Here is a 55,056-nt window from a genome sequence, read left to right on the forward strand (position 1 = left end):
GGCCTTTTCGCCGAGGGCTTTGTCGCCAAAACTTGCAGTACGCCCGGTACAGCGGCGTTTTGGCTTCGCGCCCTCGGCGAAGATTCCGGCGCGAGGCGACACGATGCATTGCACCCCGGGCTGCTAGCGTCGCAGGGAAAGATCAGGCCGTAACTGGGCACACCGTCGAGGCAGTCGCCCGGATCTGTGGCCGAGCGAAGCTCGCCGTTCATGTTCAGGTGCACGACCACAGGTGGGCGTGGGCTCAGGCCGTCATGTGGGCCGCCATGTGGGCCGCCATTACATCGGCATTACATCGGGCCGGGTCGGGTGCTGAACTCTCGATCGCCCGGCCGAGATCCGTCAGCATGGATGGATGACGCAGCACCTCGCGACGACGTCCGAGCCGGAGACTGCAGCGACGCGGCCACGCGCCGAGCTGGTCGCCCGGGCCCGGCCAGGCGCGAGCCTCGAGCCCGGGATGGAGCTCGGTCGCTACCTCGTGCTCGAGGAGCTCGGGCGCGGTGGCATGGGCGTGGTCGTGGCTGCCTACGATCCGCAGCTGCGCCGTCGGGTGGCGATCAAGGTCTTGCGCCGGGCGACCAATCGCGAGCAGCTCGACAACGAGGCGCACGCGCTGGCGGCGCTCAACCACCCGAACGTGGTCGCCATTCATGACGTCGGTTCGCACGCGGGCGGGACCTTCATCGCCATGGAGTACGTCGAGGGCCAGACCTTGGCGGAGTGGCTGCGCGCCCGCCCGCGCTCGCTCGCGGCGATCCTGGCCGTGTTCACGGCCGCCGCACGGGGGCTTCAGGCGGCCCACCACGCCGGGATCACGCACCGAGACATCAAGCCCAGCAACGTGATGGTCGGCCGCGACGGTCGGGTCCGGGTGACCGACTTCGGCCTGGCCCACGGCGAGGCCCTGGCGCTGGAGTCGGTCGTCGGCAGCGACGACATGACCATGACGATCAGCCACCCCAACGGTGTCGTGGTCGGGACGCCGGCCTACATGGCGCCGGAGCAGTTCGAGGCCGAAGCCGTCGATCATCGCGTCGACCAGTTCGCGATCTGCGTCGCGCTGTGGGAGGCCGTGTGCGGCACGCGGCCCTTTCTCGGCGACAGCTACGTCGAGCTGCGCGAGGTGGTCTGCCTCGGAGCTCCGGTCGCGGCGCCGCCGACCGGCGTGCTCCCAGCTTGGCTGCGCCGCGTGCTCGAGCGCGGCCTCGCGCGTGACCCCGCCGCGCGCTACCCCGACATGCTCGCGCTGATCGAGGCGCTCGAGTCGGATCCGCGCCCGCGTCGGCGGCGACGGGTCGCAGCGGCCGTGGCCGCAGCAGTGATCGGGATCGGGATCGGGGCCAGCGAGCTCGCCGAGCACAGCGCGCGGCGAGCGTGCGTGGCCGAGGCTGCTCGGGCCGAGGCGCTGGTCGAGCTGGTCGCTGCGGATCACCTGCGTCAGGCGTTCACCGCGACTGGCCTGCCGTTCGCGGCGTCGAGTCATCGCCGGGTCCAGGCTCGGATCCAGGCCTGGGTCACGGACTGGTCGGCGGCGAGGACCCAGCTGTGCACGGCGATCATCGACGGCGAGCTGAGCGAGGCCGAGGCCGCACCGCGCCGGGCGTGCCTCGACGAGCAACTCGACCGCGGTCGGAGCTTCGTCGAGTTGCTGCGCGCGCCGACGGCCGAGCTCGTGGGGGCGGCGGTCCCGGCCGTGGCCCGGTTGCCGAGTCCGACGCGCTGCGCCGAGCCGCAGTCGCTGCTGCTCTACGACGATCGCCGCGATGGCTCGCTGGTCGCCGGCCGACCCGAGCTCGACCGCGAGCTCTCGCGGGTGTCGAGCTTGCTCGTGGCCGAGCAAAACGACGCCGCGCGAACGGCCGCGCAGGCGCTGCTCGACCAGGCCGAGCGGGCCGAGGCGGCCGAGCTTCACCGCGTCGAACTCGTCCTCGGCGCGGCACACATCGCCCTCGATGAGCACGAGGCCGGCCAGGCCGCGCTGCGCCGGGCCCACTACGGCGCGCTCGCGGCCGGCGCGGACATCGACGCCCTCGACGCGGCGATCGCCCTGGTCGATGCCAACGCCCAGCTCCACGGCGACTACGAGCTCGCGGCGCGCTGGGCCGAGACCGCAGCGGCGCTCACGACCCGGCTCGGCCTCGAAGGCAGCGCGGTCGACGGTCGGCGCCTCGCCGTGCTCGGCAACCTGCACTACCGCGAGGGCGACCTCGACGAGGCCGCGCAGGCCTACACGGCCGCGCACGCGATCGTCGTCGAGCGGCTGCCGGCCGGGCACCCACAGATCGCGAGCTCGCTGATCAACCTGGCCAACATCGCGGCCGCCCGCGCCCTGCCCGACGAGGCCCGCGCGGGCTACGAGCGCGCACACGCGCTGCTCGTTGCGAGCTACGGCGACGACCACCCCAGCACGGCGCGCCCGCTGATCAACCTCGGTAACCTCGCCCTCGACGGCGCCGACTTCAAGGCCGCTGTCGCCGACTACGAGCGCGCTCGGGCGCTGCTCGAGCCGCTCGGGGAGGACAGCTTCGAGCTGACGGTCGTGCTGCAGAACCTGGCCGCGGCGTGGTACTACTCGCGCGAGACCCAGCGTGCGTGCGACACCTGGGAGCGGGTGCTCGAGCTGCGCCGCCGGCAGTTGCCGGTGGACAGCCCCGAGATCGCCGAGCTGCTCGCCAACCTCGGCACGTGCTACAAGTCGCTCGGAGATGGCGAGGCGGCGATCGCAGCGCTCGAGCAGAGCCTCGAGCTGCTCGAGACCAACTTCGGCGCCGACGCCCCTCGGCTCGCGCCAGTCCTCAACAACCTCGGCGTGTTCTTGCGTGGCCAGGGCGACTACGCCCAGGCCAGGTCGATAGTCGAGCGCGCGCTCGAGATCCACGAGCGCCAGGGCGTGGACAGCCGGGTCCTCGCGCAGACCCGCGGGGTCCTGGCCAGGACCCTGCTCGACTTGGGCGACCTCGCCGCGGCGCGCGAGCAGATCGATCGTGCGCTGGCCTTCTACGCGCGCGACCCTGGACCCGGGTTTGGCGAGGGCTCCAGCCGCTGCGTCGACTTGGCGCTGCGGGTGCGGACGGGGGCCGCGGCCGCGGCCCAGGCTGAAGCCGAGGTGCTGCTCGCGGATCCCGCCTGGGCCGAGCGCCACGAGAGCCTGCGCAAGTGTCTGGTCGGGTACGGCGTCATAGGCCCTCGCGCTGGAGCTGCAGACCCGGCGTCGCCATGATCGGCGCGCGGATCATGCCGCTGCCGCGCTTGCGCTCGAACCAGGTGTCGACGTCGATGCCGGCGCGGACGAAGTCGCGGCGCACGCGATAGAGCAGCACGTTGAAGTCGGCCCGGTCCTTGATCGGGTCGTCGGGCCAGATCCGGCGGCACAGCTCGTCGACGCTGTGGTAGCCGTCGTCGGGCGTCGAGGTCAGCAGGGCCTCGACGAGCGCGAAGCGACGGGTCGCGAGGTAGACCGAGCTCGAGTCGGCGCCGTGCTCGTAGGTCAACATCCCGCCGGCGTCGAAGCGCTCGAGCTTGATGTGTCGGCGCGGGCTCGACCTCGCGCGGGTGCTCTGCTCGAGCCTGGCCTCGTCGACCTCGACGAGCTCGATCGTCGCGTCGGCGAGCTCGATCGTCGCGCCCGCGGCGAGCCGCGTGAACCCCTCGGCGTCGAAGGGGGGCGGGGGATCGAGCTCGCCGCGGAGCTCGGCGACGACGAGGTCCGCGACCCGGTGCAGGACCAGCGTCGTCGCGGTCCAGGCCGGGAGATCGACATCGTCGTGGGGCCCGCCGAGGGTCAGGCCTTCAATGGGGATCGTCAGCAGCGGGCCGCCGTCGACGCGGATGCCCCACGGGCTCGGGCCGGCCGTCGCCCCTGGATCGCGCTCGCGGCGGACGACGGCGAAGGGCTGGCCGCCGATATGCAGCTCGACGCCGTCGCCGACCATCGTCGTCACGTCGGCGTCGGCGTCGGCGTCGGCGTCGGCGTTGGCGACGGTCAGCGCCTGCCGGCCGAGGTTGATCAGCTCGACGCCCGCGTCGCGGACCGTGAGCAGGGCCTGACGTCGGCTGACGGCGGGATCGGGGATTACGATGTCGCACCGGCTGCTTCGACCGATCGTGGTGACGCCGCGTGTCAGCTTGATCCGTGCGCCCGAGCGCAGCTCGAGGGACCACTGGGGCATGCAACATCCTATCAGCCCGACCCGCGAATCGAGCCGGGCAGCGTCGTCCTGGACATGAGCCCGGGCTACCCCGCGAGCCGGCCTGGCTGGCGAGCTTGCGTCGACACTGGGAGCTGAGTCGGAGCGAATACTCGGCGGGCGGTCGTGGAATCCAAGGGCGGACGAGCCATGCTTGGCCGTTCCCGTCGCGGCGTTTGTCTTCGGCGTCCTCGAGCATGGCAGGCGCCGAGCTGCTCGTGGCTCTTCGCCGCTGTGAAGGCTGCTCGGCGCAGCGGGCTCCGTCCGCGCGCGTCGAGGATCCTCACCAGCGCAGGGCCCTGGGGTCGAGCTCGCCGGCGAGCCGGGCGACCAGGTCGCGGAGCCAGCGGTGGGTGGGGTCGCGGTGGCTGCGTTCGTGCCACAGCATCGGCGCGCGCAGGGGCGGGACGGGGATCGGCGGGCGGCGGACGGCGAGCTGGGCGGTGCTCGCGAGCTTGCGGGCGAGCCAGCGCGGGGTCGTGAGCACGAGATCGGTCTCGGCCACGAGCAGGGGCGTGAGCACGGGGTAGGGGACGCGCAGGGCGACGTGGCGCTCGAGGCCGTGGCGGGCGAGGGCGGCGTCGATCTGGCCGCCGCCGCGCCCGGTGAGCGAGACGAGCAGGTGGTCGAGACCGGCGAATCGCTCGACGGTCCACTTCGCGCGCAGGGCCGGGTGACCCTTGCGCAGGACGCAGGCCCAGTCGCTCTCGAACAGGGTGCGCGCGTAGATGTTGGGCTCGTCGCCGCTGGGCATGCCGACGCACAGATCGATGGCGCTCGTCTCGAGATCCTCGCGCCAGCTCGGCCGCCACGAGACGATGTCGAGATCGAGGCCCGGGGCCTGCTCGGCGAGGCTGCGCATCAGGGCCGGGACCAGCATGTAGACGACCAGATCCGGGGCGGCCACGCGGACGGTGCCGCTGGCGGTGGCGGGGCAAAACTCGACGGGGCGGATCAGCTCGAGGACTTCGGCGAGGATGGCCTCGATCTGGGGGAGGAGCTCGAGCGCGCGCGGGGTCGGCTGCATGCCGGCCTTGACCCGGACGAGCAGAGGGTCGTCGAACAGCTCGCGGAGGCGGCCGAGGCTCCGGCTCATCGCCGGCTGGCTGACCCCGAGCTGGGCCGCGGCCCGGCTGACGTGGCGCTCACGGAGCAGGGCATGGAGCGCCACGAGGAGGTTGAGGTTCTGGCCAGCGAGCTCGGAGGCGTCCATGGAGGCCAGCTTAGCCAATTATCCGATGTGGTTATGACCTGCATCTCAACTGTGCATTGGAGTCATGATGAGGCCGGGCCTACAACCACTTGCGAAGCGATGCCGACCATGAAGCTCGACCTCATCCGCCCTGGCCTCCGCCTGCTTGTTTGCGCGTCACTCGTTGCCCCGGCGCTCGCGGGTTGCTGTCGCCAGCCCCCCGTCGCTGCGGCCGCGAGTTCGGTCGAGCCGATCGTCGAGCTCGCGCTGCCCGCCTGGACCGACGAGGGCCCGGGCCTCGAGCACCAGGTCCTGTTCGAGGGCGAGGGCATGAAGGTCGCGGCCATCGCCCTGCGCGGCGGGACCGCGCTGCCCGAGCACAGCGCTGACGCCAGGCTCAGTATTCAGGTGCTGCGCGGAAGCGGCGTGCTGCGCGTTGGCGAGCGGGCCCTGGCGGTCGAGCCCGGCAGCGTCGTCGTGCTCGAGCCCTCGCTGCCCCACGCGGTCGACCCCGCTGGCGAGGAGCTCATGGTCCTCGTCGTTCACTACTTCGGCGCTCCGTAGCCTCGGTGCTCCGGGGCGGTCGCCACCTCAAACAACAACAACAACAACAACAACAACAACGGCCACTCGCAGCTGCGTGTGGCGGGAGATGAGCCATGCCGACCCCAGTCCACGCCAACCCCAACGCCAACTGTCTTTCTCGTCTCCCAGACTCGGGCCGTGCCCGCGCCCTCGCGGCGACCCTGGTGCTGGGCCTCTCGCCACTGGCGCTCAGCGCCTGCAACGAGGCTGAGGCCGCCGGTGACGAGGACACGGCGGTCGAGGAGCGCCTCGATCGCCTCGAGTCCAAGGAGGAGCTCCGCTCGATCCTGCTCGGCTTCGCCGCCGTCGTCGACAACTCCGACCCCAGCGCGCTCATGGGCCTCGCGCCCAGGATCCACCCGAACTTCACGATGGACGTCGTCGACTTCGACGGCGGCGAGTTTCACTTCGAGGGGGTCGAGGGCCTCGTCGAGGGCTTCGGTCCGATCATGCTCTCGGCCCAGGCCAACCTGGCGGCGAGCGCGATCTCGGTCGAGCTCGACGGTGACAACGCGACGGCCTCCTTCAAGTTCATCAACTCGGTCAAGCCCCCGCCGGAGCTCGGCCTCCCCGTCGACGAGAAGGTCCTGCTGCTCGCCGCCAACACGGTCACCTTCGCGCGCGAGGACGGGGTCTGGATGCTCGAGTCGCTCGAGCTGATCCACTCGCTGGCCTACCCGGGGGTGGTCGCCGGGATCGGCGGCTAGCAGCCCGTGGTGCCAAGCTCGCGCGCCAGCGTGCTCGTGTCCCAGCGTGCTCGTGTCAGGGGGCAGCGAGCCGCAGCGCCGCGAGTCGGGCGCCCGCGATGTTGGCCGCCAGCGGACCGAGGCTCAACCGCGCCGCAGCTCCAACCACGTGAACCCGTGGGTGCCAGCGCAGTCCCGCGTCGAGCAGCGGGAGCGCCAGCGGGCCGCGCTCGAGCCCGAGCTCCTCGGCGATCCCATCGAGCAGCGGCACGCGATCGAAGGCGGGCGCGAACCCGGTTGCGAGCGCGAGCCTGCGACAGCGCAGCGCGGGGTGATCGCCGAGCGTGACCACCTGCTCGGCGGCCTCTCGCCGCACGTCGACGACCTCGTCGAACACGATCCGCAAGCTTCCGCGTCGCTGCGCGCGAGCCAGGCGTGCGGCGACTCGAGGCGGGACGCTGCCGCGGCGTGTCTCGGCATCGAGGACGCTCAGGCGTCCGGCGAGCGGAAAGGACGCGAAGCGCCAGGACCAGCGCGGCCGAGCCCAGCGAGACGCCGCGTCGAGCTCGGCGATCGGCGGGGCCCGTCGGCAGATCAGGGTTGGCGCTCCAGGCCGCGCGCGCGCCCAGTGGAGGGCGAGCTGCGCCGCCGAGAGGCCGCCGCCGACGATGACGGCCGAGCCGCTCGGCGGGCTGCGATCGAAGCGGGGATCGAACACGTGCAAGGCCGCCCCGCCGAGCGGATCGGCCCACGCGGGCACGGAGGGCGGCGGGTGCCCAAGCGCCAGGATCACCCGACGCGCGACGAGGCCGCCGCGATCGCTCTCGACCCGCACGCCGCCCTCGACGAGCTCGAGCCCCGTCGCCGTGCCGCGCTCGAGCAGCGGGTCGAGGCCCAGCCGCGCGCGGATCCATTTGACGTGGCGACGAAACAGCTCGAGCGATGGCGCGCGACAGGGCCCGGCGAACATCCCCGGCTCGGGCCGCGGCTGGGCCTCGGCGAAGTGATGGAGCGAGAGCTGCTCGACGTCGAGGTCCTGGTCGAGGGGCGAGCGCAGGTGGGTCATCGCGAGGGCCTCGGCCCGACGATCCCACTCGGCGAGCGGCCGCGGGTGAGGATCGAGCAGGCGCAGCGTGGACCCGCGTCGACGCAGGCTCGCGGCGACGTGGAGACCGTGGACGCCGGCCCCGATGATCAGCCAATCGAGCATGCTCACGGGCTCTTGGACCAGGCTTCCCCCGCCACCTGGACGGTCATGCACATGCAATGGGATTGCATCTCGTCGGGCGATGCGTACCATCGCTCGAAGCCCGGGTCCATGACCATCGCCTGCCCAGGTTCGCCGGGCTTGAAGGTCACGGCGTCCTCTTGTGGGTTGAGGCGCTTTTGCTCAGTGTGTGAGTTATCCTACTCGGCCGAAGTATACACTGCGACGTCTTTCGAAAAGACTGGCAGAGAGGGAGAGAGAGCAGGCATGTCAAAGCTCGAGGTTCGAACGATCGCGTGGGAGCTGGACGGCGTCCCCTTCCTGTGGAACCCGGACCACCCGCGCTTCGCCATCTTGATGAACCAGATCAGCTTCCTGGTGATCGGCTTCGAGCGATACATCTGCCGGGCGACCCGCAAGGCCGAGGAGCAGATCACCGACCCCAAGGTCGCCGTCGAGTCCGAGCTCTTTCGTAAGCAGGAGGCCGTACACTCGGCCGCCCACAAAAAGCACGTCAAGGCGCTGATCAAGCAATACCCCGGGCTGGAGTCGACCCTCGCCAAGGTCCTCCAGACCTACGATGAGCTGTACGACGCCCACCCGCTCAAGTTCGCGCTGGCCCACTCAGGCGGACTCGAGGCCATCTTCACCCCCTTCTTCAAGATGATCCTCGACAACCGCGCCGTCTTGTTCGGCGGCGGAGACCCGCGCGTGGCCTCGCTCTTTTTGTGGCACTTTTGCGAAGAGATCGAGCACCGCAGCGCGGCGCTCGCGATCTACAACCACATCGTGGGTGACTACGGCTATCGGCTGCGCAACACCCGTCGCTTCATGAAGTTCAGCGTATCGCTGATCAACATGTTGCTCGAGGACTTCAAGACCCATGTGCCTGATGTGCCGGAGTCTTGCTACAAAGGCGACCCCTTCGCGGGGGTCCCGCTCTCGGCCAAGCTCCGGTCGTCGTTTGGCATCTTCGCCTCGCAGGTGCCTTGGCACAATCCCGAGCACCAGCCGCTGCCCGACTACTATCAGGAGTGGCTCGGCCACTGGAACAATGGTGACGATGTGAGGCGCCTGTACGGGGACGCTGGCCTGCTCCCCAAGCCCGCTGTGGCGACGGGCTGAGAGGGCGAAGCCCCGCCACGGGCTCCTGCGCCGCGTGGTGTATCGTGTCCACATGGAGCGTCACCTGCGTCGCAACGTCGACCTCGAGCTGCCGCGCCGCCTCGCGGAGCTGCTCGGCCAGCTCCGGGCCAGCGCTGGCATCACGGCGCCGGCTGTCCTGGACGTCGACCGGGTCCGCGACGTCGAGGCCGCGATGGGGACGCGGCTGCCCGACCCGGTCCTCGCCCTGCTCTGCAGCGGACTTCCATTTTTGCACGATCACCTGAGCGTCGGGTTGGGCGAGATTCCGAGGCACTCCGTGCGCGCGCGAGAGCTGCACGCGCGCGGGGACCTCGTGGTGTTCGGAGCCGACCCCGACAAACACGTGTTTCATGGCTTCGTGATCGCGGCCGCCGATGATCGGGTCGCGGTCTTCGATGGTGGCGACCGATCTCTGCATTCGTTCTCGGTAGTCGAATGGCTCACGAATCAAGCCGAGCTTGCACAGGTCCAGCCCAGCCCGGCGCCGCCCGTGGTCGTCAGTCTCGTGCGCGCGCCGAAACCGGAGCCCGAAGGCCGCCGGGTGCAGCACGCGAAGTGGGGCATGGGCCGCCTGCTCGCCGAGCAGGGCTCCGGTCCAAACCGCAAGATCAAGGTCGCGTTCGCGGACGTTGGCGTCAAAACCATCGTCGCGCGCTTCGTCGAGTTCCTCGACCCCGAGTGATCCGATTCACCGCTCGGCGGGGCTCGGAGGGGCTCGGAGGGGCTCGGCGGGACCCGCGCCGCCTCAGCTTCGACGGTGCGCGCGCTTTTACGAGCGGATCGCAGGACTTCCCAGATCGGCGGCCGTCTGCGGCAAGGCGCCGCTCCTCGGCGGCTTTCGATGGGGGCGCTCCCGGCTCCGTCGACGCCGGTCGGGAAGTGCACCATCTTGGTAGCCGGGCTCGCGCGAACCGCACGTCACTGAAATGGACTCACGCCTCAGCCAAGAGATCACCCGACGCATGGGCGTCTGCCCGTCCTTCTTCGGGCTCGCGGGCGCCAACGAGACCGTCTCACGACACCTGTGGTCGTACGCCCAGGCGGCGTACCTCGACAATTCCCTGCCCGCGCTCTTCAAGGAGCGCCTGTTCGTCTACCTCTCCAGGTTCTGCTCGGCGCGCTACTGCCTCACACGGCACGCGGCCTTTCTCATGGGTCGCGGCTACATCTCGGGCGACGCCTCGTGCCCACCCATGTCGGGACCCGAGGTGCTCGAGCTGCTCAAGCGCGAGCCGCCGAGCAGCGAGCAGATCGTGCGGCACTCCGAGCGCCTGTTGAGCGTCCCGGGTCGACCGATGGCGTGGCCCCCGGCCCAGAGCGAGCTCGAGGACGCCATCTTTGGCTGCTGTGTCGCTGTGTTCTTGTACTCGGCACACGCCGTGTTTCCGAACGAAGCCCTTCGCCACGCCCTCTCGCCGCGTGACTACTGCAGCCTCGTCGAGCTGCTGTCCTTCATCCGGACCGCACACTTTTGGACCGAGAGCTTCCCGGGCCTGAGCCACGAGCGCGACGTCGAGGAGCTCCTCTCGGAGCAGGTCGAGATCGCAACTTGGATTGACACTCAGCACTCGAGTCAGCCGAACCTCCCGGGGCATCCGAGCGTCCTCCACACGCAGCTCGTCACCGGTCTGTCGTCGTTGCGGCGACTGGTTCTGACTGCGTCCCGGGGCGACGCGGCCATGAGCGCCGAGACCCTGCTGCTTCAAGCCCAAGCCGGGGCCGCGCGGGGGGGCAGCGTCGAGGCCTACGCCTGGGTGTACGACGCAAAGACCCACGAATTCAGCTTCGTGGGCAGCGCGCACGAGCGAGTCTTCGGACACGTCAGCAACAGTCACAAGGACCGCTCGGCCTGGCTCGAGCTCGTTCACCCCGAAGACTGCCACCTCGCCGAGGCGAGCCTCGACGCTGGCATCGCGGGCGCCGCTTTCGATGTCGAGTACCGAGTCACCTCACCGGCTCGCGGCCTGCGTTGGGTCTCGGAGCGTGGAACGCCGGTCCACGACGAGCACGGGCAACTCGAGCGCGTCGTGGGGGTCGTGTGTGACGTTACGGAGCGCAGGCGGCAGGAGAGCCAGCATCTGCAGAGGGCGCAGAAGATGCACTCGGTGGGCACGCTGGCCGCCCGGGTCGCCCATGACTTCAACAACCTGCTCATGGTCATCACGGGCAACTCGGAGCTGCTCGCCGACTACCTGGGCTCCGACAGCTCCGCGATGGAGTTCTTGCGGCCGATCGGGCGCGCCGCGGATCGTGCCGCGGAGCACGTCGAGCGCCTGCTGGCCTTCGCCCGCAAGGGCGACGAGAGCACGCGCGAGGTCGACTTGAACGAGGAGATCGAGGAGCTCCGTCACGTCCTCCAGCACCTCGTGGGGAGCTCGGTGGAGCTCGAGATCCGCTGCGACGAGGCGATCTCTGCGATCGAGTGGATACCGACTGATATCGAGCAGATCCTGCTCAACCTGGTCGTGAACGCCAAGGACGCCGTCGGGGAGTCGGGTCGCATCACCATCGAGACTCGCGTGGCCGATGCCGAAGATCAGGGCGCGCCGTGGGTGGAGCTGCGCGTCTCGGACACGGGCTGCGGCATGTCGCCAGAGACCATGAGCAGGATCTTCGAGCCCTTCTTCACCACGAAGGAGCCCGGACAGGGCACCGGACTGGGGCTCGCAACGATCCACAGGATCGTCGAGGATTTCGGTGGGCGCACAACGGTGCAGAGCGAGCTCGGTCGCGGCACGACGGTCACGCTGTTGCTCCCCGGCTGCACGCGACAGTCGAAGCGCGAGGGCGCGCTCCAGCCTCTCGACCGCGCATCAGGCACGGAGACCGTGCTGCTTTGCGATGACGACGCGATGGTACGCAGGGTGCTTTCGCAGGTGCTTCGAGCCTCCGGGTACGTCGTCTTCGAGGCGAACGACGGCCTCGCGGCCCTCGACCTCGCAAAGCAGTACGCCGACTCCATCGACATGGTGATCACCGACGTGAAGATGCCGCGACTCGACGGCCACGGCCTCGCCGACGCGCTCGTCGCTGAAGGATTCGACGTCCCGATCATCCTGCTCACCGGGTTTGGGGACACGCCTCGACAGGCTCGGTCCGGAGCGCACCACGTCGAACTCGCCAAGCCGATTCGTCGTCACGAGCTCCTGTTGAGCATGCGCAATTGCTTCGAGGCCCATGCCCGGAGCAAGTCTGGGCAGCGGCCAGCCCCCGCGAACTAAACAGGAGATCAGTCGGCCGACGTGAGGCTGACCTCGACGCCCTCGACGGGGTGCTGGCCGTGGATCGCGGACAGCGAGCGGAGCACCCGGCGGACGAGCGCGTGGACCTTGTGGTTGCGGTAGCGATCGGTGTCGTCGCTGACCGAGCGGATGTTGGCGTAGGTGTCGAGCGTCGCCCGGACCAAGAGCTCGGAGCCCGAAAACTTCGGGCTCGTTCCACCGCTCGCGCTGCCGACCCGCTCGAGGATCTTCGCCTTCGCGTCGGGGCTCAGCGTTTGGGCGAAGCGCGCGGTGAGCCGCAGCTTTGTCTGCTTCCGCCCCTTGCCGAGGGCCTTGAGGTACTTGCCGACCTTGAACCGAAACGGGAGCTTGGCGAGGCTGCGCTCTTCGATCGCGACCCACACGGGGTGGACCATGGCGACCGCGAGCACCCCCACGACCACGCCTCCGAAACTGACCCCGGCGAGCCAGAGCTTGGGCAGCGCGAGCTGCAGCGCCGCAAGCGTCGAGCCGCCGGTGATCGCAGCGCCGACGACCAGCATGGCCAGCCAGCCCCCCGGCGAGGCCCCGAATAGCGCTCGCCTCGCGCGGGCTCGCTCCTGTTTGCGTCGATCTTTGGACATGAGTCTAACCTGGCCAGGATAGCTCGAGCCGCACGGACTGCGCGTCGCCCTTGGTCTTGGCCTTGACCGCGAGCTTGACGACCTCGGCCGCGGTCAGCACGAGCTGCTGCTCGCCCAACTCCACGCGCACGGTCCCGTCGCGCATGCTGGCGGCGAACTCCTCGAGGTGAGACAGAAGCTCGTCGCGGCTCATGTCGCCTTCGAAGCTCAGCTCACTCTGCTTCGCGCTCATGACCGAAGCCTAGCCTAGCAGCCCGGGGTGCAATGCATCGAGCAGCCCGGGCTGCTAGAACCGGTACTCGACCACCAGCGGCAGGATCTGCAGCGGCAAGATGAAGGCCGGATCGTTGTCGGCTTTCTCCGCGGCGAAGGGGCGCTCGCGGTGGATGACGAGGCCGGGCCTCAGCTCGAGGTCGAGGCCGATCGACAGCTCGCGGAGCAGGAAGAAGCGAACCCCGGCCGCGGCCTGAAAGCCGAGCATCCAGCTCAGCTCGCGGGTCTGCTCGCGGGTGCCGCGGAGGCGCGGGTAGTACCAGAACCCGCCCGCGACGCCGAGGCGGAAGGTCGGGACGATCCACGGCTGCTTCTCGATGAAGAGCTTGTGCGTGTAGCCAACCCACAGATCCATGCCCGCGGTCGTGCCAGCCTGGCAGGTGCCGGTCTGGACCTCGAGCCCGCAGGTGTCCATGCGGAAGTCCTGCCAGTTGCCCCGGTCGAAGAGCGCGGCCGCGCCGACGTGGAGCCAGTGGGCCTTGTGCAGCTGGCGGTCGTACTGGAGGCCGATGCGGCCGCGGGGGATGTAGCCGTTGGGTGTCAGGCCGATCTGGACCGGAGCCAGGAGTGAGATCGAGTTGCCGCCGTAGACGAAGTCCGGCAGCTGGAAGCCGGAGTTCGACGTGGTGTAGGTGCCGCCGGGTCCAGACCGACCGCTGGCCGAGGGGGACGCAGAAGCCGCGGACGTGGGTTGCGCGGCGAGGGCCGACGCGGCGAGCGGGAGCCCGGCGGTCCACAGGACCACGGACAGCAGGAGTCGCCGGAACACAGACCGGGGGTGACGGGGGAGCTTGGACGAGTGCATCGCGGACTCGGCGTCAGTGAACCACTCGTGCGCGCCCGATGCCAGGGGCCGCGTGCTCGCCGCTGTTCTTGGCCCAGGACGGCGTCTGCTCCGGGCTCTGCCGGCTCAGGGCCCGCGCCCGCTCGGGCGAGGTCGCGCCCCGGTCGAAGTGCTAGGCTTGCGCCGCCGTGCTCGCCTTGATTCTGGTCGCCGCGCTGACGGTGGGCACCCTCACCCTCGCCTCGCGGCTGCAGCTGCTCGACGATCTGCTGGTGCTGATCGGCGTCTCGCTGGTCGCCGGGCTCGCCGTGTTGGCGGTTCACCCCGACCTCGAGTGGGTCGCGGCGCCACCGGCCGACGAGGGCTCGTGCGTCGCGGACGCGCCGATCGAGCCGCCCTCGGTCGATCGGGTGTCGGTCGACGAGGCCGTCGCGCTCCTCGGTCAGCCCGAGGTGACCTTCGTCGACGCGCGCCTGGGCTACCACTACGCCGCCGCCCACATCCCCGGGGCCATGAGCATCCCGGCCGACGACGCCGAGGGCCTGCTCGACATGCAGTCACTGCCGATCCCACCCGAGGGGCAGGTGATCACCTACTGTGACGGCGCCGCGTGCGAGCAGTCGGAGTACCTCGGGGCGCTGCTGCGCGAGCGCGACGTGTGCCAGCAAGTCCGCGTGCTCGACGGTGGCTGGCAGGCCTGGGTCGCGGCCGAGGCCCCGACGGTCAGCGGGGACAGCCGCTACGGCGACGCGCCGAGCTCGAGCCTGATGGAGGCCGCAGGATGAGCGCGAGCAACGAGACCACGCCCACGCCCAAGTGGATGCTGGCCGCGGGCTGGGCCGGACGCCTGATCGCGAGCTCGGTGTTCATCTACGCCGCCGTGATCAAGATCCTCGATCCGGCCGCCTTCGCCGAGGACATCGCCAACTACCAGGCCTTCCCGCACTGGACCTGGAACCTCGCCGCCGCGGTCGTCCCGATCGCCGAGCTGCTCGGCGCGCTCGCGGTCTTGACCGGGTTCAAGCGCCGGGCCGGGACCCTGGTCCTCGGCTCGCTGACGCTGGCCTTCATCGGGTTGATCCTCTCGGTCATCGTGCGCGGGATCGATCTCAACTGCGGGTGCTTCGGCGAGGCCGCCGAGGCCAGCGCGGTCGGCTGGCCGCTGCTGCTGCGCGATCTCGGGCTCCTGGTGGCGATCGGCGCGGCCTACCTGCCGCCCGAGCGCCGCGACGCGTAGCGGAATTCGGGGCCCGGTCAGATCTCGAACTTGCGGATCCACAGGTCCGCGTCTTCGCCGGCCGCGATGTGGGTTCCGACCGCGACGGCGTAGTTGTAGGGCGTGACGGCGACGTCGTGGAGCACGTCGACCTCGGCGTTGTCGATCACGACATCGTCGGCCAGCACGCCGCCGTCGGCGTCGAACCAGCTCAGGAGCGCGTCCGAGGTGTCGACGGTGCCGTTGGTGTAGCCGGCGACCACGAAGCCCCCGCCCGGCAGGCGCCCGAGCCCGCTGGCGCCGTTTGGGACCACGTCGCTGTGGACCTGTGTCCACACCTTCGCGCCGCGCTCGTACTTGCCGAGGGTGAACGAGCTCTGATCTTGGGACTGCGCGAGCACGTAGACGGCGCCGTCGGGGGCGATCGTGATCTCCTCGAAGATGTCGCCCTCGAGCCCCGCCACGCTCGGGCCCGGGTTGCCGTCCGAGTCGTAGCTCTCGAGCGTCGCGGTCTCGGTCCGCACGACCCAAATGTCTCCGCTGGGGCTCACGCCGACGGGTCCGAGCTCACCGCTGAGGGGCTGGAGCTGACTCCAGGAGTTCAAGTCTTCGGGGTCGTAGCGGGCCAGCACCCCGTTCGCGTCGTGGTAGCCCGCCGAGACCACGAAGCCCTGGGCGTCGGCCGCGACCCCGAGCACGCCCGAGCTGCCGCTGTCCACGAGCGTGGTCCAGTCGGAGTTGCCCTCGGCGTCCCACGAGCGCGTCGCCCCCTGGCTGCCGAGCCGACCACCGACGACGAGCCCGCCCTCGGGGGTCCGCACGAGGCTGGGCTTGTCGGTCGCGAGCGAGCTGACGCTCCACAGCGGGTTGCCGTCGAGGTCGAACTTGGCGAGGCGATAGCTGCTGGCGTCGCTCTCCACGAGCACGCCGATGCTGCCGTCGCCGTCGACGACGACCTCGTAGCCGACGTCGTCGCCGAGCTGCTCGTCGATGTCGACGAAGACCTCCCAGATCAGCTCGCCGGGGAGCTGACAAGACGCGGAGCAGCCGTCACCGGGCACGTTGTTGCCGTCGTCGCAGGCCTCGCCGGGGTCGAGCTGGCCGTCGCCGCAGCCCGGCGGCGGGTCGCCGTCGCCATCGCCGGGCTCGCCGTCACCGTCGCCGGGGTCACCGTCGCCGGGGTCGCCGTCGCCGGGGTCGCCGTCACCGGGGTCGCCGTCACCGGGGTCACCGTCGCCGGGGTCACCGTCGCCGGGGCCCCCGTCACCAGGTCCGCTCTCGCCGTCGCCGTCGCCGCTGCCATCGCTCGCCGAGCTGTCTCCGCACGCGGGCGAGAGCAGGGCGCCGACGACGAGCGTCAGCACCCACGGACGACTCGAGATCATCGACATTGGCCCGATCCTGACGAGCTCTCACGGATCCTGTCAACCAAGCGCCGCTCCGAGGGCCCCAGAACTCGAATTTGAGGATCCAGACCTCGCCCTTGTCGTCGAGCGACGCCGTCCGTCACCATGCGGCGGTGCGCGTGCTCTACATCGAGCCGTTCCACGGAGGCTCGCACGCGGCCTTCGGGGAGGTCCTGACCGGCGCGAGCTGGGCCGAGTGGACCACCTTGACGCTGCCTGCCCGGCACTGGAAGTGGCGGATGCGCGGGAGCGCGGCGTGGTTCGCCCGAGCTCACGCGGCCGAGCTCGCGGCCGCCCACGAGCTGCTCTTCGCCAGCGCCTACCTGCCTCTGGCCGAGCTGCGCGGGCTGTGTCCGCCGCTGGCGACGACCCCCGCGGTGCTCTACTTCCACGAGAACCAGCTCGCGTTTCCAAGCCGCGCGCTCCCGGGCCACGAGGGCGACGCGACCCGCGACCTCCACTTCGGCTTCACCCAGCTGGTCTCGGCGCTCGCGGCCACGCGCTGCCTGTTCAACAGCGCCCACAACCGCGACAGCTTCCTCGCCGCGGGCGCCGAGCTGCTCGCGCGGATGCCCGACGCCGTCGCGCCGGGCTGGATCGACGCGATCCGTGCACGCAGCGAGGTCCTCGGCCTGCCGCTCGCGCTCGCGCCCGTCGACCCCGCGAGCCTCGTCGACCTGCCGCTCGAGGCCCGCGGCGAGGGCCCGCTGATCGTCTGGAACCATCGCTGGGAGCACGACAAGGGCCCCGAGCTGCTCGTACGCCTGATCGACGGGTTGATCGGGCTCGGGCTGCGCTTTCGTCTCGCGGTCTGCGGCGAGCAGTTTCGTCGCCAGCCTCCCGCGCTCGTCGAAGCAAAGCCCCGCTGGCGGGCGGCGCTCGGCCCCCGGCTCGAGTGCTGGGGCCGCGTCGAGGCCCGGGCCGACTACCTCGCGCTGCTCGGGCGCGCGCAGCTGGTGTTGTCGACCGCGGCGCACGAGTTCTTCGGCATCTCGGTCGTCGAGGCCGTGCACCACGGCGCGCGCCCGCTGTGCCCCGACGCGCTGAGCTACCCCGAGCTGCTGCCGAGCGAGTATCGCTGGCGGGACGAGGGCGAGGCGATGTCCGAGCTCGCGCGGCTGTGTCGGGCGTGGACGGCGGGCGAGATCGACCTGCGCGCGGATCGGCGGGCGCTGACTCGCCCGCACCGCGCAGAGTCGGTGTTGCCCCGCTATCGCGAGGTGCTCACGCGCGCGCTCGGGTGAGGCCTTGCTCGCGCCAGACGAGTCCTTCGGCGCCGCGCGGAAAAACCATCGCTTGCAGGTTGGGGGGCGGGTCGTCAGACTCGCTTTGGCCATGGCCGACGCCGCGCGAGTTTCCGATCTCCACACTTGCCCGCTGACCGTGCCCTACACCCACGGCGGCGGCGCCATCGCGCCCCCCGGCGAGACCTCCGTGCTGATCGGCTATCTCCCCGCTGCGACCCACGGGTCGATCTGTGCGTGCGGGCTCGGCCCGCTCAACCGCGTCATCGTGTCGCCGTCGCGCTCGGTCGTGATCGGGTACAAGGGGGCCGCGCGGGTCGGCGACTCGACGAGCCACGGCGGAGCGATCGTCTCCGGCTGCGGGACCGTGGACATCGGGTAGCGTCGTCAGACGAGCGTCAGCACGCCGCGCTCGTGGGCCAGCAGCCACCGCTTGCGCTCGAGCCCGCCCGCGTAGCCCGTGAGCGCGCCGCCGCTGCCGATCACGCGGTGGCAGGGCAACACGAGAGACAGCGGGTTGCGACCGTTCGCGGCCCCGACCGCCCGCGCCGCGCTCGGCCGCCCGATCACCGCCGCGAGCTCCCCGTAGCTGCGCGTCTGGCCGTACTCGATGTCCGCGAGGGCGGTCCAGACCGCGCGCTGAAACTCGGTCCCGCGCGGCGACACCGGGACGTCGAAGCTGCGCCGCGTCCCGGCGAAGTACTCGCGCAGCTGCGCGGCGGCGCGATCGAGCAGCGCGTGCTCGTGCGCCTCTGGGTATGGTTCGGGTCCGTGATCGGGGCCCTCGCCTGGGACCTGGGGCCCGCGCGCAGCGAGGGGGTCGGAGCGCGGCTCCGAGTCGGGGAGGGGGTCACCAAAGTACAGGCCGACCAGCGCCCGCGAGGACGCGACGAGGCGCAGGCGGCCGATCGGCGAGGGCACGTGGCGTTGCTGGAGGTCGGTCATGTTCGATCCTGCTCGTGGGTCACAGGTGGATGGCGGCGTGGGCTCGCCAGGCTCGCCACGCTCGCCAGGGCCCGGCCGCGGCCGCGCGCGCGAAGAAGAGGCAGCGGCCCCGCGCCGGGGTCCGCGCCGGACAGACCGGGCGACGGTCGATACCCGGGCTCTCGACCCCGACGAAGAGCAGCCCATCGAGGCGGGTGTCCCTGGCGATCAGGGCGCGGTGGGACTGGCCGGGGTCGAGGCTCACCCCTCGTGTGTAGCGTGTCCGGCCCCTCGCGTCTGGTCGTTTTCGGGACCGGCAGTGGTGGAGCCTCACCGGGCCCGTGCGCTACCCTTCGCCCGATGCTCCGCCCCTTCTCTCTGGCGCTCGGCTCCCTGCCGCTCGGCTCCCTGCCGTTTTGCGCTGCGCTGTGCCTCACCCTCGTCGGCGGCGCCTGCATCCGCGACAGCAACGGCACCAACAGCGGCAAGAACCCCAGCAACGAGGTCGGGCCCCGGGTCGGCAACAACGATCCCCGCGGCATCGACGATCAGCCCGACTGGGAGCGGCAGGCTCGCGAGCTCAAGCAGCGCGTCGACCCCCGGATGCCGAACGAGCTCCCGACCGACAAGCAGGCCGTGTGCGAGGAGATGATCGACGAGGTCGCCACCTTCTATATCTCGGTCGAGGGCAACCCCGAGCAACGCGCGGCTCGCATGGCCCAGCTCCAGCAGACCCGCGAGCGCGACATCGAGGGCTGCGAGCGCGAGACCAGCATCGCCGCGGCCGTGTGCGTGACGCTGCTGCTGCGCGACCGCGACAGCGAGTTCCCCTGGCTGCTCGATCAGTGCAGCCGCGCCTACCCGAGCGAGACCGGCGAGATCGGCGAGGCCGGCGAGGCCGGCGCGACCGAGGGCGCAGTCGGAGCCCGCGAGGCCAAGGCCGACGCGCTCGAGCTGACCTTCGTCGGCGACGTGATCTTTGGCCGCTACCGCGAGGGCAACGCCTTCGACCCGATCGTCGAGCCCGACAAGGTGACCGAGAAGCACCCCCTCGCCGGGCCCTTCGCCGAGGTCGAGGCCCAGCTGCGCAGCGACGTGCTCGTCGGCAACCTCGAGACCCCGGTCCTCGACACCCTCCCGCAAAAGTCGCCGATCGGCAGCAAGATCCGCTTCGGCGGCGGCCGCGATGACGTCCGCATGCTCGCCGACGCCGGGTTCGCGGTCATGTCCCTGGCCAACAACCACTACTTCGATCTGCGCGTCGACGGTCAGCTCCAAACCCCCAAGGTCCTGAGCGAAGAAGGCATCTTCCCGATCGGCGCGAGCCGGACCGAGGCCCCGCGCTTTCGGGTCGAGAGCCTCGAGGCCAAGGGCTGGCGGCTCGGGTTCATCTCGGCCACCAACCGGATCAACACGCCGGTCAGCACCGAGGAGCCGCGCGAGGACAAGCCGCAGGTGCCCTACCTCGCCCTGCGCGACATGCCTGCCGAGCTGCTCCCGCTCGTGCAGCAGGCCCGCGCCGACCACGATCTGATCATCGTCGTGCTCCACTGGGGCGACGAGTACGCCGAGACCCCGAGCGGCGCCCAGCAGCGGGTCGCGCACGAGCTGATCGACGGCGGCGTCGACATGGTCGTCGGCCATCACCCGCACGTGCTCCAGGGCATCGAGCGCTACGGCGCCGGGCTCATCGCCTACTCCCTGGGGAATTTCTTGTTCGAGCACACAGGGGCGATCCCGAGGCAGACCGGGGTTCTGCGCGCAAAATGGGCGTCCGGCGAGACGCGGGCCTGCGTCGCGGACGTGGTCTTTCATCCGGCGTACATGAAGCGCACTCCCTACCCGCACCCCACGGCGGCGACGGGCTCGATGGGCAAGCAGGTCCGCAAGCGGGTCAGCGCTCAAGCCAAGGGGCTCGGGACGAGCTTCGTGAGCATCGACGACAGCGAAGATCTGCGTCTCGAAGGGCTCGCGCCCTGTGGCGCCTGAGCGCCCAGTCCCGGCGCTGCCGCGCAACACCGCAACCATGCTGCGCTCAGCCCCGGGGTGAGCAGCCCTTTTGTGCGCGCGGCCAGCCGCACAACCACTGCTATGGTCCCGGCCGCATGGGACATCGCGCGCCTGCCTCCGTCGTTTGCGCTCTGCTGACGCTGCTGACGCTGCTCCCGCTCGGCGCCTGCTCGAACAAGAGGACCTACGAGTTCGAGACCAGCCCGCCGGCCAACGCCGGAGAGGTCGAGCTCGCGCTTTGGGTCGACAAGACCGGCAACGGCAGGATCAAGCTCGAGTTCGAGCACCTCGCGCCGCCTTCGCGCATCGACCCGAGCCTCCAGAGCTACGTCGTCTGGGCGACCTCCGACGGCAGGGATCCCTACAAGCTGGGCATCGTCGTCTACGACGCCAAGAAGCGCACGGGCTCGCTCGACGCGACCTTCTCCAACGACTGGCTGAAGGTCATCGTGACCCTCGAGAAGGACGGGCTCGTCGCCACGCCGACCGGCACGCGCGTGCTCGAGCAGGTCATCGTCGCGCCCCAGCGCTGACGCGTGCATTGCGCGGTTTCGCGATTTTCGGCGTTGTGCTTTGCACGGGCTGACAGGCGCGAAAGCGCTGCTATGGTCCCGCCGCATGAAACGCCGCTCGCGCTCTCTACTCATCTTGACCATGTTCGCGCTGCCCCTCCTGGGTGGTTGCAAGAAGCAAAAATACGAGTTCGACACCAAGTCGCCCGCCCACGCCGGACAGGCCGAGCTCGTGCTCGCGGTCGACAAGACCGGCAACGGGACCATCAAGCTCGAGTTTACTCACCTCGCGCCGCCCGAGCGCATTGACTCGTCGTTCCGCAGCTACGTGGTGTGGGCGCAGTCCGACGGCAAGGACCCCCACAAGCTCGGGATTCTCGAGTACAGCGAGAAGAAGCGCACGGGTACGCTCGACGCGACCTTCTCCGACGACCGCATGAAGATCATCGTGACCCTCGAGAAGGACACGTCGGTGAACATGCCGGTCGGGACCCGGGTGCTCGAGCAAGAGGTCACCGCGCCCAAGGGCTGACCGACCGGAGGCTTGGAGCCTCGAACATCCGCAGGGGCTGCTGGCCACGTTTTGTGGTCTGCAGCCCCGACGCGATCTGGCGCCCTGACTCGGGGCTGCGCCTCGCGCACCTCGTCGCCTTGGCCGTCGCCCGATGCAAACAGAATCGACACGGACGGGCCGAAGTGCGTCATACTTCGGGCTCGCCTCCGGAGTTTACCCATGCCTCGTCTGACCCCCTGCCCCTCGTGTCACTCCCACGTGCTCGCCGACGAGCGCGAGTGCCCCCACTGCAGCGCGTCGTTGCGCGCGACCGCCACCGGGATCCCCGTCGTGCTCATGGGCCTGGCCATGGCCGGCTGCCCATGGGTCGGCGAGCCGGACTACGGGGTGCCCGACACCGGGCTGGAAGAGACCAGCACGGGCATGGCCACGGGCACGGGCACGGGCATCGACACCGACACCGACACCGGGATGGACGCCGAGACCTCTGGTGACATGGGCTCCGAGACCGACACCGTCGGCGAGCCGGAGTACGGCGTGCCCGAGACCTCCGGCACTTAGGACAGCACTGGTAGTGAGCGCCGCGGCGCGGGGAGTTCGTCCGACCACGGCTGCTCGCGCAGCTCGAAGCCGCCAAAGTCATAGGGGGCACCGGGCGCCCGCCGGGCATGCACGATCACCTCGCGGACCCCCTGCTTGCGCAGCTTGTCGGCCCGGTAGTAGCAAAAGGGGTTGTTGCCCCGGCGCCCCAGTGTGCTGTGGCTGGTGAACGAGCACCCCGCCCGGCAGACATCGGCGTAGTAGCAGCTCGCGCAGTGGCCCCACAGCTCGTCGGTGGTCCGATCGCGGGTGAAGCGGAGCGCCTCGCCCTCCCAGATCTGCTCGAGGCTCAGCTCGCGGACGTTGCCGCCTTGATAGGGGGCGGTCGGCAGCGAGGGGCAGCCCTTGACGGTGCCGTCGGACTCGATGCCGAGCACGTAGCGACCGGCCTGGCACCCAGGAAAGAAGCGGTCGCGCCGATCGGGACGCGAGCGCAGGAGCTGCTCGTGGCGACCGTAGTAGCCGAGGTTGTTGCCGAGCGTGACCCGAAACGACGCCATCTCCGACACGCCGCGGGCCTCGGCGCGCGCGGCGGCCTCGGCCTGGATCTTGGCGAGGGTGTCGATGATGTCGAGGACCATGTAGGGCTGGATGATCCACTCGGGGTGGTCGGCGGCCCGGCCCATCGGCGCGGTCAGCTGCCCGCGCCAGACCAGGACCCCGGCGGCCTCGAGCTCGGCCGCGATCTCGGGCAGCTCGTGCATGTTGAGCTGGTTGATCTGCGAGTTGCTGGTCACGATCATCCCGGCCGCGCGGGCGTTCTCGATCGCTCGGATCGCCGCGGCGTGGCTGCCGGGGCTGGCCCGGAGGGTGTCGTGGACGGTCTCGGTCCCGTCGATCGACACGCCGATCGCGGCCAGGCCCGCGTCGCGCAGACGCTGGGCTCGGGCGGCCGTGAGCCCGCGGCCGCCGGTCTGCATGGTCACGCGGATGCCCGCCTTGGCGAGGTGCTCGACGAGCTCGTAGACGTCGCTGCGTAGGTAGGCCTCGCCGCCGATCAGCGTGACCTCGCGGCTGCCGAGCTCGACGAGCGCGTCGGCGACCGCGAGCAGCTCGGCGGTGTCGAGCTCGTCGTCACGGACCGGGCCCGCGCGCGAGCCACAGTGGGCGCAGGCGTGGTCGCAGCGCAGCGTGATCTCCCAGACCGTGTAGATCGGGCGCGGGCGATTGACATCTCGATCTCGAAGGACGCGGGGGCTCGGCATCAGCAGGTCGCGACTCTACACCACCCCCGCGGGCTCACGCCCCCGCGCGTGCCTCCAGGTCGGCGCCCGCTCGCCGGCCTCAGCCGGCGCTATACTGGCGTGCACGATGTCGCATGTCGCAGCAACACGCATGTCCCACGCCGACTACCTCGCCGCCGAGGCGGTGAGCGACACGCGCCACGAGTATCTCCGCGGAGAGGTGTTCGCCATGGCTGGCGGCACGCCGGAGCACGGAGCGCTCGCTGCGGCGATCACCGTTGCGCTCGGCAACGCGCTGCGTGGCCGGCCCTGCCGGGTGTTCAATTCCGATGTCCGCGTGCGCATCCGCGAGACGGGTCTGACCACCTACCCCGACGTGAGCGTGGCCTGCGGCCACCTCGAGCGCGACGAGGAGGACACCCACGCGATCGTCAACCCGGTGCTCATCATCGAGGTGCTCTCGGATTCGACCGAGGCTCACGATCGCGGCGAGAAAGCCGCCCACTACCGCCAGCTCGCGTCGCTCAAAGAGTACGTGTTGATGTCGCAGCACGAGCCCCGGATCGAGGTGTTTCGCCGTAACGAAGCCGGTCGCTGGGAGCTCTATGAGGCGGTCGCCGGGCAGCGGGTCGAGCTCGCCTCGGTGGGTGCCTCGCTCGACGTCGATGAGATCTACCGAGACCCCTTGGCCGAGTGATCGCGGGCGCCGGCTTCAGCCCGGGCACGGCGGCGTCGCGGCGACGAGCACCTGCCGAGCCGCGTCGAGGGTTTGCAGCCGCTTGATCACCTCGAACCATCGGCCCAGATCCCCCCGCAACATCCCGCCCATCCGCAGCCACTGCTTGAGCCGCCCGAGCGCTCGGTGCTCGCTCGCGCCGTCCTCGAGCAGCTGGCCAACGTAGGCCAAGAGCAGCGCCCGCATGTCTTCGGTGCTCAGCGCCCGGGTCCGCCAGCCGCGGGCCTGGGCGAACAGCTCTGGCCGGCCCATCGCCCCGCGCCCGATCATGAACGCCGAGCACCCGCTGAGCTCGGCGCAGCGCCGGAGCGCGTCGAGGTCGAAGAGGTCGCCGTTGGCGACGACCGGCATCGCCACGGCCTCGCGCGCGCGGCCGATCGCGCGCCAGTCGACCGGCGGCTTGTACAGCTGCTTGCGCGTGCGCCCGTGGATCGTCAGCCAGCTCGCGCCGCCCTGCTCGGCGGCCCTGGCGATGTCGACCATGGCCGCGGCGTCGTCCCAGCCGACGCGAACCTTGACCGTGACCGGGATCGCCTCGGGGACTACGGCCCGGACCGCGCGCGTGACCGCCTCCACGCGGCGCGGCTGCTTGAGCAAGCTCGCGCCGCCGTCGGAGTTGTTGACGGTCTTGGCCGGACACCCAAAATTGAGATCGATGCCCGGGGCCCCGAGCCTGGCCGCGACGAGGGCTGCGTCGGCCATCCAGCGCGGCTCACCGCCGAGCAGCTGGACGAACACGGGCACACCCGCGCGGGTCTGCCCGCCGTGGTCGAGCTCCGGACAGTGACGGAGGAACACGGCCTCGGGCACCGGCTGATGGATCACCCGGACGAACTCCGACACGCACAGGCTGATGCCCGAGCGCCCGCCAAACAGCGCGCTGAGGACCTCGCGGTAGCTGCCGTCCGTGACCCCGTCCATCGGCGCGAGCGCGACGAACAAGCCCGGCGCGTCGGGCCGCTGTGCGACCCTTTCGGCCTCGCTCACAATTTTAAATGCCCTGATTAAACCCAGATAAACGACGTTTATTCAGGTGATCGTGAAATCAGGACCCACCCGCGACGTCGAGGTTGAGATCGAGCTGCGCGTCGAGGGCTGGCGACCAGGAGATCAGCACGAACTCGTAGGTTCGGGTCTCGCCCCCTTGCCCGCTCTGGCTCGGCTTGCGGACCTTGCGACAGACGAAGCCGTGGGGGGTCAGCCGCCGGGCCTGGATCAGGCGCCAGATCGAGAGCTCGACCGCCTGCTCCGACGCGCCGTCGCCGACGAGGCGGTCGACGATCTTGCCCATGGTCACGCCTGCGTCGCCGTGGGTTTCGACGAGGGCGAGGACCGCGTCCTGGAGCTGATCGGTCATGGGCCGCCGAGCATGGATCGCAGGACCGACGCTGACAAGGGCCAGCGCCGGGTGTCGCCGAGGCTCCCGCGGGCGTCGCTCAGGCCCGGTCTCCTGCTCGGACCGTCGGGGCGCTACCATGCCGCGATGCGTCCCCGACTCGGTCCGACCCTGGGCGTCCTGATCGCGTCGCTGGCTTGCGCGCCGAGCCCCGCGACGAGCGTGGAGCCGACCGCAGCGGGCGCGGGGGTCGAGGCCAGCGCGAGTCCCGAGCGACGCAGCGTCCGGCCCGGGGTCAACGATCGCTACTTCGAAGACGGCGCGGTCGAGCGTTGGACCGACACGCTCGAGCGCGAGCGTCGCGAGGTCATCGCCTTGCGTGACCCGATCGTCGCCGCGCTCGAGCTCGAGCCGGGCATGGTCGTCGCGGACATCGGCGCGGGCACGGGGGCGTTCATGTCGGCGCTCAGCGCCGGCGTGGGCGAGACGGGCACGGTCTACGCGGTCGACATCGTCCCGGCCTTTCTCGACCACCTCCGCGCCCGGGCCGAGACCGAGGGCCTGACCAAGGTCGAGGTCGTCGAGGCCACGCCGACCGCCGTCGGCCTCGCCGACGCCTCCGTCGACCTGATGTTCATGTGCGACGTCTACCACCACATCGAGTACCCCTCGGTCTACGTGCGCAGCCTCTACGAGGCCCTGCGACCCGAGGGGCGCCTGATCATCGTCGAGTTCGACCGGATCCCCGGCGAGACCTCGGCGAAGATGATGAAGCACGTGCGTCAGGATCAGGCCACCCTCGTCGCCGAGGTCACGGCCGAGGGCTTCGTGCTCGAGCGCGAGATCGAGGACGTGCCCTTCGACGAGAACTACATGCTCGTGTTCCGCAAGTGAGCCAAGGTCTCACTGCTTCGCCGCTTCGATGTCCGCGAGGCAGGCGTCGTCGAACTCGATCGGCGGCTCGTTGGCCAGGAGCCGGTCGACCAGCGAGTCGAGGGCGTCGGTGCTCGTGTACGCCCAGTACATGACGCAGTCCGAGTTCTCGTCGTGATCGCCGTGCTCGGGCACGGGATCTTTGTGGTCCATGACCATCGGCAGCCCGTTGTCGACGAGCCCGATGACGTGGCCGAACTCGTGCGACCAGATCAGGTACTCGGTGTCGCGGCACAGCTGGTCTTGCAGCGGCCCGAGGACCGCGTTCGCGCAGCTGGTTTGAATCGTGTCTTTGAACATCATGATGGTCGTGCCCCAGGCGTAGCCGAGGATCGCGCCAGACATCTCGTCGTCCTCCGCGGCGTGACCATCGACGAACATGACGTGGACCTTGATCGCGTCATCAGCGATCTCGAGGGTGCGGTATTCCTGGGCCGCCGCGACCCGATCGCTGCTCGTCCACGCGCCCTCACCCTTGGCGGTGATGACCTCGTCCATGACGAGTTCGATGCCCCCGGGCTTGTCGAGCAGGGTCGAGAACAGCGCGAGGATGTCGTCGGCGACCTCGGGCTGCGGCTCGAAGCCCGGCGTCCAGTCGAGCTCGATGACCAAGCGGGGGTAGGGGTCGCTGCGGATCAGCTTGGCCCACTGCGGGAGCTCTTCACCGGTGTCGCTCCCCCCGTCGTTGGTGCCCTCGCCCGCGCCCTCGGAGCCGCCCTCGGTGCCCGCGTCGGGGTCGCCGTCGGCGGAGGAGGTGCCGGCCTCCGCGTCGGCGCCGGAGCTCCCGCTCGACTCGTCGGTCGCGCTGCTCGCTCCGTCTGCCTCGCCCTCGTTCGCGCAGGCGATCGTGGTGAACGCTGCGAGGGCCATGGCAAGTGAGCGATGCATGGCGACAAAGCTAGCAGGCTGCTGAGAAACCCACCACGACCCAGAGGCATCGAACGCAGCCGAGCGGTGTCGCTTCTTGCCCCAGCTCTGGCTGTCTCGCTACGCGGCCGCCTCGGCCTGGTGGACGACGATCTGGCTGAAGGGGATGTCGATGCCCGCGGCGTTGAGGCGATCGTAGACCGCCTTGCGTGCGGTGTGCTGCATCGCGCCGAAATGCTCGTTTTCGGCCCACACGCGCACGGCGAAGTCGAGCGAGCTGGCGCCGAGCTCGACGAACACGGCCGCGGGCGCGGGGTCGTCGAGCACCGTCTCGATCGGGGTGACGGCCTCGAGCAGCATCGCGGAGACCTCGTCGATGTCGCTGCCGTAGGCGACGCCAACGTTGATCACGGCCCGGCGCTTGCCGAGGATCGTGTAGTTCGTGATCGGGCCTCCGGTGATCGAGCCGTTGGGGATCGTCACGCGGTGGTTGTCGAAGGTCGTGACCGAGGTCGCGAACAGGCCGATCTCGTTGACGATGCCGGACTTGCCGCCCGCGTCGACGAAGTCACCGATCGTGAACGGCCGGAACAAGAGCAGCATCACGCCGCTGGCGAAGTGCGCGAGGCTGCCCTGGAGCGCGAGGCCAATCGCGAGACCGGCGGCGCCGAGCAGCGCGACCAGGCTCGTGGTCTCGATCCCGACCTGTGCGAGGGCGACGATCAGCGCCGCCGCCAACACCATGTACTGGGTCAGCGCGGCCAAGAAGCGCGCGAGGGCCTCATCGAGCTTGCGCTTGCGCAGAGCGCGAGTGACGAGGCCATGGGCCGACTTCGAGAGGATCCACCCGACGAGGAAGATGAGCAGGGCGGTGGCCACGGCCACGATCATGCCCATGTAGGGCTGGAGGGCTTCGGGGACCGGGAGGTCTTTCATGCGCGCGAGGATTGCAGTGAAATTCGCCGGCGCAAGTGCGAGCGGGTCAGTGTGGCTGTCTGGGGCAGCGATTGCGCGGAGCCCGGTGGCTCCGCTCAGCGCCGCTCGCTCCGCCGACCGTGGCGGCGAAGCACGCCGACGAGGGCTGTGCCGTAGCGCTCGACCGTCTTCGCGCCGATCCCCGGGATCTCGCGCAGCGCGTCGAGATCGTGGGCCTCGCCGGCCGCGAGCGCGGTCAGCTGCTTGTTGGTCAGGATCCGAAACGCGGGGATGCCCTTGGCGCGGGCCTGGTCGAGCCGCCACTGTCGGAGCGCGTCGACGAGCGGGTCGGTGCCCGCCGCTGCCCCCCCGAGCTCGGGTGTCTTGGCCTTGCGCGTGCTGGTCTTGCGCGCGCGCTTGGATCGGGCGCCCGTCTTGCGCGCACCCGCCTTGCGTCGGGAGGTCCGCCGCTTGGGGCCGCTGGGCTTGGCCTTGGTCGGGGGCGTGCTGCGCACCCCGGTGACCAGCACGGCCTCGGGATCGCAGCGGTCGCAGGATCCACACGGGCCGCCGTGATCCTCACGATCGCCGAAGTGCTCGACGAGCTCGAGCATCCGGCAGCGACGCGCGGCGAGGAAGTGGGTGACGCGGTCGAGCTGCTCGCGACGATGGTGACGCTGAGCGAGGTAGGGCGCGCGCCAGTCGCCCGGGCCCACGCGGATCTTGTCTTCGGGGTCGATCAGCGCCCCGCCGTGAAGCCAGAGCTTCATGAGGATCCGATCGAGGGCGTCCTTGCGGATCCGGGCCCGACGCCGAAGCGCCACGCGCGAGGTCGGCCGGGCGCTGAGCAGGCGCGCGACCGCGGCGACCTTGGCCGGCTCGGGGTAGTCCCGGTCGAGGAAGAACTCGTGGGTCCGCGCGTCGGCGTAGCCATGCAGGAGCACCGCCCGGCTCGGGAGACCGTCGCGCCCGGCCCGACCGATCTCTTGATAGTAGGCCTCGAGGCTGCCGGGCGAGCCCGCGTGGATGACCGTGCGAATGTCGGGCTTGTCGATGCCCATGCCGAAGGCCACGGTCGCGACGATCACCGCGACGTCCCCGGTCAAGAACCCGTCTTGGGCCCGGGCGCGGAGCTTCGCGTCCATCCCTGCGTGATAGGCCGCGACCGCGTAGGCCCCCTTGCGTCGACTCCGGAGCGCGGTTGCGAGCTGCTCGCAGGCCTTGCGCGTCGGCGCGTAGACGATCGCCGGGCGGCGGCCGGGGTCGGCGAGCAGCGCCTTGCAGATCTCGGCGCGCTGGTTCTTGGCGGCCTCGACGACCTCGATCGCGAGGTTGGTCCGGCGAAAACCCTTGATGAAGGCCGCCGCGTCGCCGAGCCCGAGCTGGGTGAGGATGTCGCGCTGGACGAGCGGGGTCGCGGTCGCGGTCAACGCGACGATCGGGACGCCCGCGCGCGTCAGCGGTCGGAGGCGGGCCTCGAGCTTGCGGTAGTCCGGGCGAAAGTCGTGGCCCCAGTTGGATATGCAGTGGGCCTCGTCGACGGCGATCAGCGCGGGTCGGCGCTTGGCGAGCATCTCGGGGAAGCCGGGCACGCCGAGCCGCTCCGGGGCCATGAAGAAGAACTCGAGCTCGCCGTCGAGGTAGCGGCGGCAGACCTGGCGCGAGGCCACGCGCCCGAGGCCCGAGTGGATGCGCTCGGCCACGAACCCGAGCCCGCGCAGCTTCTCGACCTGGTCTTCGATCAGGGCGATCAGCGGGCTGATCACCAGGGTCGTGCCGCCGCGGGCGACCCCGGGCAGCTGGTAGCACAGCGACTTGCCGGCCCCGGTCGGCATCACGACCAGGGCGCTGTCGCCTCGGGTCACGGTCGCGCAGATCTCTTGCTGGTGGTCGCGAAAGGCGCCGAAGCCAAAGCGCGACTCGAGCAGGGCAGGGAGCTCGGCGACCGAGACCGGGGCGGCCCGGCGAGCTGGCGGCGCTGGAGGTGCTTCGCGGGGCGAACTCGGAGGCTGACGTGAGGTCGAGGGGGAGGTCGAGGGGGAGGTCGAGGGGGAGGTCGAGGGCGAGGTCGAGGTCGAAAGGGAAGGCGAGGGCGCAGACGCGCGGGCGGGCGCCGCGACGAGGCCGTGGTCCGTGGTGAGGGTCACGGCTTTGACGACCTGCGCCACGTAGGCCTCGATCCTGGTCATGAACGCCGCGAGCGAGGCCGGGTCGCCGCCCATGCGATGCAGGGCCAGCTCCCACTCGCCGGTCATCGCCGGGCTCTTGACCTGCTCGTGGACGACGTCGATCAGGCGCTCCCCCTTGTCGCTCGCGCGCAGGGCCTTCTTGCCCTCGCGGGTGACATAGCCGCGCTGCAGCAGGGTCTCGATCGTCGCCGCCCGGGTCGCCGGAGTGCCGAGCCCGGACCCGCGCATGGCCTCGCTGAGCTGCTTGTCCGAGAGCGCGCGCCCGGCGGTCTCCATCGCGGTCAGGAGCGTGGCTTCGGTGTGGGGACGCGGCGGCTCGGTCTGCTTGTCGACCGCCTTGGCCGACCTGACCTTCGCTGGCTGCCCGCGCTCGAGCCCGCCCGGCAAGGTCTTCGCCTCCTGCTTGGACTTGGACTTGCGCTTCCCGAGCTTGACGTCGAGGACCTTCCAGCCCTCCTGCTCGACGGAGGTCCCGCGGCTGAGGTAGCGATCGACGATCCGGGGCTCGGGCCCGTTGACGACCTCGGTCTCGACGGTCGTGACCGCCTCGATGTAGTTGGGCTGGTACGCGGCCAGCAAGCGCCGACAGACGAGGTCGTAGATCTTGAACAGATCGCTGCCTGGGGCCAGGCTGGGCCGCTCGGCGGTCGGCAGGATCGCGTGGTGATCGCTGACCTTCGCGTCGTCGACGTAGCGGCGCCCGAGCGGGCGCTGGCCGCTGCCCTCGGCGACCAACCCCGGGTAGCCCTCGGCGATCGCGTTGACGACTCCGGGCAGGGTCGAGGCGGTCTCGCGGTCGAGGTGGCGGCTGTCGGTCCGGGGATAGGACAGGGCCTTGTGGCGCTCGTAGAGCTGCTGCGCGAGGTCGAGGGTGCGCTTGGCGGAGAACCCGTAGAGGCGGTTGGCGTGGCGCTGGAGCTCGGTGAGGTCGTAGAGAAAGGGCGGCGGCAGGCTCCGCTTCGTGCGCTGGACCTCGGTGATCGCGGCGGCGCCGGTCTTGGCCCGGGCGACGATGGCCGCGGCCTCGTCACCCTCGGCTGGGAGCCGCGCGAGCGCGGCCTTGGGCGGCCTCCACGGCTGGCTCGGCTCCGAGGGCCGATGGTAGGTGCCCTCGAAATTCCCGGGCGCGGTAGCGAAGCGGGCCACGACCTCGCGGTACTTGGTCGGCACGAACTCGCGGATCTCTCGTTCGCGCGCGACGAGCATGGCCAGGGTCGGCGTCTGGACCCGCCCGACGCTGAGCTGATCATCGTGGGCGAGGCTGTAGGCGCGCGAGAGGTTCATGCCGACCAGCCAGTCCGCGCGGCTCCGGGCTCGCGCGGCGTTGGCCAGCGCGTCGAGCTCGGCGCCGCCTCGGAGGCGGCGAAAACCCTCGCGGATCGCGTCGCGGGTCAGCGCGGAGATCCACAGTCGTCGCCACGGCGTCGTGCAGCCGGCCTTCTCGTAGATGTAGCGGAAGATCAGCTCGCCCTCGCGCCCGGCGTCGGTCGCCGCCACGATCTCGCCGACGTCGCGAGCGTTCATGAGGCGCGCGACGAGGGCGTACTGATCGGCGGCGTGGTCGAGCACGCGCAGCGGCCAGCTGCGCGGGAGCATCGGCAGCAAGTCGAGGCGCCAGCGCTTCCACGCCGCGTCGATCTCGGCCGGCTCGGCGAGGCCCACGAGGTGGCCGACCGCCCAGGTCACGCGGTAGCCCGCGCCCTCGAGGTAGCCCCGACGACGCTGGGTCGCTCCGAGGGCCGCGGCGATGTCACGGGCGACGGAGGGCTTCTCGGCGAGGACGAGGGTCGGCACGAAGTCCGCGCATGGTAGCTCCCGCCAACGCGGCGCGCTCGTGGTCACGGTGTATGCTGGGCTTTGTGCCGTGTCGCGCAATCCTTGGGCTCGCGGCCCTGATCACGCTCGCGGCCAGCTGCGAGACGAAGCCCGGTCCAGGCAGCGACGAGGGCGCTGGCACGGCCGAGACCGCGGAGTGCGAGCCGGCTTCGATCATCGATCACCAGCAGTGGCAGACCGTCGAGGCCGCCGCAGATCCGCGCGCCGACCACCGCCCCGATCCGGTCGAGTGCGGGATCGCCGGTTGGTACATCGAGAATGACCTGCTCGAGATCGACACCAACTACTGCAACTACCTCGCGCTGCGCCAGCCGAGCCTGGTTGCGATCGAGGCCGGCCAGACCGTGGGTCTGGGCATGTATCACTTCGATCTCGTCGCCCCGGAGCCGGCCCTCGCCCACGTGGCGGTCTACGTCGAGGGCCAGCTGCTGTGGGAAGACAGCGTGGAGATCCCCGGCGCCGCCAAGGTCTACCTCGAGGAGATCGAGTCCCCGTTCCGGATCGGCGTCGGCGATGAGGTTGTGTTCCACCTCCACAACCACGGCCAGAACACCTGGGTGCTGCAAGAGCTGACCCTGGTCTGTCCCTGACTGCCACGCAGGTCCGCGCCCCCCTCATACGCGCCAGGGACGCGAGGCCCGGCGCCTCAAACGGTCAAAAGCGCTGCGACGCGGTCGCTGGAGCTGCTTTCGTCAGCCCGCTCGGTGTTTGGCGCTACAGTCAGCGGGTTGAGCCCTGCCAAGGCCACTGTCAAAGGGGGCGAGGTCCTCCAGCTCCCGGGCGCCGCCGAGCGCAGCTCGCCCGAGCAGGGCGCCGCCGAGCGCCCGACGCTCTATCACTTCCCGACCTCGCTGCCCTCGCAGCAGGTCCGGCTGGTCCTGGCCGAGAAGGGGGTCGAGTGGCACGGCACGACCGTCAACATCGGCCCGGCCCACGAGAACCTCGAGCCCTGGTACGCCCGGCTCAACTCGCGGATGGTCGTCCCGACCCTCGAGGTCGAGGGCAGGATCCTGACCGATGTCGTCGAGATCGTCACCCACGTCGACGAGCACTTCGACGGTCCCTCGCTGATCCCCGAAGACCCCGACGAGCGCGCCGAGGTCTTGCACTGGGTCGAGGTCCAGGCTCACTTCCCCATGCGCGAGCTCGGCTACGCCCGGACCAAGGGCATGGTTCGGTGGTTTCAGCGCTGGAGCCTTCGTCAGCAGCGCGGGCGGCTGCGTCGGCTGATCCGCAAGAACCCCGGGCTGCGCAAGGTCTACGAGGCCAGGCGTCGCGAGCTCGACGCGCTCGATCGCGGCATCCGTCATCGCGTGGCCATGCAAGAGCTCGTCGACGAGGTCGACGTGCTGCTCGACGAGATCGAGGCCACGCTCGAGGAGCGCGAGTGGCTGGCCGGTCCGCGCTACACCCTGGCCGACGCGATGTGGACCGCGGTGCTCTCGAAGCTCGAGCAGATCGGCTTCGCGCGCTCGCTGTCGAGCCACCGCCGCCCGCAGATCGCACAGTGGTACGCGCGTCTGCGCGAGCGCCCGAGCTGGCACGCGATGATCCGTCGCCTGAGCGCGTGGCAGGCCCTGCGCTTCTACGGCCCCGCGGTGGCCAAGACCTTCCTGGTCTTTTGGGTGCTCAAGTGGATGATCGTGATCGGTCTGGGTTGGCTGGTCGCCCACCTGCGCGGCTAGGTTTGTGCATGTTGCGCATGTTACGCACGTTGCGCGAGCGCGCGACGAAGCGGCTACAGCCCCGTGGTCAAAATTGGGTATATCCTCGCGCGATCGCTGCGCCGCAGCGCCTACCCCCCGATTCTGTGATCACATGAAACTCAGCAAGATCTTCACGACCAGCCTCGTCGCTCTTTGCCTCTCGCTCCCGATCGCCGCCTGCGACGGTGACGACGAGGGCGACGCGGACACCACCGCCGACACCAACAACGACTCGACCAGCGGCGAGGACACCAACGGCGAGGACACCTCCGACGAAGAGACCGGTCCGAGCGAGGACATCGACTGCTCGGTCTACTGCGTTGGCTACCTGATGGTCTGCGTCGAGAGCGGGATGTCGATGGAGTTCCCGAACAACGACGAGTGCTCGGCGGCCTGCGAGATGTGGGACCAAGACGGCACGAACTGCCGCTACCAGCAGGTCATCGACGGCAACTGCGATCAAGCCGGCAACATGGGCGACGCCTGCTAGATCAGCCCGCCCCGCGACACGGAGCACTGCGCCAGCCGGCGCGTGCTCTGTGTCGACGGGCATGAGCTCGGCGTCGGCCGCGGCGCCCAGCTGCTGTGGAACTACATCGAGCTCGAGCTCGAGCTCGGCGGGGACTGCGGGTCCCGCTGGACGCTGGATATCGATCTCGGCATCGCGTTTTGAGCGGACCTTGCTAAGGTGCCGCGCGTGAGCGAGCTGCCCGAGCCTACCCGCGCCAAGATCCGAGACCTCGTCGCCAGCGACCGCGTGGTCCTGTTCATGAAGGGGACGCGGCGCTCGCCCCAGTGCGGGTTCTCGGCCTCGGTCATCGAGCTGCTCGACGGCTGGATCGACGACTACGAGACCGTCGACGTGCTCGCCGATCCGGAGATCCGCGAGGGCGTCAAGGTGTTCTCGGACTGGCCTACGATCCCGCAGCTCTACGTTGACGGCGAGTTCGTTGGCGGGGCGGACATCCTCCGCGAGCTCGAGGGCAGCGGCGAGCTCGGCGAGACCCTCGGCGCCGCGGAGCCCGAGCCGCCGCAGGTGACGATCACCGAGGCCGCCGCAGCCCAGTTCAAGGCCGCCCTCGCCGGGTCCGACATCGACGAGCGCGACATCTTGCGGCTCACGATCGACGCGCGCTTCCACAACGATCTGAGCGTTGGCCCGAGCCAGCCCGGCGACATCGAGGTCGAGAGCGCGGGCGTGCGCCTGGCCTTCGACCGTCGCAGCGCGCGCCGGGCTCGGGGCCTGCGCATCGACTTCATCGACGCCGCCGACGGCGCTGGCTTCAAGATCGACAACCCCAACGCGCCGCCCGAGGTCAAAGAGCTGTCGGTGACCGAGCTCGCGAGCCGCCTCGAGCAGGCCAAGACCGACGGCGCCCCGCTCCACCTCTACGACGTCCGGACCGAGCACGAGCGGGCGACCGCGATGATCGAGGGCTCGACCCTGCTCGACGCCGACGTGGCCGAGGCGATCACCGAGCTGCCTCGGGACACGCCGCTTTATTTCCACTGCCACCACGGCCACCGCAGCCTCCGGGCCGGGCAGCACTTCATCGCGCAGGGCTTCGTCGAGGTCTACAACGTGACCGGTGGCATCGACGCCTGGTCGCAGCAGGTCGACGACAAGGTCCCCCGGTACTAGCAGCCCGGGCTGCTAGCCCTGGGGCCTCGCGCGCAGGAGCATGTCGGCGGCGCGGTAGCCGATCAGCATGCTCGGCGCGTTGAGAGCCGAGACCGGCACGACCGGGATCACCGAGGCGTCGGCGACCCGCAGGCCCTCGACTCCCCGGACCCGCAGCTGCTCGTCGACCACCCCGCGGCCGTCGGCGCCCAGCTCACAGGTGCCCGCGAAGTGGTAGGTCGTCATCGCGTTGGCGCGGACGAAGCCCTCGAGCAGCTTGGTCGAGGTCATCCAGCGGCCCGGGAACAGCTCCTGCGCGCCCCACTCGCGCAGCGCGGGCGCGCCCGTGATGCGCCGCGCGAGGCGGATCCCTTCGACGAGGGTCTCGAGGTCTTCGGAGTCGCTAAAGTAGCCCGGATCGATCCGCGCCGGGTCCTCGGCCCGCGGTCCGCCGAGCCTCACGCGGCCGCGGCTCTTGGGCTTGCCGAGGATCACGACCATCCCGTAGAGCCGGGCGACGAAGCTGCGCACGAGCTCGCGCTCGAACGCGAGCGAGACGGCGCCACGGATCCCCTCGGGCAGCGGCGAGCGCTCGCGCAGCGAGGGCGGCAAGACCAGGGTCGGGAGCAGGCGCATCATCATCTCGCGCAGGCTCGAGCGGGCCGGATAGAACACGTAGCAGGTGTCGGGCTGACCCGGGCGCAGCTCGCTGGCCTCGTTGGCCCGAGCGAAGCCGTAGAGCTGCGGGTACTTGGCGTCGACCTCACGCCGACCGCGGTAAAACAGCGAGATGTTGGGGTGGTCCTGGAAGTTCTCGCCGACGGCGGGCTGATCGAGGGCGACCTCGATCCCGTGGCGGCGGAGGTCGGACCTCGGCCCGACGCCCGAGAGCATCAACAGCTTGGCGCTCTCGACCGCGCCCGCGCACAGCACGACCTCGCGCCCGACCTTCACGCGCACGGTCGCGCCGCCCTGCTCGTACTCGACGGCCTCGACCTTGCGGTCCGCGTTGATCACGACCCGCCGGACCCGCGCCCCGGTCTCGATCTCGAGCTCGCCGCGCTCGCGGGCGGGGGCCAAGAACGCCGCGTAGGAGCTGCGTCGCTCGGCCCCGCGGTAATTCATGCGCTCGTAGCCGAGGCACTCGTCGAGGTCGCCGTCGTCGAGGTCTGGCTTGCGGCGAAGGCCCGCGTCCACGGCGGCCTCGATGCAGGCCTCGGTGAAGGCCGTTGGCTCGCGCGGGCGCGGATCGATGACCCGCTCCATCCGCTCTTAGTCACCGACGACCTCCGACCAGCGCCAGCTCGGCACGCCCCAGTCGTCGAAGTCCGACACCGAGCTGCGCAGGTAGACCATCGCGTTGATCGCCCCGCTGCCGCCGAGGCCCCGGCCGGAGCCGACGAACATCGACTTGCCGAGGCACCCGGGCTGGGGCGTCGTGTACTTCGACCACATCACGCGGTCGTTGATGAACGCGTCCTTGTAGCCGTCGACGATCAGGGTCTCGGGGTTGTCCTCGCCGCGCTCGCCGAGCTCGAGCAGCAGCACGCTCGCGTCGCTCTCGCTCGCCAGCCGCGCCGCGACGACGCACCCGGCCGAGCCCCCTCCGATGACGACGTAGTCGAAGCTTCGCACTCGGCGATGATTCGCAGCCGCCCCGGCCCGGTCAAGCAACGAGGGTCACATCGTCCGGCCGGGCTTGACCGCGCGCGGCGGGCCTGAGCATCCTCGCCCGAGCCGAGCCATGTCCGTCGAGGTCAAGACCACCAAGGAGATCGAGGGCATGCGCGCCGCGTGTGCGTTCGCGGCCTCGGTCCTCGACTTCATCCGCCCCCACGTCCAGGCGGGCGTGACGACCGGCGAGCTCGACCGCCTGTGTCACGAGTACATCGTCGATCACGGCGCCTACCCGGGCCCGCTCAACTACAAGGGCTTCCCCAAGTCGATCTGCACCTCGGTCAACGAGGTCATCTGCCACGGCGTCCCCGGACCGCAGATCTTGGCCGATGGCGACATCCTCAACATCGACGTCGCGACGATCGTCGACGGGTGGTTTGGCGACACGTCCGAGATGTACACCGTCGGCGAGATCAGCGACGCCGCGCGCAGGCTGATCGACGTGACCCGCCGCGCGATGTGGCGCGGGATCGAGGAGGTCGCGCCGGGCAAGACGATCGGCGACATCGGGGCGGCGATCTACGACTACGCCCACCGCGAGCACAACTACGGGATCGTCGAGCAATTTTGCGGCCACGGGATCGGCCGCGAGATGCACATGGCTCCGCAGGTCCCCCACGTCGGCAGGCGCGGGGCGGGCGTGCGCCTGCGCGCGGGGATGACCTTCACGATCGAGCCGATGCTCAACGAGGGCAAGGCGGGCTGCGAGGTCCTGCGTGACAAGTGGACCGCGGTCACCCCCGACCGCAAGCTCAGCGCTCAGACCGAGCACACGATCCTGGTCACCGAGGGCGGCTACGAAGTGCTGACTTTGCGCGAGAGCGCGTGGCGTCCCTCCGCGGGCCGTTGAACACGGCCCACATCGTGTTCAGCGGCCTCCTAGAACATGGCATGATGCTGAGGTGCAGCACCCTCGGCACGTCGTGTTCGCTCTGAGCCTCACCCTCGCTTGCCAAGACGACACGACCGCCGCGCCGAGCGACACGAGCGAGAGCTCGACCAGCGAAGACGGCCCGAGCGAGTCGACCACCGACGAGTCGGGCAGCGACGAGGAGTCGAGCGCCGAAGAGACCGAGACTGGCGAGCCGGGCCCCTACTGCGGCGACGGCAACCTCGACATCCTCGAGGAGTGCGACGACGGCAACAACGACGACGACGACGGCTGCTCGAACACCTGCGAGTCCGACTGCGGGATCGAGTTTTGGCTCGACATCACGCTGCCCGAGGGCTGGTTTGACGTCCAGCTGATGCGGGCGAGCCCCGAGGGCCGGATCGAGCTCGCGGGTGACGTCGCGGCCGCCGGGCAGATCGGGCGGCTGCGTTACGCCAGCTACGTTGACAGCGAGTTCGAGACCGCAATCCAGACCGCGCCGCTCGGAAACTCGGGGACCCTGGAGCTGCCCCAGACCCACCAGATCAGCGCGGTCGAGATCACCGAGCAGGGGGATCTGCTCGCGCTCGGCGTGACCACGGAGGTGATGGTCGTCGACGAGGCGCCGGTCGAGTCCTACTGGCTGGCGCGCTTCGCTGGCGACGATCTGTCCGCGGTCTGGCGGGTGGAGATCCCCGCCGACGGCCCCGACGACCGCCCCCTCGATCTCGCCGTGCTCGAAGGCGGCGACCCCGTGATCACCATGACCGTCGCGGTCGCCGACAACGACCGCGACATCCAGGTCCAGCGCCGGGCCTTCGCCGACGGCGCCGAGGTCTGGACCGCCAGCCACTCGGGCGAATTCAACGGCGGCTGGTCCTTCGACGAGGCCGGGCGCGTGGCCGTTGGGGCCGGAGACCGTCTGTGGGTCGCGGGCATCGTCCGCGTCGACTGGCAGACCTACAACGCGACGCTGTTCGAGCTCGACCCCGCCGACGGGGCGGCGCTGTGGACGGGGGTCCCGCTCCCGGATCCCGGCAGCTCCTACGAGCAGCGGATCTGGGACCTCGCCGCCGGCCCGGACGGCACGGTCGCGCTCGGCATCAACATGATGGGCCCGGCGACCCAGTACCACTTCGGAGCCGCGTTCTTGTACGTGGACCAGGAGCTCGCGTGGTCTCTGACTCCCGAACAGCTCCCGTGGGACGACGGCGGTGAGCCCTACGTCTCCCCGCGGGTGGCGATCGGCGCGGACGGAGATGTGTTGGTCACGGGCAGCTATACCCACGACTTCGACATCGCCACGGCCGCGCGCCCGTGGGTCGTCGCCCTCGCCCCCGACGGCACCCAGCTGTGCGCCGCGCGAGTCGGCGAGGGGACCGACGCCGCGGTTGTTCCGCGTAATGGTTACTTTCACGGCGGGCGCGGGGCCCTCAACCTCGACACCTACGGGCCCGGCGGCATGGGGCCCGGCAGCGACGGTAACTGGCTGGTCGGCCTCCGCGGGCCCTGACGGGCTGTTGGGCCTAAATCAAGCGCTGAATTGAAAGAGCAGAATGACTTAGGGCGAGTATTCGCCGATAGGCGCGCGTGAACGCATCGCGCCGCGCCCGGTTCAACCCCGCGACTGGACTCCAGGTCTGGGCCGTCCCGCGCGCGGCCGCGCCAGCCTCAGCGTCGGCGTTCGCGGTGGGTCGAGTCTTCGATCCGCACCGCCTTGGTCGCGAGCGCGTCAGCCTCTTCGTTGCCCTCTTGCCCGGCGTGACCGCGGACCTTGAGCAGCTCGAGGTTCGGCAGCTCGGGCAGCTTCGCCTTGATCTTGTCGATCAGCGCGACGTTCTTCTTGGCCTTCCACCCGCCGATCAACACGCCGAGCGACCACCCGCTGTCGGTATAGAGATGGATCCTGCGTTCGCGCTCGTCCTCGCCGATGTCCTCGAGCGCGCGGAGGATCGCCTTGAGCTCGGCGACGTTGTTGGTCGCCTCGCCGATGTACTCGCTGATCTCGCGGATCTTGTCGGGTCGCACGATGTGGACGCCGATCCCGGCCGGTCCGGGGTTGCCCGAGCACGCGCCGTCGGTGTGGATCACGATCGTGTTCTCGTCGGCGGGGACCTTGGGCTGCTCGCGGAGCTTGGTCGAGGGGGTCGTGGTCCGTCCGCCGAAGGCCTCGTCGGACAGGATCTCGGGCTCGCCCTCGAGCTCCTCGAAGTTCTCGCGCTGGGTCCGGTAGGACTTGGTCGCGCCTTGCTTGTAGCGGAACTCGACGAGCTCGCGCCGAACGATCGGCTTGCCGGTGTCGAGGACGCGCACCCAGACTTTGTCGCCGCGGTAGTCGAAGGCCTTCCAGGGCATGAGCGGGCGATGGTAGCCGGGTGGGCCCGAAGCTGCACTCCGGGTCGGCCGTGCGCCGCCCTCGCAGCCTGGGAGCGCCCGATATGCCCCGAAATCGAGGGTGTTGGAGATATTCATCCGTCCAGATGTGAGCGCCCGATCGCCCGTGGCGCATTTTTCCTGCGCTGGATCGTGCACACCCGCTTGACCGCGAGAGATGCGCCCGTTTATAAGCCGACGACCATGAAGCGCATCTGGACGACGTCGCTCGCCGTATCTCTGTTGGTTCTCCCCGCCTGCAAGGGGGGGGCAAGCGCCGACGCTGTCAAACTCGTGCCCGATGAGGCTGAGTTCGTCGTGGGGCTCAACCCCAAGTCGATCACCGAGTCCGAGGCGTACAAGAAGTTCGCCACGGACCTCGAGAAGGAAGATGACTTCAAGGAGGCGATGAGCGCGTTCGAGGAGTGCGACCTCAAGCCGACCGAGTTCGACGCGATCGTCATCGGCGCCAACCAGGCCGAGGAGTTCGTCGCGGTCATCGTCGGTGAGGGCATCGGCGAAGACGACAACGCTTCGTGCGTCATCAAGAAGATCCAGAAGATGAGCGGCGAGGAAGAGGCCGCCGAGGTGACCAAGGAGGACGGCAAGAAGGTCATCCAGTTCACCGACGGCCGCGCCTACCTGGTCAACAAGAACATGCTCGCGCTGTCCACGACCGCGTGGGAAGACAAGGTCGGCGAGCTGATCGACGGCAAGGGCACGCCCGCCGTCGAGAACAGCAAGAAGGATCTCTTCGGCAAGGTCGACTCCAAGGCCGCCGTGTGGTTCATCGCCGAGGTCCCGGCCGAGCTCGCTGGCATGGCCGCGATGGCTGCCCCCGAGGCGACCGAGGTCAAGACCGTGGCCGGCAGCGTCGACCTGAGCAAGGGCGCCGCCGTCAACTTCGTCGCCGGCTTCGGCGCCGAGGACAAGGCCAAGGCGACCGCCGACAAGGTCCAGGAGATGTTCGACGGCATCAAGGGCGAGGTGCCCGAGCAGTTCGCCGCCGTGGTCGAGAGCGTGAAGATCGAGGCCTCTGGCAGCGACGTGAAGTTCGCGGTCTCGGCCAGCATGGACGACCTGACCGCCGCCAAGGACATGGCCGACATGTAGGAGCGATCTTCGCCCCTGTCGCCCCGTCTCGGGCGACGAAGAGCCCAACCCTTCGCGGTTGGGCTCTTTCGTTTGGGGCTGTGCTGGCGGAGCTCGATGACGGGTCGGCGCGTGCGCCTCGCTCCACGTCGGGGCCGGCGGATCGAGCATGAGCGAGCCTCAGACCCCCGACGGGCAGCTCTGAGCAGGATCTCACACGCTCGCCCTGGACGTGCCCCCCTTCCTGGGTTTGAATGCCGCCCCGCTCCTCCCGCCAGCTGCTGTTGGCGGTGCCCAACGGGAGAGAGAGATCCATGTCCAAGCAATCACCACTTCAGATCGTCAACGAGAAATTCGGCTCCAAGAAGGAGCTCGCCAAGCAGCTGTCGGAGGTCCTCGAGCCCGACACCGACGAGACCAAGGACGAGCTCGCCGAGCGCCTCGGCCTGGCCTCGAACTCGAAGCTCCTGCACCTGCACGCCCTGTCCGAGAAGGTCGCCGCCCACGGTGGCCGTGACGGGCTCGTCCAGAAGGTCGCGTCGGGTGAGAACAAGTCCAACGACAAGGACTACATCCGGGCGCTGGGCGGCAAGACCCTCGGCTGGCTGGTCGACCGGGTCGAGTCGCTCGAGCGCCGAGCGAAGAAAAAGGCCAAGTCCGCGTAGTTCACGCTGCTTCGCTTCGAAGGCCGACTCCTCTCTCGAGGGTCGGCCTTCTCAAATTCCAGCTGTACTGGAATGGGAGGGTGTCCCAAAATTCTACATTGGTTGGAATCATTTGGGCATTTCCGCTCAGCTATGCGCGAAAACGATGTACGCGTGGTCCTGAAAAGGTATTGCTGACCATAGATTTTTCGGCTCTAGATGGGTCTGGAGGGCGACAAACGACGTGTTTTGATGTTCGGCGGGGCCAGGGATAGAGAATCGCAGCCCCACTTACCTCACCCACAAAAATCCAGTCACATGGAAATTTTTCCAATAAATTTATTGACCCAAAAGTTCAGTGAGAGTAAAAAATATCCACGCACCGGAAACGACCTCCACCCACATGGAAGTGAGGGAGATCGGAACCGCCACCCGCCAGGAAAGGCAGCACCATGCGCTTCATTACCCAGATCGTTCGCCGAGCCACTCAGTCGAGGCCCCAGCCCAAACCCTCGATCACGCGCACCCGAGGCAAGTCGCCGCGCGCCCGGCTCCGCGAAGAAGCGCTGGCCATGCTGGCCTGACAGGCCACCGAGCTCACGGACGAGCTCGAGCACCGAGCGCGCTGGCGCTGCGAAGCCCGGACCCTGAAGGTCCGGGCTTCGTGTTTTAACCGCCCGGATGCCGGTCGTCCTGCACTTCTCCGACCTGCACTTCGGCCCGCACTCGCGCTTCGCGGGCCAGGATCCGGCCGAGGTCGGCAAGCGCTTCTTCGCCCAGGTCCGCGAGGCCTGCGTCGACAAGGGCCTCGGCGAGGTCGAGCTCGTCGTCGTCACGGGTGACCTGACCGAGTCCGCGCGCAAGCAGGAGTTCGAGAGCGCGCGGCGCTTCTTCGAGGCCCTCGTCGGCGAGCTCGGCCTCGACCGCGGGCGCTTTTGCTTCGTGCCCGGCAACCACGATGTGTCGTGGGCCCACTGCAAGCGGGTCCGGATCAACCAGGAGATCGAGGAGTTCGACGACGAGGAGCTCGAGCGGCGGCTCCACATCGAGAAGATGGGGCCCTGGAACGGGTTCCTGGCCGACTTTTATGGCGCGGGCGAGGACCCGGCCACGCGTCGCTCGCTCGGTCAGGGCGCCTTCGTCCACGACCACCGTGACCTGCGGGTGTCGGTCGCGGCGCTCGACTCGTGCGCGCGCGAGACCGACCGCCACCACGGGGGCTTCATCGCCGAGGCCCAGGCTCAGGCGCTGATGAGCGAGTGGCGGCGCGAGGGTCGGCGCGCGTGGATCAAGCTGCTCGCCGTCCACCACAACCCGGTCGCGGACTGCGAGGACAACCTCCGCGAGTGGGTTGGGTGGCTGGGGGATCAGGCCGAGGCCAAGACCCTCGGCAAGGACGCGGTCTTGCATTTCGCGGCCGACGCGACCGGCTTTGAGGGTCGCGAGCGGCTCCACGCGATCGCCGAAGACACCCAGGCCCAGCTGGTCCTCCACGGTCACGTCCACGCGGCTGGCCACGCGCCCTGGTCGTGGCGCCGGGGGATCAAGGGGCAGACCCAGGTCGTCGGCGCGGGCAGCTGCGGCCTCCTCGAACACAAGCTCCCGGGCGAGCAGCCCGTGATGTTCCAGCTCCTGGTCCTGGATCCCGCCGCCCACGAGCTCAACATCCTGAGGCGGGTGTGGGAGCCGCGGGCGCGGGCGGCGGGCAGCGTGGAGCTGGGCACCTTCGTCGACGACCCCGCGATCCCCCGCGGCGGCCTGGTCCTCGACCTCGGCTTCCCCGAAGGCGTCATGAGCCCGCGCCCACGCCCGAGCAGCGGGCCCCAGGTCGACCGCAGCTTCCTCGGCGAGTACCGCATGCGGCTGTGCGGCCGCCATCGGATCTGGGAGCTCGGCGCGGTCCACCTCGGCGCGCGCCGTCCCGCGACCCCGGCGCTCGACGATATGTACGTGCCCTTGCGGCTCGGGGCCCACCAGGAGCTCGACGAGGTCAAGCCCGGCGGCGAGGTGATCACGCCTTACCGCCTGCTCCAGCGTCACCGCAACCTGTTGATCCGTGGCGCGGCCGGCAGCGGCAAGACCACGTGGATGCGCTGGAGCTTTCGCCGCCTGCTCGAGCGCGAGGACGCGCTGCCGATCCTCATCGAGCTGCGCGAGCTCGCCCGCCTGTGGAGCCAGCCGGGCGCGACCGGGCGCCAGCGCAATTTCGATTGGTGGCTCGGGCAGTGGGTCGAGCGCTTCGTCGGCGGCGGCTGGGCCGACGCGCTGCGGGCTGCGCTGACCAGCAAGACCGGGCCGCGACCCGTGCTGATGGTCGACGGTTGGGACGAGCTCGGCGATCTCGGGCGCGAGTTTCGTGAGCAGTTCGACGGCTTCTTGGCCGCGCACCCGCGGGTGCTCGCGATCGCGACCAGCCGGCCCTACGGCGAGCAGGTGCCCGAGCACGACGATCGCTTCGAGGCCGTCGAGGTCCAGCCGCTGTCCGACGCCGAGATGGGCGAGCTCGTGCGCCTGTTCTTCGCCAAGGTCTACGAGGGCAGCGAGGCCGAGGTCGCCGAGGAGGTCGAGCGCTTCGTCCGGGCCCTCGACGCCGCCGAGCAGGCCAAGTCGCTCGGGCGCACGCCCTTGCTGCTGGTCATGATGCTGATCATCGGGCGCGGGCGGCCGCTGCCCGATCGCCGCCACAAGCTCTACGAGTTTTGCATCGAGCAGCTGCTCGACGCGCACCCGGGCAAGCGCGTCCAGGACGGGGCCCAGGTCGCGAGCTGGCAGTGGGCGCCCGCGGACTTCGACTCACGCCTGCGCGCGGTCGCCAAGCTCGCCTTGTGGATGCACGAGAACCGCGGCTCGGCTCGGGCCGGGCGGCTGGCCGTGGCCAAGCGCGAGGCCCTCGCCGCGCAGCTGCCGAGGGCGTGGTCGACGAGCGAGAGGCACGGGTTCTTGGCCTGGCTGGTCGCGAGCTCGGGCTTGATGGTCGACTTCAGCGACGAGGCCCTGTCCTTCGCGCACCTCGGGTTTCAGGAGTACCTCGCCGCCTGGCAGCTCGAGGTCGACTGCGAGGGGGCGCCCGCGAGGATCGAGCTGTGTCGGCGGCTGGCCCGAGACGTGAGCTGGTGGGAGACGCTGCGGCTGTGGTCGGCGCTCGTCGAGGGTCGCTCGCTCGCGCGGCTCGAGCCCGTGCTCGTGGATCTGCTCGAGGCCGGTGACGTCGAGTACTGGCTGGCCGGGGCGATCCACGCCGACGGCGTGGGCGCGGGCGTGTTCGATCGCTGGCTCGAGCTGCTCCCGCGCGCGGTGCTCCCCCTCGGGGAGTGGTCGGCGGCGACGGCCGCGGCTGCGTGGCGGACCAGCCGCCAGACCGAGCGCCGGGCGAGGATCGCCGAGCGGCTGCGCGGCGAGGTTCAGGACGCGTCGTGGCTCGACTGGTGGCGCCTCGCTCGGTGGTGGCGCCGAGCCGAGCTCGACGGCTACCTCAACTGGCCCGCCGAGGACACGCCGGCCGGGATCATCGTGCGCACGACCGAGAAGCTGAAGGTCAGCCGCGAGCAGGTCGCGTGGGGGCGGATCTGGATGGCCAGCTCGCCGCTGTGGTGCGGGGCCCAGCTGCCCTTGCTCGCCCTGCGGCTGTGGCCGAATCGCCGGATGTGGATCGCTTGCGTGCTTCAAGACCGCCTCGGCAGCCGCGGGCCCGTGGACCTCGCCGAGCTCGAGCGCTGGCGTTGGTCGCGGCTGCGCGGTCGCAGCGTCGGCGCGGTCTTGCCCGACTGCACCCGGCGCTACGTCGAGCGGGTCGTCGAGTTCGGGACCGTCGAGCGCGAGCTGTGGCTGGCGCTCGAGCAGGCTCGCTATGTCGCCTCGTTCGAGGTCGGCAACGTCACCTCGGTCGACCGCGACCGCGTCCGACCCGTGACCCTCGCGCGGGAGCTCGGCGACGCCCACCGGGCCGCCAACGCGCTCGCGCGGGACAGCGCCAACCGGGCCGCGCAGTGGGGCGACTGCCTGTTCGACGAAGATCTCGCCGGTCAGTCGCTCGGCTTCGTCGGCGTCCGGACGATGTTCGCCCAGGCGCTCGACGACGAGCCTCTCGTTCGTCTGCTGTCGAAGGCTTGCCGCCTGTCCCTCGCCAACGCGGCGCCCGACGACGAGCTGCATGTTCTGTGCGCGAGCTTTGACGGCGACCCGCTGTGGCCCGCGCTCGCCCGCCACCTCGCCCGGGCCTCGAGCGCCGAGGATCGTCGCTTGCTCGAGGAGCTCGCGGCCCACCCCGAGCGGCGCGAGGGGGTCGTCGGCCTGGGTCTCGAGTATTGGGTCCGGGGCGACGTCCTGCTCCCCGATGGCAGCCAGCGGACCCTCGAGCAGCTCGGCGAGGCCCTGCCGCTGCTCGACGAGGTCCCGCTTGAGCTCGACATCAGCGAGCTGCTCGACTCAGCGCTCTAGCTCGCGGCGCAGGTGCTTGTGCGCGAGCTCGACCATCTCGGTCGCGTTGAGCAGGGCCTTTTGTGCGTGCTCCCAGGCCTCGGCGTTGATCTGGCGGATCAGCTCTTCGCCGCTGGTCTCGTTGCCGGCCTCGGGGTCGAGCCCGGTCACGAACTCGACCCGCGCCTGGCCGCTGTCACCGGGGCGCGTCGCTGACATCGGCAAGAGCTCAGCCAGGCGCGTGCGTGCGGCTTTGAGGTCTTTGTAGGCCTCGTCGAGTTCGGTGAGGATGCCTTCGATGTCCACTTCGACCATGGTTGCTTGCTCTGTGCGGGCACCCCCAGGGTGCCACGGCGCGAGCGCGCATGCATCGGTTTGCCCGCAGTGGGCCGTGCGTGGGCAAAATTGGGGCTTGGCCCGTGGGCCGGTCCGAACGCAGGGGCGCGGTGGGGCGCCGAAGGTGTGGTGGGAGTAGGCCGAACGCGTGCCCAAGTCTGGCCCCGAGTGCCACGCCGTTCACTCGACGCCGAGCTCGCGACAGCTCGCGACCGCAGACTTCGACGACACCGAGCTGGTCAACTACATGGGCCTGTGCGGTGCTGCGGACGCCTCCGGAACCGTGACCATGTGGGTCGGCGAGGCCAGCGTCAGCTTCGCGCCCTTTTGCCCGTTCGAGGGCCTCTTGGCCGTCTTCGAAAAGGTCTGGGCGATCGAGAGCGACCTCGCGGGCTGCCAGACGCCCTTTGCCAAGCTCGAGTCGGTCGAGCCGGCCTCGCGTCGCTGGCCCTCGCCGACCTGATGCTGGGTGGCAAACTCAGTCCGGCCGACCAAGGTACTCGGGGGGCGACCTGCCGCAGGGGCGGCTGTGGTTTTGGCCCTGACGCAAGCCGTGCTATCCGTCGGCGATGAACGCCAAGAGCCCAGTTCGAGGAGGCCTCCGAGGTACCGCGCTGCGAGGGTCTACCTTCTTCGGTCTTGCAATGACGATGCTGCTGAGCGCATGCAAGCCCAGCCCGTGCAGCGACGACAGCGTCGACCTCCCCCCCCACCTGGCCGAGCTCCCCGTCCTCGATGAGGACGCGTCGGTTTGCATCGCGACCACGCCCAGGCCCAAGGAAGAGACGGCCATGCTCATGCGCTGGGGCGAGTCGATCGCTCCCGTCCAGACCGAGCTGATGGTCGAGATGGACGCCGCGGGCTGGGGGCAACAGAGCTGTGGACCTGCGGGCATGGAGATAGCGATAGACCCCGACAAAGTCTGCTTCGGGAAGGGCGAGGAGTTCATGTCGGCCAGCTTCGTGCTTGGGCACTCGAAGCAGCTGGGGATCGAGAAGTCCGCGATCACTACGCACTTGACGTGGTACGGGGGGTCCTGAGCTTTCGCCCAAACTCCTCATGTGAAGCCGCTGGGGCTGTCCGAGACCCGCTTCGCCCTCGCGCGGGCGCTGTGGGCCGTGGCGCAGCGCGAGCGGGCCCGGGAGTTGGCGGCGGCCGCTGGCGAGGGTTTTCGCGAGGCGCTCGAAGACGGCGCCCAGGTCCAGGCGAAGCTCGCCGAGGTCGAGGGGGGGCTGGACGCTCAGGGCGGCTGAGGCAAAAACCTACTGTCCTGGCGGCGTCGGGGTGCATCGGGCCCGCGATCTCATCATGAAACATCACTCCACCGAAGTCACTGGGCGGAGCGCTGAGGCAGATGTGGTCACCCCTGCGGTCGAGGATCGAACCCAGGGGCGGCATCGCATAGGTGACACCCGCCGGCCATCTCTTGCCACGGACAAGCCTCGCTATCGTGCAGCGCCAGGCAGCGCTCGACGTACCCGGCTACTCCGCCGATGGGCTGACCGGCCATGTCGGTCATCGCGTCGATGAAGTCGCGAAAATCGACGTAGAGGTCTTCGAGGTAGCCATTGAAAAAACAGTGTAGGCACGTCACCGCGGATCCGCTGTGGCCCACCTGGAGCATCGGGTCGTCTTCGAAGTAGCGCACGCAACTCTCGCACATGAACAACCCACCGCCGCCATCCGCGTCGAACTCCGGCAGCTCGGTCACCTGGGCCTCGGTCATGCCATCTCCTCGCAGCGCCGCGCTCACGGGACACGGTACCACTACGAGCTGGCCCTGGCCCTGCACGAGCCGCGTTGGAGAGCGGGGGCCGATCGTCTACCACCAAGCCGAGGCTCCGGCCTGCTGCCGCTACCCACGGGGGCAGCACGATCTACGATGGTCCTCTGACTTCTGGTTTTCGCGTAAATGGCGCCGTCTGTTCATTTTCTTCTTCCCATCGCAGGCTTAACTAGTCATATTTGTTTTGTGATGAGAGGGAGCGCATTTTTTGGCCGGCCCGCCCTCTCGCTGCTGACGATGTCGCTGATCGCCTGCGGACCGCCTGCGCTCGGGCCGGGTGACTCCGACGACGGACACGAGACCAGCTCGACGACCGTCACGCCGGATCTACCGAGCACCGACACCGAAGCCGACACCGAAGCCGACACCGCGGACGACGAGGACGAAGCGGGCTTCGTGCCCGATTATGCCAGGCCCGTGCCGCCGTGCGATCCCTTCGAGCAGGACTGTCCCGAGGGGGAGAAGTGTGTGGCCTACGCGGCCGGCCAGTGGTGGGACAGCAACAAATGTGTACCGGTCCTCGGCAGCCAGGCCGTCGGTGAGCCCTGCACCTACGGAGGCCCCGAGGAGGCCACCGACAACTGCGACGCGACCAGCGGGTGCTGGAACGTCGAGGAGATCGAGGGCGAGTGGTCCGGCACGTGCCACGCGTTTTGTACCGGGTCTGACGACGACCCGATGTGTGCGGAGGGCTCCCAGTGCCTGATCTCGAGCGACCCTGTCGTCGTCTTTTGCATCCCGACCTGCGATCCGCTCGTCCAGGACTGCGATGAGGGTCTCGGCTGCTATTGGGCGAGTAACGACTTCAGCTGCATCTTAACCCAGGACGACATCCCCGCCGGCCAGGCTTGCGGCTACATCAACGACTGCAGCCCTGGCCTCATCTGCGTCGACGGGCTCGCGCTCCCCAGCTGCGAGGACGCCGCCTGTTGTACGCCCTATTGCGAGCTCATGGCCGGCGACGCCCAGTGCGACGCGATCCCGGGGACCAGCTGTCTGCCGTTCTTCGAACAGGGCCTCGAGCTGCCCGGCTATGAGCTCGTCGGCCTGTGCATCGTCGATGAGCCGTGAGTGTCACGCGCTGTGTATCGTGAGCCCGGGTGCGGACCGGACTCAGAGTTCTCATTTTGACCTCGGATGTGTTCTGGTTCGCGTGCACCATCTGGGCGAGCCTCTACGGGAGCCCGCTCTTTGGGGCGTCGACCGGCGACGACGGGGAACTCGAGCGGTTGATTGAGCTGGCGCGGGTGCGCGCGGTGGGGCCCGTGGAGGGCGGGCCGGGGATCCCGGACTTGACGTGGTCACTCCTGCCCGCGCTGGAACGCCGGGTCAGGACGTTGTCCGCCAAGACCAAGCCCGTGGAGATCGACTTGCTCGACTGGGCGAGTGACGTCGCGCGCGAGTTCATCGCTCGCAGGATCGGAGAGCAGCCATGACGACAGAGTTCGTCGTCGACGCCGCGCTCGACGTGCACGCGGGCCTGGCCGAGCTCGATGACCAGCGAGGATGACCTCGCGCTCGGGATCTCGCCGACCACGACGAGCCTCGGCGGCGCCGGGTAATTCTTGGCCCAGCGAGCCAGGCGCTGCTCGTCGATGTCGTGGCGCTCGCAAAAGGCCCGCCGGCTCATGTCGCTGTCGCGCCAGGCCTGGACGACCTTCGCGGCGTCTGGACGGGTCCAACGGCGCTTGGCGGCGAGGGAGGCGAGGTCTCGAGGGTCTACGCGTCGAGTTGGCATCCGCCGATCGTCGGCGTCTACGCTCGCTGGCCTCGCCGTCTGCGGCCTCGCGGGGAGCGTCTCACGCGTGACGAAGCTCGCCGAAACAGGCATGCGGCACGCGCGCGCCGTCAAATTGGTGCTTCGGCGGCCTCGAGCGCCCAGAGCGTCGCCGGGGTGCGGGCAGTGGAGAGGATCGATCTCCGCGTGCGGGAGAAGACGGGGCGACGGGAGTTCAGCGAAGGGGAATTTGGGGTGGGGAGTGGGCAGATCCTGCGGGTGGTTAACGACCCCGCTGGCCAAAGCGGGGGACGGTGGTGGTTCGCGTGCGGGAGGTGGTTTGATGTTATTGCTCGCCGCAGCAGCAGCGGTAGTAGTTAGTGACAGGCTCCGTCGGGAGGGAACACGGCCCACCTCCGGCACTTCCGATGAACGAGTTGCACGAGTCGAGATTGCCGTGCCAAGTCAGCGTCCTCCCACCACATCCACCCGCCGCACACACTTTGCCTTGGGCGGCGCAGGCTTCGCTGCAACTCACCAACGGGTCACCGGTAGCGACGCAGTTCCCGAGGGTTGGCGCGCAAACTCCCTCACTGCAAGCGCCATTTCCGTCTACAACCTCGCAGGCATGACCACAGGAACCACAATGCTCTAGGTCAGTGGACGTATCCACGCAGGTTCCGTCACACCAGGTTTCGCCGGCCTCGCAGTTGCCGCCATCGCCATCGCCATCGCCATCACCAGAGTCCCCATCGCCATCACCAGAGTCCCCATCACCAGAGTCCCCATCACCAGAGTCCCCATCCCCATCCCCACGTTCTCTACACAAATACCTCCGACCACACACAGACCCGCGTTGCACTCACAATCTGTTCGCGCTGCTGTTAACCCTGGGCCTGGCCGGCTTCGTCGACCTGCGCGAGCAGCCCGAGCCACGATGAAGGCGTGCATGTCTGCTGCGCCGACGCGGAGGTGCGCATTCGGCAATTGCAGGCGCCTGGCAAGCGGCGCATGGCCGCGCGCGAGTACGCGGCTGGGCATCCCTTCGCCGAGCACGAGCAGCCCGATCGACTCGCTCAGGGCAGCGTCCCGTTGAGCTGCCAGTTCGTGACGCTATCCAAGCTCTGCTCGAGCACCGATCGAGCGCCCTGCGCCCCACCGCGTTGGTTCGCGGGATCCGTGATCGCCAGCACCGTGTGAGAGATCAGCGCGGACGCACAAGAGCCGCCCCCGATCTGAACCTGGATGTTCGCGTCACCGGCGGCGTTGTGCCCCTGCATGTCGAGCCGCACGGCGCCGACCGTGTGCAGCGTGCCCGGGCCGCGACCGAGGTCGGCAAACTGCAGCTGTGCGATGACGTCGTGACAATCGCGGCGTTGCCCTGCGTTCGGAACCACGGCGTGGGGAATGGCAACTCCGGTGTTTACTTTTACCAATGGCATCTGCTTGTCCTGTCTCGAGTTCACAAATCGTGAATCTCGGATCAAACCTACCACTCATGTCGACTGCGCGCCAACCCGAACAGCGAATCACGGCAACCCCAGCGTCGGGTTGGGCCGGGCCGGGTCAATGTCATTGGAAACAGTGACGGCATTGTCCTCATCGACAGGATGGGTAAATGCCGGCGGCGGGTGCATCACAATGGTTCTTGAAGGTGTTGATAAAAGTCGCTACTCTTGTCGCCCATGACTGACGCGCTCGCCTACAATCGTAACCAACATTTTACCCAGGCCGAAACGTCATTTATCCAGCGCGTGGTCGGCAGCGATCCTGACGGGCAGTGGGGGCCGGCCACGGTCAGCGCGATCGAGGCCTGGCAGACCGCCCACAAGATCACGGCGGACGGCAAGGTCTGGCGGAGCACCAGCGGCAACACCTGGCCGCAGCTGTTGGCCGAAGGCGCTGCAGACTGGGCCAAGGTCTCGCCCGGGATCACGCGCGTCGGACTGTGGACCTTCAGCGACGCGGTAGACCCGTCGAGCAGCGCGAGCGCGAGCGAGCTGCAACAGGCCGTCGACGCCGGGCTCACCGATATCGTGTTCACGCTCGACAACGACACGAACACAGAATTCAACCTGCCGACATCCGTCGCCAATATCGTCGAGGTCGGGAAGCGCTACAAGGACAAGGGCATCGATGTCAGCCTCAACACGTTCATCTTCCCGAGCGCTGACTATGTCACCGCGCTCACCGAGGCCGCCCTGCAGATCGATCAGCAGCTGGGCCTGCGCCGCCTCGACGTCGACGCCGAAGAGCTGTGGGTCAAGCACGACAGTCAGTCGGCCAAAGACAGCGCCGCAGCGTTGTTTGGTCAGCAGCTGTCCGGCGCGAGCTTCTTCGTGGCGGTCAACGGGATCGTCTACACCAACAATACGGCGCTCGACCCACTCGTGAGTCAGGCTTGCGTGACCCACATTACGCCGCAAGCATACAGCGTCTCTGGCAAGACCAACTCGGACGGCCAGCCCAGCGCAACCTACAATCCGATCGACCTGCAGACCACCGCGCACACAAAGTGGGGCGGCTGGTGGCCGGACCGCACGATCATCGGTGGCTTCGCCACTTACGATCAGGGCGGGCGCTACGAACTCGGGACCCTGAGCGAAGAGGTCGCCATTGGCCTCGCGCTGCGGACCTGGGCCGATCTCGGCGCCACGGAGGTCTGTGGGTGGTCGATCAAGCAGGTCTCCGCGGCCGCGGCCGCGCTCTTGCGACAACGTGCAAGTTGCTGAGGGCGTGAGCGTCCCGCGGTGGCAGAGGCCCGTCTGCGTCCCCAAGCGGGGCAGACGGGCCGCTCGCGTTGTCGCGGGCTGACGCCAAGCGCGAGCGCTGCGGCGCTCAGACCTGCAGCATCAGCTGCTCCACGTGCGACGCGGGAAAGCTGTGCCAGCGCGCGCTGCTCGTGGCCTTGGGGCTGGTGTTGTGCTGATGGACCGTGGCGACATACAGATCATTGCGCCCATTGACGACCAGTCGCTTGGGCTGCGCGCTCCAGACCAACGCGTTGTCCTCCCCCACGTTGGTCTGCGGGAACCGGACCCGCCGCCAAAAATCGCGGGTGTAGCAGAGCGTGCCGCCACAGACCCAAGGTTGCGCGCCGTCATAGACGTAGCGCCAGGCCTGCCGGGTATCCGGCGCGTAGAAGTACACCCTGTCCAATCCGCAGATGTCGGCGCGGTGCTCGAGCAGGGTCTGAATCTGCGAGCCCAACCACTGCGGCGCCATCCAGTCGTCGTCGTCCCAATGCGCGACGAGCTCGCCCCGCGCCATCTCGCAAGCCAGGTTTCGCTTCTCCCCCAGCGAGGTGCGACGCTCGAGCCGTAGGTAGCGCACGGCCTGGGACTGCGGGATCAGGTCTGCGATATTGTCCTCACCGTCATCGATGATGATGAGCTCCCGCGCAGGGTAGTCTTGCGCCAAGAAGTGCTCGATGGCCCGGGGGACAAAGGCCCGACGGTTGGCGGTTGGCATGATGCAGCTGACCAGGGGCTGCGCCGAACTCGACGAGGGCGCCACGCTAGCAGCCGCAGCATAGAATTCGCGGTCGCGCCCGAGAAACTCGGGCTCGGGAACCTGCGACCACTCGCTCTGTTGTAGGTAGCGCCCCTCGCTGAATTTCCAGGTGTTGCGGTCATGACGAACATACACATACAAGTCGCGCCCAGGTAGTCGGCACAGCCTCGCGCCCTCGCGGATCGCCTTGGCCATGAACTCTGCGTCCTCTCGCAGCGAGGTCGCAGGATAGGGCCCGCTTTGGTCCCAGAGCTCTCGCCGAAACACCAGCGTGCCTCCGCTGACATTCTCGAGGAACAGCCGACGAAACAGCCCGCGCGTCACCGCCCAGAACTCCCCGGCCCCGATGACCAAGAACAGCAGCCCGCTGAGTCCCGTGATGTCCGCGATACCCCGCACGATCGGCGCGACCTGGCGGGTCAGCCGTTGTTCGCTGTGCCAGTCGTCATCGTCCCAATGGGCAATGATCGTGCCCCTGGCGATCCGCGTCCCCTCATTGCGCTTGCCGCCGATGCTGCGTTGCTTGGTCTGCACGACCCGAATATTTGGCTCGTGAATCACGTCGGGCAGGTCGGCCGCGTCTTCGTGAACAATGATCAGCTCGCGGTTTGGGTAGAGCTGGCGGCGAAAATAGAGGATGGCCCGGGCCACGAACTCCGGCCGCCCGCGGGTCGGCATGATACAGCTGACCAGCGGCTGCTCGAGCGCCAGGTCGAGGGGCTCCGCGCTGGGCAGCGGCAACTGGACGCGGGTCGTCGTCGCTGGCGCGAAGTCGGGACAGTCGTCCCCCCGGCATTGCTCATGATAAGGGAGCTGGGGGAGCTGGGCCGCAATAGGCCCCTTGCGCCGGCCACAGAAGCGATCCTGATACACACGCTTGTTCACCTGCAGCAAGGCCGGCTCGGCCTCTATGCGCCAGGCTGGCAGCGGCCCGCGCCTCACGAACGCCGCTCGCGCCCAGACCCCGCAGAATCC

Annotated in this window: 53 protein-coding genes and 2 pseudogenes (1 of these 55 only partly in view); 32 read left to right on the plus strand and 23 right to left on the minus strand. The window is 69.4% G+C overall.

What is annotated here, in order from left to right:
* The first annotated feature begins 355 nt into the window (after nt 1-355).
* Entirely contained in the window at nt 356-3,223 is a 2,868-nt protein-coding gene (locus ENSA5_RS31015) for a serine/threonine-protein kinase (protein ID WP_106395334.1), read from the plus strand.
* Here the strand turns inward: ENSA5_RS31015 and ENSA5_RS31020 are convergent.
* Together ENSA5_RS31020 and ENSA5_RS31025 are read right to left on the minus strand one after the other, a co-directional pair.
* Nucleotides 3,180-4,172, minus strand: a complete 993-nt coding sequence (locus ENSA5_RS31020; protein ID WP_106395335.1) for an FHA domain-containing protein — start codon at nt 4,170-4,172, stop codon at nt 3,180-3,182. The genes ENSA5_RS31015 and ENSA5_RS31020 overlap by 44 nt on opposite strands.
* A 301-nt stretch (nt 4,173-4,473) precedes the next feature.
* The gene (locus tag ENSA5_RS31025) at nt 4,474-5,403 is read right to left on the minus strand and encodes a LysR family transcriptional regulator (protein WP_106395336.1); all 930 of its coding nucleotides are present in this window, start codon (nt 5,401-5,403) and stop codon (nt 4,474-4,476) included.
* A gap of 108 nt (nt 5,404-5,511) precedes the next feature.
* On the opposite strand from ENSA5_RS31025, the gene ENSA5_RS31030 reads away from it, so the two are divergent.
* Together ENSA5_RS31030 and ENSA5_RS31035 are read left to right on the plus strand one after the other, a co-directional pair.
* Nucleotides 5,512-5,946, plus strand: a complete 435-nt coding sequence (locus tag ENSA5_RS31030; RefSeq protein ID WP_146156299.1) for an AraC family ligand binding domain-containing protein — start codon at nt 5,512-5,514, stop codon at nt 5,944-5,946.
* Between the two features lie 95 nt (nt 5,947-6,041).
* Nucleotides 6,042-6,674, plus strand: coding sequence for a nuclear transport factor 2 family protein (locus ENSA5_RS31035; RefSeq protein ID WP_106395338.1), 633 nt, complete (start codon nt 6,042-6,044; stop codon nt 6,672-6,674).
* 55 nt (nt 6,675-6,729) lie between these two features.
* Here the strand turns inward: ENSA5_RS31035 and ENSA5_RS31040 are convergent, their stop codons facing one another.
* Nucleotides 6,730-7,869: an NAD-binding protein gene (locus ENSA5_RS31040; protein WP_181198334.1), complete on the minus strand. Its 1,140-nt coding sequence runs from the start codon at nt 7,867-7,869 to the stop codon at nt 6,730-6,732.
* 258 nt (nt 7,870-8,127) lie between these two features.
* Between ENSA5_RS31040 and ENSA5_RS31045 the strand changes: the two genes are divergently transcribed.
* From ENSA5_RS31045 to ENSA5_RS31055, 3 genes are all read left to right on the plus strand, one after another.
* Nucleotides 8,128-8,985, plus strand: coding sequence for a metal-dependent hydrolase (locus ENSA5_RS31045; RefSeq protein WP_181198335.1), 858 nt, complete (start codon nt 8,128-8,130; stop codon nt 8,983-8,985).
* Nucleotides 8,986-9,037: 52 nt separating this feature from the next.
* Complete coding sequence (locus ENSA5_RS31050) at nt 9,038-9,688, plus strand: hypothetical protein (protein ID WP_106395341.1); 651 nt, start codon at nt 9,038-9,040, stop codon at nt 9,686-9,688.
* A 244-nt stretch (nt 9,689-9,932) separates the two neighbouring features.
* The gene (locus tag ENSA5_RS31055) at nt 9,933-12,227 is read left to right on the plus strand and encodes a hybrid sensor histidine kinase/response regulator (protein WP_106395342.1); all 2,295 of its coding nucleotides are present in this window, start codon (nt 9,933-9,935) and stop codon (nt 12,225-12,227) included.
* A gap of 8 nt (nt 12,228-12,235) precedes the next feature.
* On the opposite strand, the gene ENSA5_RS31060 is transcribed toward ENSA5_RS31055, so the two are convergent.
* The 3 genes from ENSA5_RS31060 to ENSA5_RS31070 are packed head-to-tail and all read right to left on the minus strand — an operon-like array spanning nt 12,236 to nt 13,892.
* Nucleotides 12,236-12,850, minus strand: coding sequence for a hypothetical protein (locus tag ENSA5_RS31060; RefSeq protein ID WP_146156300.1), 615 nt, complete (start codon nt 12,848-12,850; stop codon nt 12,236-12,238).
* Between the two features lie 4 nt (nt 12,851-12,854).
* Nucleotides 12,855-13,082: an amphi-Trp domain-containing protein gene (locus ENSA5_RS31065; RefSeq protein WP_106395344.1), complete on the minus strand. Its 228-nt coding sequence runs from the start codon at nt 13,080-13,082 to the stop codon at nt 12,855-12,857.
* 54 nt (nt 13,083-13,136) lie between these two features.
* Nucleotides 13,137-13,892 carry a hypothetical protein gene (locus ENSA5_RS31070; protein WP_106395345.1) on the minus strand — a complete coding sequence of 252 codons (756 nt, stop codon included), beginning with the start codon at nt 13,890-13,892 and terminating at the stop codon, nt 13,137-13,139.
* A 203-nt stretch (nt 13,893-14,095) separates the two neighbouring features.
* Between ENSA5_RS31070 and ENSA5_RS31075 the strand changes: the two genes are divergently transcribed.
* Together ENSA5_RS31075 and ENSA5_RS31080 are read left to right on the plus strand one after the other, a co-directional pair.
* Nucleotides 14,096-14,692 (plus strand): rhodanese-like domain-containing protein, encoded by a 597-nt coding sequence (locus ENSA5_RS31075; RefSeq protein WP_106395346.1) that lies wholly within the window; start codon nt 14,096-14,098, stop codon nt 14,690-14,692.
* The gene (locus tag ENSA5_RS31080) at nt 14,689-15,144 is read left to right on the plus strand and encodes a MauE/DoxX family redox-associated membrane protein (protein ID WP_106395347.1); all 456 of its coding nucleotides are present in this window, start codon (nt 14,689-14,691) and stop codon (nt 15,142-15,144) included. The genes ENSA5_RS31075 and ENSA5_RS31080 overlap by 4 nt, the downstream gene beginning before the upstream one ends.
* Before the next feature lie 17 nt (nt 15,145-15,161).
* Here the strand turns inward: ENSA5_RS31080 and ENSA5_RS38565 are convergent, their stop codons facing one another.
* Nucleotides 15,162-16,514, minus strand: a complete 1,353-nt coding sequence (locus ENSA5_RS38565) for a DUF4215 domain-containing protein (RefSeq protein WP_181198336.1) — start codon at nt 16,512-16,514, stop codon at nt 15,162-15,164.
* Between the two features lie 128 nt (nt 16,515-16,642).
* Between ENSA5_RS38565 and ENSA5_RS31090 the strand changes: the two genes are divergently transcribed.
* Together ENSA5_RS31090 and ENSA5_RS31095 are read left to right on the plus strand one after the other, a co-directional pair.
* Nucleotides 16,643-17,773, plus strand: a complete 1,131-nt coding sequence (locus tag ENSA5_RS31090; RefSeq protein WP_181198337.1) for a tRNA-queuosine alpha-mannosyltransferase domain-containing protein — start codon at nt 16,643-16,645, stop codon at nt 17,771-17,773.
* Nucleotides 17,774-17,864: 91 nt separating this feature from the next.
* Nucleotides 17,865-18,155 (plus strand): PAAR domain-containing protein, encoded by a 291-nt coding sequence (locus ENSA5_RS31095; protein WP_106395349.1) that lies wholly within the window; start codon nt 17,865-17,867, stop codon nt 18,153-18,155.
* A 5-nt stretch (nt 18,156-18,160) separates the two neighbouring features.
* Here the strand turns inward: ENSA5_RS31095 and ENSA5_RS31100 are convergent, their stop codons facing one another.
* Entirely contained in the window at nt 18,161-18,718 is a 558-nt protein-coding gene (locus ENSA5_RS31100) for a methylated-DNA--[protein]-cysteine S-methyltransferase (protein ID WP_106395350.1), read from the minus strand.
* Nucleotides 18,719-18,737: 19 nt separating this feature from the next.
* Nucleotides 18,738-18,962 (minus strand): Ada metal-binding domain-containing protein, encoded by a 225-nt coding sequence (locus tag ENSA5_RS31105; RefSeq protein ID WP_106395351.1) that lies wholly within the window; start codon nt 18,960-18,962, stop codon nt 18,738-18,740.
* Nucleotides 18,963-19,057: 95 nt separating this feature from the next.
* On the opposite strand from ENSA5_RS31105, the gene ENSA5_RS31110 reads away from it, so the two are divergent.
* From ENSA5_RS31110 to ENSA5_RS38570, 4 genes are all read left to right on the plus strand, one after another.
* The gene (locus ENSA5_RS31110; protein ID WP_106395352.1) at nt 19,058-20,686 is read left to right on the plus strand and encodes a CapA family protein; all 1,629 of its coding nucleotides are present in this window, start codon (nt 19,058-19,060) and stop codon (nt 20,684-20,686) included.
* 116 nt (nt 20,687-20,802) lie between these two features.
* Nucleotides 20,803-21,240, plus strand: coding sequence for an anti-sigma factor (locus ENSA5_RS31115; RefSeq protein ID WP_106395353.1), 438 nt, complete (start codon nt 20,803-20,805; stop codon nt 21,238-21,240).
* An 85-nt stretch (nt 21,241-21,325) separates the two neighbouring features.
* Nucleotides 21,326-21,751, plus strand: coding sequence for a hypothetical protein (locus tag ENSA5_RS31120; protein WP_146156302.1), 426 nt, complete (start codon nt 21,326-21,328; stop codon nt 21,749-21,751).
* 201 nt (nt 21,752-21,952) lie between these two features.
* Entirely contained in the window at nt 21,953-22,294 is a 342-nt protein-coding gene (locus tag ENSA5_RS38570) for a hypothetical protein (RefSeq protein WP_181198338.1), read from the plus strand.
* Here ENSA5_RS38570 and ENSA5_RS31125 read toward each other — a convergent pair.
* Nucleotides 22,291-23,538 carry a radical SAM/SPASM domain-containing protein gene (locus ENSA5_RS31125; RefSeq protein ID WP_106395355.1) on the minus strand — a complete coding sequence of 416 codons (1,248 nt, stop codon included), beginning with the start codon at nt 23,536-23,538 and terminating at the stop codon, nt 22,291-22,293. The genes ENSA5_RS38570 and ENSA5_RS31125 overlap by 4 nt on opposite strands.
* Nucleotides 23,539-23,668: 130 nt before the next feature.
* On the opposite strand from ENSA5_RS31125, the gene ENSA5_RS31130 reads away from it, so the two are divergent.
* Nucleotides 23,669-24,214, plus strand: a complete 546-nt coding sequence (locus ENSA5_RS31130; RefSeq protein ID WP_258183074.1) for a Uma2 family endonuclease — start codon at nt 23,669-23,671, stop codon at nt 24,212-24,214.
* A gap of 15 nt (nt 24,215-24,229) precedes the next feature.
* Here the strand turns inward: ENSA5_RS31130 and ENSA5_RS31135 are convergent, their stop codons facing one another.
* Together ENSA5_RS31135 and ENSA5_RS31140 are read right to left on the minus strand one after the other, a co-directional pair.
* The gene (locus ENSA5_RS31135) at nt 24,230-25,240 is read right to left on the minus strand and encodes a tRNA dihydrouridine synthase (protein ID WP_106395357.1); all 1,011 of its coding nucleotides are present in this window, start codon (nt 25,238-25,240) and stop codon (nt 24,230-24,232) included.
* Nucleotides 25,241-25,298: 58 nt separating this feature from the next.
* On the minus strand, nt 25,299-25,610 hold the full coding sequence (locus tag ENSA5_RS31140; protein ID WP_106395358.1) for a hypothetical protein: 312 nt from the start codon (nt 25,608-25,610) through the stop codon (nt 25,299-25,301).
* Nucleotides 25,611-25,736: 126 nt separating this feature from the next.
* Here ENSA5_RS31140 and ENSA5_RS31145 point away from each other — a divergent pair, with 126 nt between their 5' ends.
* On the plus strand, nt 25,737-26,483 hold the full coding sequence (locus ENSA5_RS31145) for a class I SAM-dependent methyltransferase (protein WP_181198339.1): 747 nt from the start codon (nt 25,737-25,739) through the stop codon (nt 26,481-26,483).
* A 9-nt stretch (nt 26,484-26,492) separates the two neighbouring features.
* On the opposite strand, the gene ENSA5_RS31150 is transcribed toward ENSA5_RS31145, so the two are convergent.
* From ENSA5_RS31150 to ENSA5_RS31160, 3 genes are all read right to left on the minus strand, one after another.
* A complete protein-coding gene (locus ENSA5_RS31150; RefSeq protein ID WP_146156303.1) occupies nt 26,493-27,410 on the minus strand; it encodes a hypothetical protein in 918 nt (305 codons plus the stop codon).
* 99 nt (nt 27,411-27,509) lie between these two features.
* Nucleotides 27,510-28,325, minus strand: coding sequence for a mechanosensitive ion channel family protein (locus ENSA5_RS31155; protein ID WP_106395361.1), 816 nt, complete (start codon nt 28,323-28,325; stop codon nt 27,510-27,512).
* 95 nt (nt 28,326-28,420) lie between these two features.
* A complete protein-coding gene (locus ENSA5_RS31160) occupies nt 28,421-32,287 on the minus strand; it encodes a DNA topoisomerase 3 (RefSeq protein WP_106395362.1) in 3,867 nt (1,288 codons plus the stop codon).
* Nucleotides 32,288-32,352: 65 nt separating this feature from the next.
* On the opposite strand from ENSA5_RS31160, the gene ENSA5_RS31165 reads away from it, so the two are divergent.
* The 5 genes from ENSA5_RS31165 (at nt 32,353) to grxD (ending at nt 35,677) form a co-directional block, all read left to right on the plus strand.
* Nucleotides 32,353-32,919: a hypothetical protein gene (locus tag ENSA5_RS31165; protein WP_146156304.1), complete on the plus strand. Its 567-nt coding sequence runs from the start codon at nt 32,353-32,355 to the stop codon at nt 32,917-32,919.
* Nucleotides 32,920-33,057: 138 nt separating this feature from the next.
* A complete protein-coding gene (locus ENSA5_RS31170; RefSeq protein ID WP_146156305.1) occupies nt 33,058-34,014 on the plus strand; it encodes a glutathione S-transferase family protein in 957 nt (318 codons plus the stop codon).
* Nucleotides 34,015-34,147: 133 nt separating this feature from the next.
* Nucleotides 34,148-34,525 (plus strand): hypothetical protein, encoded by a 378-nt coding sequence (locus ENSA5_RS31175; RefSeq protein WP_106395365.1) that lies wholly within the window; start codon nt 34,148-34,150, stop codon nt 34,523-34,525.
* 42 nt (nt 34,526-34,567) lie between these two features.
* Nucleotides 34,568-34,708 (plus strand): hypothetical protein, encoded by a 141-nt coding sequence (locus tag ENSA5_RS38575; protein WP_181198340.1) that lies wholly within the window; start codon nt 34,568-34,570, stop codon nt 34,706-34,708.
* 33 nt (nt 34,709-34,741) lie between these two features.
* Nucleotides 34,742-35,677 carry a Grx4 family monothiol glutaredoxin gene (grxD, locus tag ENSA5_RS39615; RefSeq protein WP_106395400.1) on the plus strand — a complete coding sequence of 312 codons (936 nt, stop codon included), beginning with the start codon at nt 34,742-34,744 and terminating at the stop codon, nt 35,675-35,677.
* Between the two features lie 12 nt (nt 35,678-35,689).
* Here the strand turns inward: grxD and ENSA5_RS39485 are convergent, their stop codons facing one another.
* Nucleotides 35,690-36,298, minus strand: a complete 609-nt coding sequence (locus ENSA5_RS39485; RefSeq protein ID WP_308726584.1) for a GMC oxidoreductase — start codon at nt 36,296-36,298, stop codon at nt 35,690-35,692.
* 165 nt (nt 36,299-36,463) lie between these two features.
* Nucleotides 36,464-37,291, minus strand: a pseudogene (locus tag ENSA5_RS39490) (GMC family oxidoreductase); the annotation flags it as partial.
* Between the two features lie 109 nt (nt 37,292-37,400).
* On the opposite strand from ENSA5_RS39490, the gene map reads away from it, so the two are divergent.
* Both map and ENSA5_RS31200 read left to right on the plus strand, forming a co-directional pair.
* The gene (map, locus tag ENSA5_RS31195; RefSeq protein WP_106395368.1) at nt 37,401-38,183 is read left to right on the plus strand and encodes a type I methionyl aminopeptidase; all 783 of its coding nucleotides are present in this window, start codon (nt 37,401-37,403) and stop codon (nt 38,181-38,183) included.
* 73 nt (nt 38,184-38,256) lie between these two features.
* On the plus strand, nt 38,257-39,717 hold the full coding sequence (locus ENSA5_RS31200; protein WP_181198342.1) for a PQQ-binding-like beta-propeller repeat protein: 1,461 nt from the start codon (nt 38,257-38,259) through the stop codon (nt 39,715-39,717).
* 158 nt (nt 39,718-39,875) lie between these two features.
* Here the strand turns inward: ENSA5_RS31200 and ENSA5_RS38580 are convergent, their stop codons facing one another.
* Complete coding sequence (locus tag ENSA5_RS38580; protein ID WP_181198343.1) at nt 39,876-40,559, minus strand: ribonuclease HI; 684 nt, start codon at nt 40,557-40,559, stop codon at nt 39,876-39,878.
* A 312-nt stretch (nt 40,560-40,871) separates the two neighbouring features.
* On the opposite strand from ENSA5_RS38580, the gene ENSA5_RS38585 reads away from it, so the two are divergent.
* From ENSA5_RS38585 to ENSA5_RS31215, 3 genes are all read left to right on the plus strand, one after another.
* On the plus strand, nt 40,872-41,690 hold the full coding sequence (locus ENSA5_RS38585) for a hypothetical protein (RefSeq protein ID WP_181198344.1): 819 nt from the start codon (nt 40,872-40,874) through the stop codon (nt 41,688-41,690).
* Nucleotides 41,691-41,983: 293 nt separating this feature from the next.
* Nucleotides 41,984-42,334 carry a hypothetical protein gene (locus tag ENSA5_RS31210; protein WP_106395370.1) on the plus strand — a complete coding sequence of 117 codons (351 nt, stop codon included), beginning with the start codon at nt 41,984-41,986 and terminating at the stop codon, nt 42,332-42,334.
* A 660-nt stretch (nt 42,335-42,994) separates the two neighbouring features.
* Entirely contained in the window at nt 42,995-46,750 is a 3,756-nt protein-coding gene (locus ENSA5_RS31215) for a metallophosphoesterase (RefSeq protein ID WP_106395371.1), read from the plus strand.
* Here the strand turns inward: ENSA5_RS31215 and ENSA5_RS31220 are convergent.
* Nucleotides 46,739-47,044, minus strand: a complete 306-nt coding sequence (locus ENSA5_RS31220; protein WP_146156306.1) for a hypothetical protein — start codon at nt 47,042-47,044, stop codon at nt 46,739-46,741. The two genes, ENSA5_RS31215 and ENSA5_RS31220, sit on opposite strands and share 12 nt — an antisense overlap.
* Nucleotides 47,045-47,213: 169 nt before the next feature.
* On the opposite strand from ENSA5_RS31220, the gene ENSA5_RS31225 reads away from it, so the two are divergent.
* The 3 genes from ENSA5_RS31225 to ENSA5_RS31235 all read left to right on the plus strand — a co-directional run bounded on the left by ENSA5_RS31225 (nt 47,214) and on the right by ENSA5_RS31235 (nt 48,318).
* On the plus strand, nt 47,214-47,528 hold the full coding sequence (locus tag ENSA5_RS31225; protein ID WP_106395373.1) for a hypothetical protein: 315 nt from the start codon (nt 47,214-47,216) through the stop codon (nt 47,526-47,528).
* Nucleotides 47,529-47,709: 181 nt separating this feature from the next.
* Nucleotides 47,710-48,105, plus strand: a complete 396-nt coding sequence (locus tag ENSA5_RS31230) for a hypothetical protein (protein WP_106395374.1) — start codon at nt 47,710-47,712, stop codon at nt 48,103-48,105.
* A gap of 21 nt (nt 48,106-48,126) precedes the next feature.
* Complete coding sequence (locus tag ENSA5_RS31235) at nt 48,127-48,318, plus strand: hypothetical protein (RefSeq protein ID WP_106395375.1); 192 nt, start codon at nt 48,127-48,129, stop codon at nt 48,316-48,318.
* A 107-nt stretch (nt 48,319-48,425) separates the two neighbouring features.
* Here ENSA5_RS31235 and ENSA5_RS31240 read toward each other — a convergent pair whose 3' ends face one another.
* The gene (locus ENSA5_RS31240; RefSeq protein ID WP_181198345.1) at nt 48,426-48,818 is read right to left on the minus strand and encodes a hypothetical protein; all 393 of its coding nucleotides are present in this window, start codon (nt 48,816-48,818) and stop codon (nt 48,426-48,428) included.
* A 222-nt stretch (nt 48,819-49,040) separates the two neighbouring features.
* Between ENSA5_RS31240 and ENSA5_RS31245 the strand changes: the two genes are divergently transcribed.
* Nucleotides 49,041-49,922: a hypothetical protein gene (locus ENSA5_RS31245; protein WP_181198346.1), complete on the plus strand. Its 882-nt coding sequence runs from the start codon at nt 49,041-49,043 to the stop codon at nt 49,920-49,922.
* A 103-nt stretch (nt 49,923-50,025) separates the two neighbouring features.
* Here the strand turns inward: ENSA5_RS31245 and tnpA are convergent, their stop codons facing one another.
* The gene (gene tnpA / locus ENSA5_RS36550; RefSeq protein ID WP_146156308.1) at nt 50,026-50,589 is read right to left on the minus strand and encodes an IS66 family insertion sequence element accessory protein TnpA; all 564 of its coding nucleotides are present in this window, start codon (nt 50,587-50,589) and stop codon (nt 50,026-50,028) included.
* A 924-nt stretch (nt 50,590-51,513) separates the two neighbouring features.
* Between tnpA and ENSA5_RS39865 the strand changes: the two are divergent.
* Nucleotides 51,514-51,597 (plus strand): annotated as a pseudogene (locus ENSA5_RS39865) (hypothetical protein); the annotation flags it as partial.
* 47 nt (nt 51,598-51,644) lie between these two features.
* Here ENSA5_RS39865 and ENSA5_RS39495 read toward each other — a convergent pair.
* Nucleotides 51,645-52,034 carry a hypothetical protein gene (locus ENSA5_RS39495; RefSeq protein ID WP_258183075.1) on the minus strand — a complete coding sequence of 130 codons (390 nt, stop codon included), beginning with the start codon at nt 52,032-52,034 and terminating at the stop codon, nt 51,645-51,647.
* Between the two features lie 219 nt (nt 52,035-52,253).
* Here ENSA5_RS39495 and ENSA5_RS31265 point away from each other — a divergent pair, with 219 nt between their 5' ends.
* Entirely contained in the window at nt 52,254-53,300 is a 1,047-nt protein-coding gene (locus ENSA5_RS31265) for a peptidoglycan-binding domain-containing protein (RefSeq protein ID WP_146156310.1), read from the plus strand.
* A 106-nt stretch (nt 53,301-53,406) separates the two neighbouring features.
* Here ENSA5_RS31265 and ENSA5_RS31270 read toward each other — a convergent pair whose 3' ends face one another.
* Nucleotides 53,407-55,056, minus strand: the 3' portion of a protein-coding gene (locus ENSA5_RS31270) for a glycosyltransferase family 2 protein (protein ID WP_106395402.1). It continues 615 nt past the right edge of the window; only the last 1,650 of its 2,265 coding nucleotides appear in the window; its start codon lies beyond the right edge, outside the window; the stop codon is at nt 53,407-53,409.

Origin of the sequence: Enhygromyxa salina (assembly GCF_002994615.1) — a bacterium.
GTDB classification, from domain to species: domain Bacteria; phylum Myxococcota_A; class Polyangia; order Nannocystales; family Nannocystaceae; genus Plesiocystis; species Plesiocystis salina_A.

What these genes read in the sequence shown, in the direction of transcription:
- ENSA5_RS31015 (WP_106395334.1), top strand. Translation starts at nt 356, where the DNA reads ATGACGCAGCACCTCGCGACGACGTCCGAGCCGGAGACTGCAGCGACG.
- ENSA5_RS31020 (WP_106395335.1), bottom strand. Translation starts at nt 4,172, where the DNA reads ATGCCCCAGTGGTCCCTCGAGCTGCGCTCGGGCGCACGGATCAAGCTG.
- ENSA5_RS31025 (WP_106395336.1), bottom strand. Translation starts at nt 5,403, where the DNA reads ATGGACGCCTCCGAGCTCGCTGGCCAGAACCTCAACCTCCTCGTGGCG.
- ENSA5_RS31030 (WP_146156299.1), top strand. Translation starts at nt 5,512, where the DNA reads ATGAAGCTCGACCTCATCCGCCCTGGCCTCCGCCTGCTTGTTTGCGCG.
- ENSA5_RS31035 (WP_106395338.1), top strand. Translation starts at nt 6,042, where the DNA reads ATGCCGACCCCAGTCCACGCCAACCCCAACGCCAACTGTCTTTCTCGT.
- ENSA5_RS31045 (WP_181198335.1), top strand. Translation starts at nt 8,128, where the DNA reads ATGTCAAAGCTCGAGGTTCGAACGATCGCGTGGGAGCTGGACGGCGTC.
- ENSA5_RS31050 (WP_106395341.1), top strand. Translation starts at nt 9,038, where the DNA reads ATGGAGCGTCACCTGCGTCGCAACGTCGACCTCGAGCTGCCGCGCCGC.
- ENSA5_RS31055 (WP_106395342.1), top strand. Translation starts at nt 9,933, where the DNA reads ATGGACTCACGCCTCAGCCAAGAGATCACCCGACGCATGGGCGTCTGC.
- ENSA5_RS31060 (WP_146156300.1), bottom strand. Translation starts at nt 12,850, where the DNA reads ATGTCCAAAGATCGACGCAAACAGGAGCGAGCCCGCGCGAGGCGAGCG.
- ENSA5_RS31065 (WP_106395344.1), bottom strand. Translation starts at nt 13,082, where the DNA reads ATGAGCGCGAAGCAGAGTGAGCTGAGCTTCGAAGGCGACATGAGCCGC.
- ENSA5_RS31080 (WP_106395347.1), top strand. Translation starts at nt 14,689, where the DNA reads ATGAGCGCGAGCAACGAGACCACGCCCACGCCCAAGTGGATGCTGGCC.
- ENSA5_RS38565 (WP_181198336.1), bottom strand. Translation starts at nt 16,514, where the DNA reads ATGTCGATGATCTCGAGTCGTCCGTGGGTGCTGACGCTCGTCGTCGGC.
- ENSA5_RS31095 (WP_106395349.1), top strand. Translation starts at nt 17,865, where the DNA reads ATGGCCGACGCCGCGCGAGTTTCCGATCTCCACACTTGCCCGCTGACC.
- ENSA5_RS31100 (WP_106395350.1), bottom strand. Translation starts at nt 18,718, where the DNA reads ATGACCGACCTCCAGCAACGCCACGTGCCCTCGCCGATCGGCCGCCTG.
- ENSA5_RS31110 (WP_106395352.1), top strand. Translation starts at nt 19,058, where the DNA reads ATGCTCCGCCCCTTCTCTCTGGCGCTCGGCTCCCTGCCGCTCGGCTCC.
- ENSA5_RS31115 (WP_106395353.1), top strand. Translation starts at nt 20,803, where the DNA reads ATGGGACATCGCGCGCCTGCCTCCGTCGTTTGCGCTCTGCTGACGCTG.
- ENSA5_RS31120 (WP_146156302.1), top strand. Translation starts at nt 21,326, where the DNA reads ATGAAACGCCGCTCGCGCTCTCTACTCATCTTGACCATGTTCGCGCTG.
- ENSA5_RS38570 (WP_181198338.1), top strand. Translation starts at nt 21,953, where the DNA reads ATGCCTCGTCTGACCCCCTGCCCCTCGTGTCACTCCCACGTGCTCGCC.
- ENSA5_RS31125 (WP_106395355.1), bottom strand. Translation starts at nt 23,538, where the DNA reads ATGCCGAGCCCCCGCGTCCTTCGAGATCGAGATGTCAATCGCCCGCGC.
- ENSA5_RS31130 (WP_258183074.1), top strand. Translation starts at nt 23,669, where the DNA reads ATGTCCCACGCCGACTACCTCGCCGCCGAGGCGGTGAGCGACACGCGC.
- ENSA5_RS31140 (WP_106395358.1), bottom strand. Translation starts at nt 25,610, where the DNA reads ATGACCGATCAGCTCCAGGACGCGGTCCTCGCCCTCGTCGAAACCCAC.
- ENSA5_RS31145 (WP_181198339.1), top strand. Translation starts at nt 25,737, where the DNA reads ATGCGTCCCCGACTCGGTCCGACCCTGGGCGTCCTGATCGCGTCGCTG.
- ENSA5_RS31150 (WP_146156303.1), bottom strand. Translation starts at nt 27,410, where the DNA reads ATGCATCGCTCACTTGCCATGGCCCTCGCAGCGTTCACCACGATCGCC.
- ENSA5_RS31155 (WP_106395361.1), bottom strand. Translation starts at nt 28,325, where the DNA reads ATGAAAGACCTCCCGGTCCCCGAAGCCCTCCAGCCCTACATGGGCATG.
- ENSA5_RS31175 (WP_106395365.1), top strand. Translation starts at nt 34,148, where the DNA reads ATGAAACTCAGCAAGATCTTCACGACCAGCCTCGTCGCTCTTTGCCTC.
- ENSA5_RS39485 (WP_308726584.1), bottom strand. Translation starts at nt 36,298, where the DNA reads ATGATGATGCGCCTGCTCCCGACCCTGGTCTTGCCGCCCTCGCTGCGC.
- map (WP_106395368.1), top strand. Translation starts at nt 37,401, where the DNA reads ATGTCCGTCGAGGTCAAGACCACCAAGGAGATCGAGGGCATGCGCGCC.
- ENSA5_RS38580 (WP_181198343.1), bottom strand. Translation starts at nt 40,559, where the DNA reads ATGCCCTGGAAGGCCTTCGACTACCGCGGCGACAAAGTCTGGGTGCGC.
- ENSA5_RS31210 (WP_106395370.1), top strand. Translation starts at nt 41,984, where the DNA reads ATGTCCAAGCAATCACCACTTCAGATCGTCAACGAGAAATTCGGCTCC.
- ENSA5_RS31215 (WP_106395371.1), top strand. Translation starts at nt 42,995, where the DNA reads ATGCCGGTCGTCCTGCACTTCTCCGACCTGCACTTCGGCCCGCACTCG.
- ENSA5_RS31220 (WP_146156306.1), bottom strand. Translation starts at nt 47,044, where the DNA reads ATGGTCGAAGTGGACATCGAAGGCATCCTCACCGAACTCGACGAGGCC.
- ENSA5_RS31230 (WP_106395374.1), top strand. Translation starts at nt 47,710, where the DNA reads ATGACGATGCTGCTGAGCGCATGCAAGCCCAGCCCGTGCAGCGACGAC.
- ENSA5_RS31245 (WP_181198346.1), top strand. Translation starts at nt 49,041, where the DNA reads ATGAGAGGGAGCGCATTTTTTGGCCGGCCCGCCCTCTCGCTGCTGACG.
- tnpA (WP_146156308.1), bottom strand. Translation starts at nt 50,589, where the DNA reads ATGCCAACTCGACGCGTAGACCCTCGAGACCTCGCCTCCCTCGCCGCC.
- ENSA5_RS31265 (WP_146156310.1), top strand. Translation starts at nt 52,254, where the DNA reads ATGACTGACGCGCTCGCCTACAATCGTAACCAACATTTTACCCAGGCC.